Consider the following 57,671-nt stretch of genomic DNA (forward strand, 5'->3'; position numbering starts at 1 on the left):
TCTGGCTGGAACAGCGTGCGCGGATCGTTTCGCCATGGCAGCGCCTGAGCGCCAGCCTCAGCCCTTACCATCGCTATGTCCTGCAGGCGGAAGCGGAGATGTTTAATTCGCCGGCGCTGAAAGCGGTTATTTGTAACTCTGAGATGGTAAAACGCGACATCCTGCGCTGCTTCTCACTCGGTGCCGAAAAAATCCACGTCATCCATAACGCCATCGACGGCAGCCGTTTTCAGCCCGCCACCGACGCCACCCGCCACGCGACCCGTCAGCAGTTATCGCTGCCCGACAGCGCGACCGTGCTGATCTATGTTGGCTCCGGTTTTGAGCGCAAAGGGCTGAAAGCGGCGATTGAAGCGCTGGCCGGCAGCGATCGCTACCTGATTGTGGTCGGCCAGGATAAACAGCTGCAGCGCTATCAGCAGCTGGCCAATCAGCTCAACTGTCTGGATCGGCTGCGCTTTGTCGGCGTACAGCAGGACGTACAGCCGTTCTATCATGCGGCCGATGGTTTACTGCTGCCCACGCTCTACGATCCTTTCCCGAATGTGGTGCTGGAGGCGATGGCCTGTGGCCTGCCGGTAATTACCAGCACCGGCTGCGGCGGCGCGGAATTTATTACTGCCGGTCAGCAAGGTTTCGTCTGTGATGCGCTGGATATCAATGGACTGAATCAGGCGATTCAGGCGATACCGTCGCTTTCAGTCGACTCACGCATGGGCGAAGCGGCACGGCGCAGAATTGAACCTTATGGGCCGCAGCGACTGGCCAGCTCGCTGACTTCGCTGTATCAACAGGTGCTGCGAAGCAACTGACAATGTGGGATGAGTGGATGCAGGGTTTCTGATAACATGCCGCCATCTGATTTTAATCTGGTTTTAGACGCGAACGTGTCGTAACGGTAACTATGACGACCATTTACACCGCACTGCTCTATCTTATTCAGCCACTGATTTGGCTGCGCCTGTGGCTGCGCGGTCGTAAAGCGCCGGCCTATCGCAAACGCTGGGCAGAGCGCTATGGCTATTGTGTCGGCAAAGTTAAGCCAGACGGTATTGTGCTGCACTCGGTGTCGGTCGGCGAAACGCTGGCGGCGATCCCCCTGGTGCGTGCGTTGCGTCATCGTTATCCTACCCTGCCGATTACCGTCACCACCATGACACCAACCGGTTCAGAGCGGGCGCAATCGGCGTTTGGCAAAGATGTGCATCACGTTTATCTGCCTTATGACCTGCCAGGCTCGATTAATCGTTTCCTCGATACGGTCAACCCACGGCTGGTGATCATCATGGAAACCGAGCTGTGGCCCAATATCATCCGCATTCTGCATCAGCGCAATATTCCGCTGGTGATCGCCAACGCCCGTCTTTCGGCGCGTTCGGCAAAAGGCTACCGCAAGCTGGGCAAATTCATGCGCCAGCTGCTGCAGAGCATCACGCTGATTGCGGCGCAGAATAGTGAAGATGGCGACCGGTTCCTTGAGCTGGGCCTGAAGCGCTCGCAGCTGGCGATTACCGGCAGCCTGAAATTTGATATCTCAGTGACGCCAGAGCTGGCGGCCAGAGCCGTCACGCTGCGCCGTCAGTGGGCGCCGCGGCGTCCGGTGTGGATTGCCACCAGCACCCATGAAGGCGAAGAGGCGATCGTGCTCGATGCGCATCGCCGACTGCTGCAATCCTTCCCGGATTTACTGCTGATTCTGGTTCCCCGTCATCCCGAACGTTTCAACGATGCGCGCGAACTGACCCAGCAGCGTAACTTCAGCTTTATCCTGCGCAGCAGCGGTGAGATTCCTTCTGGCTCGACTCAGGTGGTAATTGGTGACTCGATGGGTGAACTGATGCTGCTGTACGGTATTGCCGATCTGGCTTTTGTCGGTGGCAGCCTGGTTGAACGGGGCGGCCATAACCCACTGGAGCCTGCTGCACATGCGATTCCGGTTCTGATGGGGCCGCACACCTGGAACTTCAAAGATATCTGCAGCAAACTGCAACAGGGCCAGGGCCTGATTACCGTCACCGACGTGATTTCGCTGGAAAAAGAGGTCACCAACCTGTTGCAGGATGATGACTATCGTCGTTATTACGGACGCCACGCGGTGGACGTGCTGCATCAGAACCAGGGCGCGCTGCAACGTCTGCTGCAGTTACTCGAACCCCATTTACCGCCACGGGCCCACTGATGCCAACACGCCAACGTCTTTCAGTGGTGATGATCGCCAAAAACGAAGCGGAACTGCTGCCTGACTGTCTGGCCTCCGTCAGCTGGGCCGATGAGATTATCCTGCTGGATTCCGGTAGCGAGGATAACAGCGTGGACATTGCCACCCAGGCGGGCGCGCAGGTGTTTCGCAGCGATGACTGGCAGGGTTATGGCATCCAACGCCAGCGCGCGCAGCGTTACGCCAGCGGCGACATGATTTTGATGATCGATGCGGATGAGCGCGTGACGCCTGAGCTGCGCGCCGCCATTGAGCAGGTATTGATCGCCCCCCCCAGCCGCACGGTTTACAGCCTTGGCCGCAGCAACCTGTTTCTGGGCCGCTTTATGCGCCACAGCGGCTGGTATCCTGACCGCGTCATGCGGCTCTATCCCCCGACGTTGCACTACAATGACAACCTGGTGCATGAATCGCTGAACGCCGAAGACGCGCCGGTGGTGGCACTGAAGGGAGATCTGCAACATCTGACCTGTCGTGATTTGATTGCTTTTCAGCGCAAGCAACTGGCGTATGCCGAAGCCTGGGCGACGGAACGTCATCAGCGCGGTAAACGCTGCGGCCTGTTTTCTATCTTCAGCCATACGCTGGGTGCATTTGTAAAAACCCTGCTGTTACGCGCGGGCTTTCTGGATGGCAAACAGGGCTGGATCCTGGCGGTGGTTAACGCACAATATACCTTTAACAAATATTCGGCGCTGTGGGCGCTGAATCACGCATCGGCAAAAGGGCGAGTATGAGTACTAAAGCCATTTATCCCGGCACCTTCGATCCCATTACGCTGGGACATCTCGATATTGTGACGCGGGCCGGGCAGATGTTTGATCGGGTAGTGCTGGCGATTGCCGCCAGTCCCAGCAAGAAGCCGATGTTCAGTCTGGACGAGCGCGTGGCGCTGGCGAGCCAGGTAGTGGCGCATCTGCCTAACGTTGAGGTGGTCGGATTCAGTGACTTAATGGCAAATTTCGCCCGTGCTCAGCAGGCTAACGTGCTGGTTCGTGGACTGCGTGCGGTATCGGACTTTGAATATGAGATGCAGCTGGCGCACATGAATCGTCATCTGCTGCCGACGCTGGAGAGCGTGTTCCTGATGCCGTCGGAAGGCTTCTCATTTGTTTCCTCTTCGCTGGTCAAAGAGGTGGCGCGTCACGGTGGCGATGTCACTGCCTTCCTGCCCGCGCCAGTCTATCAGGCGTTGCTGGCTAAATTAGCTTAGTGCTGACAATTCGGGCACCAGTATGTGCTGCGCTGCCCGTGTCTGCCGCTGACAATCGGCGTACCACATGCCCGGCACGGTTCCCCGGCCCGACCATAAACCTGCAGCTGCTGCGCAAAATACCCCGGCTTACCATCACTCTGTAAGAAGTCACGCAGCGTGGTCCCGCCCTGCTCGATGGAGCGCAGTAACACCGCTTTGATGGTATTGACCAGCAATCCGGCCTCTGACTGCGACAGGCTGCCGGCAGGTCGATCGGGCAGGATCCCGGCGGTAAACAGCGACTCACTGGCGTAAATATTGCCGACGCCGACCACCACTTTATTATCCATCAACCACTGCTTGATCAGCGTCCGTTTGCCGCGCGACTTTTCGAACAGGTAAGCACCATCAAAATGGTCGCTGAGCGGCTCCGGTCCCAGATGCGCCAGCACGCTGCTGCCAGCCAGATCGTTGCTCCAGAGCCAGGCACCAAAGCGACGCGGATCGGTGTAGCGCAGCACTTTGCCATTGCTCATCACCAGATCAACATGGTCATGGGTGGCGGCCGGCAACTCTTCTGGCAGCACGCGTAAACTGCCGGACATCCCGAGATGGATGATGATCCAGCCATGCGGCAGCTCCAGCAGCAGATATTTTGCCCGACGCTGCACGCTAAGCACCGGCTGATCGCTCAGCGACAGGATCTCCTGCGAAACCGGCCAGCGCAGACGCGAATTACGCACCACGGCGTGAAGGATGGTTTCACCGACCAAATGCGGTTCGATACCGCGGCGGCTGGTTTCAACCTCTGGCAACTCTGGCATAACCTCTCCTCAGCAGATTGCACAAACAAAAAACCCGGCCGGAGCCGGGTTTTTAGCAGAACACTAAAATTACTTAATTTTAGCTTCTTTGTAGATCACATGCTGACGTACAACCGGATCGAACTTTTTCAGTTCCAGCTTCTCTGGTTTAGTACGTTTGTTCTTCGTGGTGGTATAGAAGTGACCTGTACCAGCAGAGGAAACCAGCTTGATCTTCTCACGAATACCTTTAGCCATGATTCAGTTCCTTAGTACTCTTAGTACTTCTCACCACGGGCACGCATGTCGGCTAACACCGTATCAATGCCCTTTTTATCGATAATACGCATACCTTTTACAGATACACGCAGAGTAACGAAGCGCTTCTCGCTCTCAACCCAAAAACGGTGTGAGTGCAGGTTCGGAAGGAAACGGCGTTTCGTCGCGTTCATTGCGTGGGAACGGTTGTTACCGGTCACCGGACGCTTTCCAGTTACCTGGCAGACTCGTGACATGTCTATTCTCCAAAAATCAAATCAGCTCGAGCTTTAAAAATTAGGTTTTGGCCGCCTCGTCAGGCTTGCAGCCCGCCAGGCGAGTTCCATGGAACCCGCTAAGCTGGCCTAACCGCCAAACCCGAGATTCTCAAAGGTGGCGTAGTATACGCCGCTCAGCCCAAGTGCTCAAGTCCCGAACAGATAAAGATCCCGAATGATCGGGTAAAAAGCCGCCACCTGGCGCGAATTTTTGCTGTGTTAAAGCCAGCCTCGCTCAGCAAACGAGACATATTCGCCATGGCCTATCACCAGATGATCGAGCAAACGGATGTCGAGTAACTGGCAGGCTTCGCTGACTTTTCGCGTCACATCGCGGTCAGCCCGGCTCGGTTCCGCCATACCGGAAGGGTGGTTATGCGCCAGAATCAGTGCGGCTGCATTGACCTTCAGCGCCTCCCGTACGATCTCACGTGGGTGGACCTCTACGCTGTTGATGGACCCCGAAAACATCTTTTGCGCCGCCAGCACCCGATGCTGATTATCAAGAAACAGCACCATAAAGATCTCACGTTCCTGTTGGGCTAACAGACTTTGCAGGTAATGGCGCGTAACCTGGGGATTTTCCATCGCACTTTCGCGCGCCAGCTGGCTGGCAAAAAAGCGCTTCGCCAGTTCCGCAATCGCGTGCAGCTGTGCCAGTTTGGCATCACCAACACCCTTAATGCCGCTGAATGCGGCTTTGCTGGCGGTCATAATGTGATAGAGCGAGCCAAACTCCTGCACAATCTGCTGCGCCAGCGCCATCACGTTTTGCCCCGGCGTGCCGGTGCGCAGAAACAGGGCCAGCAGCTCGACGTCACTCAGCGCCTGTGCGCCCTGCTGCTGTAGTTTCTCCCGTGGTGCCATACTTTTCATCTGCATTCTCCCTGTGGCGAACGTCAGGGTGACCCATCTGGCGCAACGCCACCATCAGCAGCGTGACATTTTACGAGATGGCTCGCAAACGCAGGCAGTGAAAAGGCGCGTCACGGCTTTTGTGATAAAGTCCGTGCATTCGCCGCGGCAGGCGGCAGACAGTTTAGTGAGGCCAACATCATGATGGGATTAGCCGGTAAAAAAATTCTTCTTGGCGTGAGTGGCGGGATTGCCGCCTACAAAGCACCTGAGCTGGTGCGGCGCCTGCGCGATCGCGGCGCCGATGTCCGCGTGATGATGACGGACGGAGCTAAAGCGTTTATTACGCCGCTCAGCCTGCAGGCGGTTTCCGGTTACCCGGTATTTAACGATCTGCTCGACCCGGCGGCAGAAGCGGCAATGGGGCATATTGAACTGGCTAAATGGGCGGATTTAATTGTGCTGGCCCCGGCAACCGCCGACCTGATTGCCCGGATTACCGCTGGCATGGCCAACGATCTGGTGACCACTGCGGTACTGGCTACCGCATCGCCGGTTGCGGTGGTGCCGGCGATGAATCAGCAGATGTACCGTGCAGCAGTAACCCAGCAAAATCTGCAGGCGCTGCAGCAGCGCGGCATCCTGATTTGGGGGCCTGACAGCGGCAGCCAGGCCTGTGGCGACGTCGGGCCGGGCCGGATGCTCGATCCGCTGGCGATTGTCGACCATGCGGTACAGTGGGCTACTCCCGTCAACGATCTGCAACATCTCAACATTATGATTACCGCCGGCCCTACCCGTGAGGCATTGGATCCGGTGCGCTACATCTCTAATCACAGCTCCGGCAAGATGGGCTTTGCTATTGCGGCCGCAGCGGCCCGACGCGGTGCCAACGTTACGCTGATCAGCGGGCCGGTGACGCTACCTGCACCTGCGGGGGTAAAACGGGTCGATGTCATCAGTGCGCTGGAGATGCAGGCGGCGGTGATGGGCGAGATAGACAAACAACATATTTTCATTGCAAGCGCAGCCGTGGCAGACTACCGGGCAGCCGACATTGCGGCCGAAAAAATCAAGAAACAGGGCGGCGATGATAACGTCACGCTGCAACTGATAAAGAATCCCGATATTGTTGCCGGCGTCGCCGCGTTACAGGAGCATCGGCCTTTCGTGGTTGGATTTGCTGCTGAAACCCGGAATGTGGAAGAATACGCCCGGCAAAAACGGGTGCGCAAGAATCTGGACCTGATCTGCGCTAACGACGTTGCTAAAGCCGGACAAGGGTTCAATAGCGACACCAATGCTCTTCACCTTTTTTGGCAGGATGGAGAAAAACGCTTACCGCTTAGCGATAAGTCTCTCCTTGGCCAACAATTATTAGACGAGATTGTCAGCCGTTATGATGAAAAAAATAGACGTTAAAATCCTTGATGCGCGCGTCGGCAAAGAATTTCCGCTGCCGACCTACGCCACCTCGGGTTCCGCTGGGTTAGATTTACGTGCCTGCATCGACGATGTTCTCGACATCGCCCCAGGCACCACCACGCTGGTTCCTACCGGCCTGGCGATTCACATTGCCGATCCTGATCTGGCTGCGGTCATCCTGCCGCGCTCGGGCCTCGGCCATAAACACGGCATCGTGCTGGGTAATCTGGTGGGACTGATCGACTCGGATTATCAGGGACAGTTGATGGTTTCAGTATGGAACCGTGGTCAGGAAAGCTTCTCGCTGCAGCCGGGCGACCGCATGGCACAGCTGGTTTTTGTCCCGGTGGTGCAGGCCGAGTTTAATCTGGTGGAAGACTTCGACGCCAGCTTGCGCGGCGAAGGCGGCTTCGGTCACTCAGGCCGTCAATAACCAACGCTACCGACTTTCACTTACGCCAATTATTTTTTCTCATCGCCATGAGACGTGTGCTTGTGGCAGATGCGTAGGTGTTGCCTGTTCAAGGTGAATTTCAGGGGTCTTTAAGGTCATGGCAGAAAAAAAAGTCGCGAAGCGAAATCGTCGCGAAGAGATTTTGCAGGCGCTGGCGCAAATGCTGGAGTCGGGTGATGGCAGCCAACGAATTACCACTGCCAAACTGGCAGCCACAGTCGGCGTGTCAGAAGCGGCGCTCTATCGTCACTTCCCCAGTAAAACACGGATGTTCGACAGCCTGATTGAGTTTATCGAAGACAGTCTGATTACCCGCATCAATCTGATCCTGAAAGATGAGAAAGAGACCATGACGCGCCTGCGTCTGATCGTGCAATTGATTCTGGGATTTGGTGAGCGTAATCCGGGGCTGACGCGTATTCTGACCGGCCATGCGCTGATGTTTGAGCAGGACCGCCTGCAGGGCCGCATCAATCAACTGTTTGAGCGGATTGAAGTGCAGCTGCGCCAGGTGATGCGTGAGCGCAAAATGCGTGAAGGTGAAGGCTTTCAGTCTGACGAGACGCTGCTGGCGAGCCAGCTGCTGGCGTTTTGTGAAGGTTTACTGTCGCGCTATGTCCGCTCGGAGTTTCGCTTTAGTCCGACCGCAGACTTTGAGGCTCGCTGGCCGCTGATTGCTGCCCAGCTGGTATAACAAGAAGGCGGGCATCACGCCCGCCTTCTGTTTAAATGCCGTAGGCTTTTTGATACGCCCGCACCTGGGCTAAATGATCCGCCATCTCAGGCTTCTCTTCCAGCCAGGCAATCAGGTCTGCCAGCGTTATAATCGCGGTCACTTTGCAGCCGTAATCACGTTCCACTTCCTGAATCGCCGACATGTCACCGCGTCCGCGCTCCTGACGATCAAGCGAAACCAGCACGCCAGCCAGCGTCGCGTTGTGCGCACCGATGATATCCATTGACTCACGAATCGCGGTGCCCGCGGTGATCACATCATCCACCAGCATCACTTTGCCCTGCAGGGGACTGCCAACCAGTAATCCGCCCTCACCGTGGTCTTTGGCCTCTTTACGGTTAAAACAGTAAGGCACATCGCGGTCGTGGTGATCGGCCAGCGCGACCGCCGTGGTGGTCGCAATCGGAATACCTTTGTAGGCCGGGCCGAACAGCAGGTCGAAATCGACGCCGCCATCCACCAGTGCCTGCGCGTAGAAGCGTCCCAGCAGCGCTAAATCCCGTCCGCTGTTAAACAGACCGGCGTTAAAGAAATAGGGGCTTTTACGCCCGGACTTTAAAGTGAACTCACCGAACTTCAGCACCTGCTTGTTCAGGGCGAATTCAATAAACTGACGCTGCCAGGCTTTCATTTCTCACTCCTCAAATAAAGAAAAGGCGACTCTGTGGTCGCCTGTTACATCAATTTTCCAGGGCTGCTTTCTGCGCCTGAATTAACTCTTCAATTCCACCGCGTGCCAGCGCCAGTAGCGTCAGCAGCTCTTCATGGCTGAACGGCTCACCTTCGGCAGTGCCTTGTACCTCAATCATGCGGCCATCTTCCATCATCACCACGTTCATGTCGGTCTCTGCTGCGGAGTCTTCAACGTATTCCAGATCGCACAGCGCTTCGCCCTTAACGATACCGACCGAAATGGCCGCCACCATCCCTTTCATCGGGTTAGCTTTCAGCTTGCCGCTGGCGACCAGCTTGTTCAGCGCATCGGCCAGCGCCACGCAGGCACCGGTGATAGAGGCGGTGCGGGTGCCACCATCGGCCTGGATTACGTCGCAGTCGAGCGTAATGGTAAATTCACCCAGCGCTTTCAAATCCACCGCGGCGCGCAGCGAACGGGCGATCAGGCGCTGAATCTCCAGCGTACGTCCACCCTGCTTGCCCTTTGCGGCTTCACGCGCCATGCGGCTGTGGGTCGAACGCGGTAGCATGCCATACTCGGCGGTAACCCAGCCCTGGCCCTGGCCTTTAAGGAAACGCGGAACCCCTTCGTCTACCGAGGCAGTGCAGAGCACTTTGGTTTCACCGAATTCCACCAGAACGGAACCCTCTGCGTGTTTGGTGTAATTGCGGGTCAATGTGACTGGACGCACCTGTTGTGCGCTACGGCCTGCTGGACGCATGGGTAATCTCCGGCTTGCTAATGATTGGCTGCGCATTATACGGACTTCCTTGCCCGCTGTCTCTTGCGCTGGTCCGCCGCATCATCAGATGAAATTCCCGGCCGACTGTGGCTAAATGCGCGTTCCTTTCTCTCTGATTAAATAAATTATGGCCGCCATTCTTCATTTCCTGCTGGCGCTGGGGGTTATTTTCGCCCTGGCGCTACTGGTCAGTCATGACCGTAAACAGATTCGCCTGCGCTATATTGTTCAGCTGATTGTGGCAGAAGCCGCGCTCGGCTGGTTCTTTCTTCATTCAGCCAGTGGCCTGGCGCTGGTCGGATCGGTAGCGGGCTTTTTTGAAACCCTGCTCGGCTTTGCCGCACAGGGCACAGAATTCGTCTTTGGCGGGATGAGCAAACAGGGGCTGGCATTTATTTTCCTCGGCGTCCTCTGCCCGATTGTGTTTATTTCGGCCTTAATCGGCATATTGCAGCACTGGCGCATTCTGCCGCTGCTGATTCGGTTGGTCGGGACCCTGCTGTCGAAAATTAACGGCATGGGTAAGCTGGAATCCTTTAACGCCGTCAGCACGCTGATCCTTGGCCAGTCGGAAAACTTCATCGCGTATAAAGGTATTCTGGGCGATATTCCGCCGCGCCGGCTTTACACCATGGCGGCGACCGCAATGTCCACCGTCTCGCTGTCGATTGTTGGCGCGTACATGTCGATGATCGAAGCCAAATATGTGGTCGCGGCGCTGCTGCTTAATATGTTCAGCACCTTCATTATCCTGTCGATCATTAACCCGATGAAAAGCCAGGATCAGCAGCCCATTGCTCTCGATAAGCTGCATGAAGACCAAAGCTTCTTTGAGATGCTGGGCGAATACATTCTGGCTGGCTTTAAAGTGGCGATGATTATACTGGCAATGCTGATCGGCTTTATTGCGCTGATCGCGGCCGTGAATGCGCTGTTTGCCGCCGTGTTCGGCTACAGCTTCCAGCAGCTGCTCGGCTATCTGTTTTATCCGTTTGCCTGGTTGATTGGCATTCCGACTGCCGATGCGCTGCAGGCGGCCAGCATTATGGCAACCAAACTGGTGGCGAATGAGTTTGTGGCGATGATTGAGCTGCAGAAAGTCGCGTCAGGCATGAGCGCTCGCGGACTGGGTATTCTTTCGGTGTTTCTGGTCTCGTTCGCTAACGTCGCCTCTATCGGCATTGTAGCGGGTGCGATTAAGGGACTGAACGAGCAGCAGGGCAACGTGGTTTCACGTTTTGGCTGGAAGCTGGTGTACGGCTCGACGCTGGTAAGCCTGCTGTCAGCGGCCTTTGCCGGTCTGTTTATCTGATAATCAACGGCGGCCATCCTGCCGCCGTTTCTCGTCTCAGAACCCAACGCAGACGGGTGCATCAACCCGCATCACCGACTCCTGACCAAAGCGCTTTTTATATAGGCTGCGTAACGCCTCGATATTCGCGTTAGCCGCCGAATCAAAGCCGTGGATCAGCATCAGCGCTTTGCTGTTTTCACGCGCCAGCTGGCCATTGTCGCCCAGCCATTGCCCTTTAGCGTCATACAGCGACAACCCGGCCCTGAAGCGCGGTGTCACCTCGTTATCCACGAAATTCATCCATTCGAGTGAACTCACTGTTCCCCCCTGTGGCTTGCTCAGACCAAACCATAACGTGGTCTGCATCATGACGTCACCGCCAGCGCAAATCGGCTGGGGTCTGGTTGACGGTGAAGGTGGCGCCTGACAACCCGCCAGCAACAGAGCCAGCGCAACGGGAACAGCAATAACGCGAAACATAGATCGGCATCCTCACTTAGTCGGCCAGCCATCATCATAAGTGCCCGTGGTACAAAGCGGAAATGATTCGTTATTTCGCCCTGAGACGCTTATGCCTGTTATGCCGTGGCTGCCCTCGCTATACTTCCCCTCATCTTTCCGAAAATGAGTACCGCTTATGATCCGCAGTATGACCGCTTATGCCCGCCGCGAAGCTAAAGGCGAATGGGGCAGCGCCGCCTGGGAGCTGCGTTCCGTGAACCAACGCTATCTGGAAACCTATATCCGTCTGCCGGAGCAGTTCCGCGGACTGGAGCCGGTGATCCGCGAGCGCATTCGCCAGCGTCTGACGCGCGGCAAGATTGAGTGCAATCTGCGTTATGATGCTGACCCCAGCGCGCAGGGCGAACTGATGCTGAACGAAGCGCTGGCGAAACAGCTGGTGCAGGCCGCTAACTGGGTGAAGATGCAAAGCGATGAAGGCGCGATTAATCCGCTGGATATCCTGCGCTGGCCGGGCGTGATGTCTGCTCAGGAGCAGGACCTGGACGTGATTAATCAGCAGTTATTGCAGGCGCTTGACGGCGCGCTGGATGATTTCATTGCGGCACGCGAAAGCGAAGGGACGGCACTGAAGGCGATGATTGAGCAGCGTCTGGAAGGCGTCTCCCAGGAAGTCAGCAAAGTCCGCGCGCAGATGCCGGAAGTGATTAAATGGCAGCGTGAACGTCTGGTCGCCAAACTGGAAGATGCTGAAGTGCAGCTGGAAAATAATCGCCTGGAGCAGGAACTGGTGATGATGGCGCAGCGTGTTGATGTCTCCGAAGAGCTGGATCGACTGGATGCTCACGTTAAAGAAACCTATAACATTCTGAAAAAGAAAGAGGCGGTTGGCCGTCGTCTGGACTTCATGATGCAGGAGTTTAATCGTGAGTCGAATACGCTGGCATCGAAGTCGATCAATGCAGAAATCACCACCTCCGCGATTGAGCTGAAGGTGCTGATTGAGCAGATGCGTGAGCAGATTCAGAATATCGAGTAACCTCCCTTAACAAAGCGCCCACCCAGGCGCTTTGTTCCCTCAATGGATTTCCCTTCACCGCTGGTTAGCAACGGCATACTGCCCGGACACTTTTTCAGCACTTCCCGCGTAAGAATTGCGTAAAGTTAGATAAATAATAATTTCCAGACTCTTCTGCAAAGCCAAAAATTCATAATTAAAATTTTGCTTACGCTTCGCTTAACCGACTGAATTTTATTAGCATTAATCTGAAAACTTCTTTTTTTTGACTGTTTTAACGCGGCACCATGAAACAGGTCAATCCTGTAGATTCCTGAGATTACCTGTCTTTCAAGGCACTTTTTGATAAAGTGTTGGTCGAAATCAGTACAGCTGTACCGCCTGGAGACTTATGGAAGTGCTCTTTATGCGATACATCCATTTATCTCATGAAGGTTAGTAATGAAAAACACCGGAAAATTTAGCAGTTCGCTGCTGCATCCGCGTTATTGGTTTACCTGGTTCGGCCTGGGAATACTCTGGCTGTTGGTTCAGCTTCCTTACCCTGTTCTTATGCGTCTTGGTGCCGGTGCCGGCAAAATTTCCCGCCATTTCCTGCAGCGCCGTGAGCGCATTACCCGTCGCAACATTGAACTTTGTTTCCCCGGTATCAGTGAAGAAAAAACTGAGCAGATGATCGCCGGCAACTTTGCCTCACTGGGCATGGCGCTGGCAGAAACCGGCATCGCCTGGTTCTGGTCCGATCGCGCGGTGAAACGCCTGTTTACCGTCTCCGGTATGGCAAATTTACACGCTGCGCAAAATGAAAAGCGCGGCGTGATGCTGATTGGCGTGCATTTTATGTCGCTGGAGCTGGGCGGCCGCATCAGCGGACTGTGTCAGCCGATGATGGCGATGTACCGTCCACACAACAATCTGGCGATGGAGTATGTTCAGACCAAAGGCCGGATGCGCTCAAATAAAGCGATGATCGATCGTCGCGACCTGCGCGGAATGGTACATGCGCTGAAGCAGGGCGAGTCAGTGTGGTTTGCGCCCGATCAGGATTACGGCCCAAAAGGCAGTACCTTTGCCCCGCTGTTTGCCGTTGAGAAAGCAGCAACCACTAATGGCACTTTCGTGTTATCGCGTCTGGCTAAACCCGCAATGGTGCCGATTATGCTGATCCGTAATCCTGGCAACGATGGTTATCATTTGATTATCGAACCGATGCTGGAAAATTATCCTCACACCGACGAATCGGCGGCGGCGGCATATATGAATAAGGTGATCGAAAACCAGATTCTGCGCGCACCGGAACAGTATCTCTGGCTGCATCGTCGCTTTAAAACCCGTCCGCCGGGTGAAGCGTCACTCTACGTCTGAGACCGATCACCAAGCAGGCCACGCGCCTGCTTTGTTGTTTTATGCCACAGCCAACCTCCGCGCGCTTATCCCCTTCCCCCGCTTCTCACTGTATGACCTCCACGCCGTTAGCCTTGAATGACGCGCTGGCATCAGACCCCTGTTTGAGGAATGATGAATACTCACCCGCAAGCCAGAGTTGAAAGATCATATGGATATCAATACCGCTGAACAGTGGCAGCGCCCACTGATTGATGACCGCCTGACACCTTACATTGAAGTGGACGCAACGCGTCTGGAGCACAACCTGCAACAGATGCAGCGTAAAGCAGATGCAGCCGGCGTCGCATTTCGTCCGCATATCAAAACCCACAAAAGCGTCTGGATTGCCCAGCGTCAGCTGGCATTAGGTGCCCAGGGCGTAACGGTTTCTAAACCGAGTGAAGGTGTCAGTTTTATTCGGGGCGGCATCCGTGATCTGCTGTTGGCCTACCCGGTTGTGCAGGCGCAGAGCGTGGCAGAATTACTGCGTCTGGCGGTGCAGCATCAGGCGAAAATCACCCTGATTACCGATACGCTACAGGGCGTTGAGGCTATCGCGGATGCCAGGCAACTGCAACCCGACAGCGACCTGTCAGTGGCGATCAAAGTTGACGTTGGATTACATCGTATCGGCGTTAACCCACATACCGATCAGGCCGTGGTGATTGCGCAGGCTCTGCGGCAGAAAGGGTTACGCTTTGCCGGACTGGTCTCTCATGCTGGCCACGCATATGGTGCCGGCAACCCTGCAGCCATCGCGGATATTGCCCGGCAGGAGGCGGCATTGATGCAGCAGCTACAGGCGACGCTTCAGGCTGCGGGTTTCACCGCCTGTCCAATCTCTGTCGGCTCAACTCCTACTGCACTGGCGACCGATATCGCTTCCGGCATTGATGAAATCCGTCCCGGCAATTATGCACTGCTGGATCTTACCGCCTGCCGCCTCGGCCTGAGCCAGGTCGACCAGTTAGCGCTGAGTGTTATCAGCCGGGTGGTGGCAGTAAACGAGCATTTCGCAATTATTGACGCTGGCTCGAAAATGCTAAGTTCAGATAAAGGACCGCACGGCACCAACGCCAGCGGGTTCGGCATCGCAGTTGATGCCATGGGCCAGACTTATGAGATCGCTAAACTGTCCGAAGAGCATGGTTTCCTGCTCTGTCCGCAGCAGCGTCCTGATGTTGGCAGCTTAGTGCGCATCTTCCCAAACCACAGCTGTGCGGTGATGGCGCAATCAGATACGTTTATCCTGCGTCATGAACAGGGTGATGCAGAGCAGCACGCCGTTTCTGCACGCGGCAATTTCATCTGATTTCATCGCAGGCAACAATCCACGTTGCCTGCGGTTTGTACGAAACCCTATCTACCCCACACTTCTGTCGTCACAATATTTTACCTGGCGTAGCCCCATGCTTTAATGCCCTTTTCCGCTACCTTGCCGGAGGTAACATGCTCTCATCTCGTACTCTGAGCCTGACGATTCCACGACACTGGTTAGATCTGTATGAAACCATCTGGAAACCCGAGTTCTTTCCAAAATGGGCATCCGGGTTAACCAGTAGCACCTTCGAACCTGATGGAAATCGCTGGCGCGCCAAAGGACCACAAGGCACGGTGAAGATTCGCTTCACTCCCCATAATCCGTTTGGCGTAATGGATCACTGGGTGGATACCGGTTTTGGCAAAGAGATTTATATGCCAATGCGGGTGATCGCTAACGAACAGGGAGCCGAAGTGGTGGTGACCGTCTACCGCCAGCCATTTACCTCAGAAGAAAAATTTATGCAGGATATTGAATGGGTTAGTAAAGATCTCGAAAAACTCAATCAACTGCTGACTCAGTAAATCAAGGAGTTAGCTGTTTTTTTCTGCTGTACTTTAGGCTGGTCGTTAATGAAAAAAAATACAAAAATATTGCGCCAAAAAGCATAAAGCCCTTAGCTGATTACCTGTACTGTTTATCACTCTATCAACAGTTATGCTTAAGCATTGTCATCAGGAAAACTCCTGGCCATGCGGCCTTCTTCTCCCTTGCAATGCCTGATTTCATGCTGGTTTTGCCAACACTGGCGTCACCCTTTGTCGCTGCTATACATTAATCCTTAACAAATATTTATTACGCAGTTGTCAGAGATTTAATATTTATCATGCATAGAGTGAAACCATTAATTCCTGCGGTCGCGTTATCAGAGTTTTCTTATGGTGTTAATTTAAATAAAACAATGTATAAATCACTCCACACACAGCAATACCCATAATGATAAAGCAGGAAAAAAGACATGGACCGCTCGACCTATCCTTTGTTATCAGAAAAAGAATTTGTTGAGATTGCCGGCAGGATGCTGGCAGGAGAATATAAAACTACAACAGGATTTATTCGTGATCTGGCGGACTTCTTATTAACAGCGGGAGATTCCGCCATGACACGAAACCGTGAATATTCCAGGGATATCTATTTTTTATCCGAGCATCATTTGATTGAATCAATAATAACATGGCAAGCCTGGCAAGGTATTTCAGGACTTCGGCCGGAAAAGTTGCACTAACTAACGGTGTCACAGCAACCTCATTGCCGTTACACAAATATTTAATTCTCACAGAGTACCTGTACTCTAACGAGCATATTATGGCAATACGTGAAAGCAATCTGAATAGCGCAAAATGGTCTCTCCTCTCTTCGATTAAGATTATTGGCATTGGCGTGTTGCAGCTTTCTTTACTGGCGCAAATTCTGCAGGCAAATGAACTGAACCTGCTGGCCATTGCAGTGCTGGCGTTACTGGCTATCGATACCCTGGCCGATCGGGGCTTCTCGAATACGATAATCCGCCGTTGTATGCTCTCTATCAACGATCTCTCGATCCTGTATTGGGGCAATATGTTGATGGGTGCGGCGGTGTTTGGTCTGTTATTTGTCAGCAGCCACTTGCTTAATCGGATGTTTGACCAGCCTGAACTGGCCTTAATGCTGGAGATGGCGTCTGTGGTGTTTATTATCATTCCGCAGGGTCAGCAGTACCGTGCAATTTTGCAACGTGAAAAGCAATATACCCGTATCGCATTTGCTGAGACCTCCTCGGTATTAGCCGGGCTGAGCGTCACCTTATTTACCGTCTGGCTGACGCCCTCAGTACTCTGCGCAATCTGGGGTTATCTGGCGATGGCATCGATTCGCATGCTGATTTATTGCTACTATGGTCGTTCATGGTTTCAGCCAGAATACCGTTTTAGCCTGAAAAAATTTTCTCAGATTCGTGCAAGAAACAAATAATAAAGCAAGTCTGTATGGTGGGCTCTGAGCATCCTCAGGGATGCGTTGGCGTGCTGTGAACCAGCACGCTTTTTCTTTTTAATTTTTCGCATTATTCTGATGCTGAAATAAACCGTTCTCTCTGACCTGCAGCACCACCAATCACATTATAAAATGCCTGCTCCCGCTTTCAGGCTTAAATAAATCTCGCTCATTCCGTTTTGTCGGATTCCCGCATTAAAAATGCAGGTCCGGTTACCGCTATTCTCAATCGCCGTAACCGGACGGATAACTGCCAGGTTGAATAAGGCAGATCTTCACTATTATTTCTCATCTGCAGGGTGCCAGAAACGATCTGGCGTCATCTGCCCGCCATCCAGAATTTAGCGGATCGCCAAGCGTAAAGCGTCAATTAGCGGATGTTTCTACTGAATTTTTCTTATCCATCATCAGTAATCACTCCTTCTAGTGAACTGATATTACTGCTTTTTAACGCTACATTCATAACCTCAGCTAATCCCAACTGCCTGACGCAATAAAATCTCAGTCGCCGTTTATTACGCTATACCTTAGCCTAGCCGCCGTCTAACTGGAGTCTGCTATGTTACTGACTGTTCTCTACATCATCGGCATCACTGCCGAAGCCATGACCGGTGCGCTGGCTGCGGGCCGCCGTAAAATGGATCTGTTCGGCGTCATCATCATTGCCTCAGTCACCGCGATTGGCGGCGGTTCAGTACGCGATATCCTGCTCGGTCACTATCCGCTGGGCTGGGTCAAACACCCTGAATACATCATGATTGTCGCCGCAGCCGCGGTGGTCACTACGTTTACTGCGCCTTTAATGACGCATCTGCGCAAAGTGTTCCTGGTGCTGGATGCGCTTGGGCTGGTGGTTTTCTCTATTATTGGCGCTCAGGTGGCGCTGGATTCCGGTCATGCAATGATTATCGCCGCCATCAGCGCCGTGATTACCGGCGTATTCGGTGGCGTACTGCGCGATATGTTCTGCAACCGCATTCCCCTGGTGTTTCAGAAAGAGCTGTACGCGGGTATCGCCTTCGCCTCAGGCTGGATGTACATCCTGCTGCTGAAAACCACACTGGCGCATGAAGCGGTGATCATCATTACGCTGCTGTTCGGGTTTTTTGCCCGTTTACTGGCGCTGCGTTTTCGCCTCGGCCTGCCAATTTTCAACTATCCCCACCCGGAACACTAAGGCGGCAGGGATGCCCTGCTGCTGCAGAAAGGCGATCAGTGATTGCAGCTCCGCATGGTGAAACTGGTCAACAAGGCGCTGAGCCAGCGTAGCACCGACGCCCGGTAAAGTTTGCCATGCCGCCGCATCCCGATGTATCAGGTCATCCCAGTGTTGATCGGGCAGTGCATCCACGGCTTTGCGGGGCAGCGAAACACCCAGTGCGCGGATCCAGCGGCGCAGCGGTTGCTGCCGGGTCAGATTGAAGCGGTGCCAGAGTTGGCCGGCACGTACAGAAGAGAGGCCTGCTGCTGTCGCGATCTGCTCCGGCGTTAAGATGAGCCAGGAGAACAGATGCGGCATGCTGCCGCTTTCCAGCAGCTTCAGCCAGGTATTGCGCTGCACGTCCGCAATATTCAGTACCGACTTTCGACTCAGCCAGTGCAGTTTCGCCAGCATCTGCTTCTGACAGCCGGCGCTGAAGCGATAACAGCTCAGCGAGGTAAAGCGCGTTTCGTCGGGTGGCTGCGGGTACTGACGTTCAGCCAGCCGCCAGATAACGCGATCCAGCCGGGGTATACCCTGGCCGGCCAGGCTCACAATCACCTGATCCCCCGCAATAACGTCGCTTTCCCGCCAGCGACGCAGTGAGCCAACATTTACCCGTCTGACCGTTTTATCATCCAACTGCACCGGCCGGAGATTCAGCACCACGGCAATTTTTCCGGTACGCCCAATCGGAAAATCGACCGACAGCACTTCGGTCGCAATCTCAGGCGGCTGGTATTTCCAGGCCACCGCCCATTCTCCCTCTCCGGGTCGCCAGTTTTTGCCAGCAGGTCGCGACGTCTGATGAATCACCACGCCGTCGGTCACAAACGGCAGCCCGCCATGAAACCAGCGCTCACGCCAGCTCGCGACCTGTTCTTCATCCCTGACCGGCTGACTCCACTGCGCGGCGATGCCCAGTCCCCACTGACTCAGCTGTGCCAGCCGATCGCGCATCTGCGCCGGACCGTCCGGCCATGCCCAGATAAAAATGTTGAGGCGCGATAACAGCGGAACAGGCTGGTTGCTCATCATCGCGCCAGCGACCTTTGAACGGGCATTTTTACCGCCGTCCTGCGCCTGGTGGTGATCGGTCATCGTCAGGAACAGTTCTCCCTGCAAAACAATCTCCGCGCGGTCGCTGTTTATTTGTTGGGGAATGGCAGGAATCAGGGCGGCTTTATTCAGCCACTCCTCACCGCGCAACCCATCGCCACGACTCAGCAGTGAAACCAGACGGCCATGACGATAGACCAGTGTCACCGCCAGTCCATCCACTTTGGGCTGGACCCACAAATCGTGGCGATCCTGCATCCAGTAGGCCACCGCCAGCTTGTCAGGCAGTTTTTTCACCCCGGTATGAGCGACAGGATGCAGATGCTCACCGCTATCAGGCAGCTGCGCCGTGTAACCGGCTTGTGGAGAACGGAAGCAATGCAGCCACTGGTTCAGGCGCGACTGCAGATTGTCGTAATCCGTATCGCTGACCGGACTGAGGCCCTGCCCATAATAAGCCTGATCCCAATGCTGAAGTTGCTGCTGCAGCTGGCCAATTTCGGTCGCCGCCCGCGCCGGCGTCCAGGCGGGGCACATCGCGCTGTAAGCGGGCATCACCGCAATCAAAAGAGCAACCAGCAACCCGCCAAATCCTTTCATGATGTGCCTCCTGACGTTTTGCGTCATTCAACACAGAGATGTGAGGCTCAGCCAGAGCCAGAGATTCAATCCGGAACAGATCGCCGCAAAATCCGTCACCCTTTACGCGCAGTCAACACTCATTTGCGCAGCAACACGCAAAAGTTTAGCCGCTGCCGCTGCGCAAACGCTGCGTGCTGACGGGAAGCTGTGTATACTGTGCAGGAAATCGACTCCGCTTTTAATCAATTCAAGAAAACCATGGCTCAAGGCACGCTCTATATTGTTTCTGCTCCCAGCGGCGCAGGTAAATCCAGCCTGATTCAGGCACTGTTAAAGACCCAGCCGTTATATGATACGCAGGTGTCTGTTTCGCACACCACCCGCGGCATGCGACCGGGTGAAACCCATGGTGAACACTACTTTTTTGTTGAAAAACATGAGTTTGAGAAGATGATTGCGGAAGACGCTTTCCTCGAACATGCCAAAGTTTTCGACAATTATTACGGCACCTCACGCCAGGCCATTGAGCAGGTTCTCTCGACCGGTGTTGACGTTTTTCTCGACATCGACTGGCAGGGCGCGCAGCAGATTCGCACCAAAATGCCCGGTGCGCGGAGTATTTTTGTTCTGCCGCCTTCGAAAGAAGAGCTCGATCGCCGTCTGCGCGGCCGTGGCCAGGATAGCGAAGAGGTGATCACCCGCCGTATGGCACAAGCCGTGGCGGAAATGAGTCACTACGCCGAATATGATTATTTAATTGTGAATGATGATTTTGATCTGGCGCTGTCCGATCTGAAAACCATTATTCGCGCAGAACGTCTGCGTATGGCGCGTCAGAAGGCGCGCCATGATGCTTTAATCAGCAAACTGTTGGCAGTCTGAATTCAGTTTCAGTATGATGCCCAGTCATTTCTTCATCTGTGGAGTAGCACACCTATGGCACGCGTAACCGTTCAGGACGCAGTAGAAAAAGTTGGTAATCGTTTTGACCTGGTGTTGGTCGCTGCACGTCGTGCACGTCAGATGCAGGTAGGCGGCAAAGATCCGCTGGTTCCGGAAGAGAACGATAAACCTACCGTTATCGCCCTGCGCGAAATCGAAGAAGGTTTGGTCACCAATCAGATTTTAGATGTGCGTGATCGTCAGGAACAGCAAGAGCAGGAAGCCGCTGAGTTACAGGCCGTTACCGCTATCGCTGAAGGTCGTCGTTAACAGCCACCTGCAGGTCACCCTTGTATCTGTTTGAAAGCCTCAATCAACTGATTGAAAAATACTTGCCAGAGGAGCATATCAAGCGCCTCCAGCAAGCTTACCTTGTCGCACGTGATGCCCACGAGGGACAGACACGCTCCAGCGGTGAGCCTTATATCACCCATCCGGTTGCCGTGGCCTGTATTCTGGCGGAAATGAAGCTCGACCATGAAACATTGATGGCTGCGCTGCTGCATGACGTGATCGAAGATACGCCCGCCACTTACCAGGATATGGAACAGCTGTTCGGTAAGAGCGTCGCGGAGCTGGTCGAAGGTGTTTCTAAGCTGGATAAGCTGAAATTCCGCGACAAGAAAGAGGCTCAGGCAGAGAACTTCCGCAAGATGATTATGGCGATGGTGCAGGATATCCGCGTCATTCTCATCAAGCTGGCTGACCGTACGCATAACATGCGCACCCTCGGCGCATTACGCCCGGATAAACGCCGCCGCATCGCGCTGGAAACGCTGGAAATTTACAGCCCTCTGGCGCATCGTCTGGGTATTCATCACCTTAAAACTGAACTCGAAGAGCTCGGTTTCGAAGCTCTCTATCCGAACCGTTATCGGGTGATTAAAGAGGTGGTGAAGGCGGCACGCGGTAACCGTAAAGAGATGATCCAGAAGATTCTTTCTGAGATTGATGGCCGTCTGCAGGAAGCGGGCATTCCCTGTCGCGTCAGCGGTCGTGAAAAGCATCTTTACTCGATCTACCGCAAAATGACGCTGAAAGAGCAGCGTTTTCACTCGATCATGGATATCTATGCCTTTCGCGTCATCGTGAAAGATCTGGATACCTGCTATCGCGTTCTGGGCCAGATGCACAGCTTATATAAGCCGCGTCCGGGCCGGGTCAAAGATTACATCGCCATCCCCAAAGCCAACGGCTATCAATCGCTCCATACCTCAATGATCGGCCCGCACGGCGTGCCGGTTGAAGTGCAGATTCGCACCGAGGATATGGATCAGATGGCGGAAATGGGGGTCGCTGCGCACTGGGCTTACAAACAGGCGGGCGAAAGTGGCACTACGGCACAGATTCGTGCCCAGCGCTGGCTGCAAAGCCTGCTGGAGCTGCAACAGAGCGCCGGCAGTTCGTTTGAATTTATTGAAAGTGTGAAGTCCGATCTCTTCCCTGATGAGATCTATGTCTTTACACCTGAAGGCCGCATCGTTGAGCTGCCGACAGGCGCCACGCCGGTGGATTTCGCTTATGCGGTTCACACTGATATTGGCCATGCCTGCGTCGGTGCTCGTGTCGATCGCCAGCCTTATCCGCTGTCGCAGTCACTGACCAGCGGGCAGACGATTGAGATCATCACCGCACCGGGCGCCCGGCCTAATGCCGCCTGGCTTAACTTTGTCGTCAGCTCTAAAGCCCGCGCCAAAATCCGTCAGTTGCTGAAAAACCTCAAACGCGAAGACTCGGTCAATCTGGGCCGTCGCCTGCTGAGCCATGCGCTGGGCGGTAGCCGTAAACTGGCTGAGATCCCGCCTGAGAATATCAGGCAGGAACTGGACCGCATGAAGCTGACCTCGCTGGACGATCTGCTGGCGGAGATTGGTCTCGGTAACGCGATGAGCGTGGTGGTGGCGAAAAATCTGCTGCAGGCTGACAGCAAAGCGGTCAGCAACAGCAAACGCGGCAAGCTGCCGATCAAGGGCGCTGATGGTGTGCTGATTACCTTCGCCAAATGCTGCCGACCGATTCCCGGCGATCCGATTGTTGCGCACGTCAGTCCCGGCAAAGGCCTGGTTGTGCACCACGAATCCTGCCGTAACATTCGCGGTTACCAGAAAGAGCCGGAGAAATTCATGCCGGTCGAATGGGACAAAGTGACTGAGCAGGAGTTTGTGGCGGAAATTAAGGTCGATATGTTTAACCATCAGGGTGCACTGGCCAACCTGACGGCGGCGATTAATACGGCCGGTTCTAACATTCAGAGCCTGAACACCGAAGAGCGCGATGGCCGGGTTTACAGCGCCTTTATCCGCCTCACCGCCCGCGATCGCGTCCATCTGGCCAACATCATGCGTAAAATTCGCGTGATGCCGGATGTGATCAAAGTTCACCGTAACCGTAATTAGTGCATGAACGATCAACGTTTTGCCCGAATTCAGGCGATGCTGGCGCTGCGCCAGCACGATCTCACGGTCTGCATGGAACAGGTGCACAAGCCGCACAACGTCTCTGCGGTGATCCGTACCGCCGATGCGGTGGGTATTCATGAAGTGCATGCGGTCTGGCCGAGCCAGCGGATGCGCACTCAGGCGTCTGCCTCTGCCGGCAGCAACAGCTGGGTAAAGGTAGTGACGCACCGCACCATCGGCGACGCAGTCGCAGAGCTTAAACAGCAGAAGATGCAGGTTTTAGCCACGCATCTGTCAGCTGACGCCGTCGATTTCCGCGAGATTGATTATACCCGTCCGACCTGCATCCTGATGGGCCAGGAAAAAACCGGTATTACCGATGAAGCCCTGGCGCTGGCCGATCAGCAGATTATCATTCCGATGGTCGGTATGGTGCAGTCGCTGAACGTCTCGGTGGCCTCCGCCCTGATCCTGTATGAAGCCCAGCGACAACGGCAGAATGCCGGCCTTTACCAGCGTAATTACAGCCTGCTGGATCAGGATGAGCAGCAGCGTCTGCTGTTCGAAGGCGGTTTCCCGGTGCTGGCGCGCGTCGCCCGGCAGAAAGGCTTGCCTTATCCGCACATTAACGCCGAAGGTGAAGTCGAGGCTGATGCCAGCTGGTGGGCCACCATGCAATCGACCGGTAAAAGTAAAAGATGAAAGGCCGTCTGCTGGATGCCATCCCGCTCAGTACCCTGACCGGCGTCGGTGCCAGCCAGGCAGCAAAGCTGGCCAAAATTGGCCTGCACACCATTCAGGATCTGCTGCTCCATCTCCCGCTGCGTTACGAAGATCGTACCCAACTCTACGCCATTGATGACCTGCTGCCCGGCATCTGGGCCACGGTAGAAGGTGAAGTGCTGCATTCCGACATCACCTTTGGTCGCCGCCGGATGATGGTGTGTCAGATCAGCGATGGCAGCGGCGTGCTGACTCTGCGCTTTTTCAACTTCAATGCCGGTATGAAAAACAGCCTGGCACCGGGACGTCGCGTTACCGCCTACGGTGAGATCAAACGCGGCCAGCGCGGTGCCGAGATTATCCATCCTGAGTACCGTATCCAGGGTGAACACAGCAATGTGGCGCTGGAGGAGACGCTGACGCCGGTCTACCCCACCACCGAAGGCATCCGGCAGGCTACGCTGCGTAATCTTACCGATCAGGCGCTGACGCTGCTGGAGAGCTGCCCGATTGCCGAACTGCTGCCCCAGGAGCTGAGCGGCGGCTTAATCAGCCTGCCCGACGCGCTACGCACGCTGCACCGTCCGCCACCCGATCTCAAGCTGAGCGAACTGGAGAGCGGTCGCCATCCGGCACAGCGGCGTCTGATTCTGGAAGAGCTGCTGGCGCATAATCTCAGCATGCTGGCGGTACGCGCCGGTGCGCAGCGCTATTACGCCTTGCCGATGCCGGCGCGCCATGACCTGAGCGATCGCTTGCTGGCGGCGCTGCCGTTCTCGCCCACCGGAGCGCAAAAGCGGGTGGTGGCAGAGATCGAGCATGACCTGGCCAATGACTTCCCGATGATGCGGCTGGTGCAGGGCGATGTCGGCTCCGGTAAAACGCTGGTGGCAGCATTATCTGCGCTGAACGTGATTGCGCACGGTAAACAGGTCGCCCTGATGGCCCCGACTGAATTGCTGGCTGAACAGCATGCCAGCAACTTCCGCCAGTGGTTTGCGCCGCTGGGCATCGAAGTCGGCTGGCTGGCTGGAAAACAGAAAGGAAAAGCGCGTCAGGCTCAGCAGGACGCCATTGCCAGCGGACAGGTTGCCATGGTGGTCGGCACCCATGCGCTGTTCCAGGAGCAGGTGCAGTTTAACGGTCTGGCGCTGGTGATTATCGATGAGCAACACCGTTTTGGCGTCCATCAGCGCCTGGCGCTGTGGGAAAAGGGCGAGGAGCAGGGTTTCCATCCGCATCAGTTGATCATGACCGCAACGCCAATCCCCCGCACCCTGGCGATGACCGCGTATGCCGATCTCGATACCTCGACGATTGACGAGCTGCCACCGGGCCGCACACCGGTTACCACCGTCGCCATTCCCGATACCCGACGTGATGAGATTATTGCGCGGGTCGAGCATGCCTGTCGCGAAGGCCGTCAGGCGTACTGGGTCTGTACGCTAATTGAAGAGTCGGACCTGCTGGAAGCGCAGGCGGCGGAAGCCAGCTGGGAAGCGCTCAAAACTGCACTGCCAGACCTCAATATCGGTCTGGTACACGGCCGGATGAAACCGGCTGAAAAGCAGGCGGTGATGCAGGCGTTTAAAGCCAATCAGCTGCAACTGCTGGTGGCGACCACGGTGATCGAAGTGGGCGTAGACGTACCTAATGCCAGCCTGATGATTATCGAGAACCCGGAGCGGTTAGGCCTGGCGCAGCTGCATCAGCTGCGCGGACGGGTTGGCCGTGGTGCGGTGGCCTCACATTGCGTGTTGCTTTATAAAGCGCCGCTGAGCAAAACCGCCCAGAAGCGGTTGCAGGTGTTACGTGACAGCAATGACGGCTTCGTGATTGCGCAGTTTGACCTGGAGATCCGCGGACCTGGCGAGCTGCTGGGTACCCGCCAGACCGGCAACGCCGAGTTCAAAGTGGCGGATTTACTGCGCGACCAGGCGATGGTGCCTGAAGTCCAGCGCGTGGCACGACATATCCACCAGCACTATCCCGAGCAGGCCAGCGCCCTGATTGAACGCTGGCTGCCGGAGAACACCCGTTACACCAATGTCTGACCGGCGTTTTTTATCCTTGCCGGGCAAACGATTGCTTTTAACCGGCGGATGATTACAATCGCCACACTTATTTTCGGGAACAGTAGAAGATGTCCACCAATCCGCAGCCAGATCAACCCTCTACCCGCCACAGTGAACTGATCTATCGTCTTGAAGATCGTCCACCGCTGCCGCAAACGCTGTTCGCCGCCGGCCAGCATCTGTTAGCCATGTTTGTAGCGGTGATCACTCCTGCTCTGCTGATTTGTCAGGCGCTGGGTTTGCCCGCTCAGGATACCCGGCACATCATCAGCATGTCGCTGTTCGCGTCGGGTGTGGCATCGATTCTGCAAATCAAAACCTGGGGTCCGGTGGGTTCAGGCCTGTTATCGATTCAGGGCACCAGCTTTAACTTCGTCACGCCGCTGATTATGGGCGGGATGGCGCTGAAAAATGGCGGTGCCGATGTGCCCACCATGATGGCGGCGCTGTTTGGCACCCTGATGGTTGCTTCCTGTACTGAGATGGTGCTGTCACGCGTTCTGCATCTGGCACGCCGGATTATTACGCCGCTGGTCTCCGGGATCGTGGTGATGATTATTGGACTGTCGCTGATTCAGGTCGGACTGACGTCGATTGGCGGCGGCTTTAGCGCCATCGCCGACCACAGTTTTGGCGCACCGAAAAATCTGCTGCTGGCAGGCGCGGTGCTGCTGGTGATCGTGCTGCTGAATCGCCAGAAAAATCCCTATCTGCGCGTCGCCTCACTGGTGATCGCGATGGCGGTCGGCTATCTGCTGGCCTGGGCGCTGGATATGTTGCCCGCCACCAGCACGACAGCCGATCAACCGCTGATTGCGGTGCCGACGCCGCTTTACTACGGGTTGGGCTTCGACTGGAACCTGCTGATTCCATTGATGCTGGTGTTTATGGTGACCTCGCTGGAGACCATCGGCGACATTACCGCGACGTCGGATGTCTCCGAGCAGCCGGTGAGCGGTCCGCTCTACATGAAGCGTCTGAAGGGCGGCGTGCTGGCTAATGGCCTTAATTCCTGCGTGTCAGCGCTGTTCAATACGTTCCCTAACTCCTGCTTCGGCCAGAATAATGGCGTCATCCAGTTAACCGGCGTTGCCAGCCGCTACGTCGGCTTTGTGGTGGCGCTGATGCTGATTGTGCTGGGTCTGTTCCCGGCGGTCAGTGGACTGGTACAGCACATTCCTGAGCCGGTGCTGGGCGGTGCGACCATTGTGATGTTTGGCACCATCGCCGCCTCCGGCGTGCGCATCGTGTCGCGCGAGCCGCTCAACCGTCGCGCAATCATGATTATCGCGCTGTCGCTGGCGGCAGGACTGGGCGTATCGCAGCAGCCGCTGATCCTGCAATTTGCGCCTGAGTGGCTGAAAACCCTGCTCTCTTCCGGCATTGCGGCGGGCGGAATTACCGCTATTGTGCTGAACCTGATTTTTCCGCAGGAGAAATAAGGCTCATGACGGGCTTCGGCCCGTCTGCTATTTAGTCGGATTTACATCCAGGCTGTTGAGCTGTAACGGTAATTCAGGCATAACAACCTCTCACCGGATTTAACTCGGGAAGGATGCTATGAAATTTCTTGGAAAGTTTTTCCTCACCTTACTTTTGCTGCTGCTGTTCATCCTGGTGGTGATCTATGTGCTGCTGCAAACACAGTGGGGTGCAGGCTGGTTTAGCCGATGGGTGAGCGACAAAACGGAGTGGCATCTCTCCCTGAGTAAAATTGAACACAACTTCTCCTCACCCTCTCACGTCATTCTGGATGACTTCAGCTTTGGTCACGACGGGCAACCTGCGGTTCTGGTGGCGAAACGCGTCGATCTGGGTCTGGCGCTGGTGCAGTTCAGCGATCCGCTGCACTTCAGCAGCATCGAACTGCGTGACGGCGAAGTTAATCTGGCCAACCTGGCACCTTCAAGCGCGCTGCCGATTCAGGCTCAGCGCCTGCAACTCAACAACATGCGTATCGACAGTCCCAACAGTGCGCTGCCGCTGGTCGCACAGCAGGTGAACGGCGGTATTCTGCCGTGGAAACCCATCGCCAGCGATATGCTGGGCCGTGATGCCCGCTTCCAGATGAGCGCTGGCAGCATGACGCTGAATAAGGTGCCCGGCGAAAACGTGCTGATTCAGGGCAGCGTCTCGCAGGGGCGGATGGTTTTCAACAATGTCGGTGCCGACCTGGCGAGAGGCTCGATGACCGGTAACGGTGAGCGCGACGCGCAGGGTAACTGGAAAATTAACCAGCTGCGTCTGAATGATATTCGCCTGCAGACCGCCAGCAGCCTGAAAGCGTTTCTGCGAAATGCAGAGGCGGTGCCTTCGATTGCGATTACCCGGCTGGATGTTACCGATGCACGCCTGCAGGGGCCTGACTGGGCGGTGACCGACCTTGATCTGACCCTGCGCAATCTTAACTGGCAGGGCAATGACTGGCAGAGCAATGACGGTTCGCTGGCGCTGAACGCGAGTAACTTCATTAACGGCGGGCTGGAGCTTAATGATCCGATCGTCAACCTGGACTTTTCTCCGCAGGGTATCGCGCTGACGCAGTTCAGTTCACGCTGGGTTAATGGTGTAATTCGGGCAGACGGCGACTGGTCGCGCGCCGATAAACGCCTGACGCTGAAGTCCCTCGCCGTTGCCGGACTGGAATATACCCTGCCGCAGGACTGGCGCGATCGCTGGCAGGCACCCCTGCCTGACTGGCTCGACAGCGTGCTGGTGACGCGTTTCACCTCAAACCGTAATCTGATTATCGATATTAACCCGGCGTTTCCTTTCCAGCTGACGTCGCTGGATGGCAGCGGCGAGAACCTGTTGCTGGCTCGTCAGCATCAGTGGGGCATCTGGTCCGGTAAACTGAGCCTGAATGCGGCGGAATCGACCTTTAATCGCACCGATCTGCGTCATCCTTCGATTACGCTGAGTGCTGACCCGCAGCAGATTCAGGTAACTGAGCTAAGTGCTTTCAGCGATAAAGGATTGCTGGAAGGGCATGCGACGGTTGGCCAGCAACCCGATCGTCCGCTGGCGTTACAGCTGACGGGCCGTGCCGTGCCGGTGAATGTGTTGCAGAACTGGGGATGGCCGGCGCTGCCGTTAACCGGTGACAGCAACCTGCAGTTGCAGCTGAATGCCGCGTTAAAAGCCGGTCAGCCGCTGCGGCCGACCACCAATGGCAGTTTGTCGGTGACCACCGACAGCCAGCAGTTACAGCAGACCCTGCAGGCTGGTCAGGTGCGATAACAAAACAGGGCCGGTTTTACCGGCCCTGTTCATCAGTTAATCCGCGCGCCGGAACCGCCCTCTTCCAGCGGCCCGTCTGGATCGGCGGGCAGCACGATGTAAACCCCTTCAAACACCGCCCCGCGCTCTTCATCCCCGAACAGTTCAACTTCAAGCTGCACACGCGCTTTACGGCCGCGCGCCAGACGATCGAGATCGCCGCTCAACGAGCCAAGATCGGCGATGGCGCCCGGACGACCGCTGATCGGCTGGCTGTAACGAATATGCGCATCCGCCAGAATGATGGTGCCGCCGAGATGACGTTCACGCAGTAACAGCCAGATTAATCCCCAGCCAGTGAGCGTCGCCAGCGAGAACAGGCTGCCGGCGAACAGCGTCTGATGCGGATTCTGGTTGCCCGCTTCCGGCATGGTGGTGATAAATTTCTGGCCGGTATATTGCAGAATGCGCACCCCCATTTTTTCGCTTAGCGGGATATGCGCGTACCAGGCCTGCTGCAACTGACCGCACCAGTCGGCGCGATGCAGAATATCGTCGAGCGTCACCACCGGCTTGATCATCAGAAAATGGCGAACCGGCGTGGTCTGCGGAGCGGTAATCTCACCCTGGTTGACGTAGCCCAGCTTGGCGAAGAAGGCGACGGCATCTTCACGCGCACTACAGGTGACACGCTTGGCCCCTTCCTGACGTGCCACCGACTCCAGCGTCATCGCCACCAGCGTGCCCAGGCCTTTGCCCTGCACCGAGGGATGGACCGCCATAAAGCGAATCGCCGCTTCATTGTCGGCATTGATATACAGACGTCCTACCGCGACCGGCTGCCCTTGTTCATCCACCACCATCTGATGATGCGCTAAGGCATCCCAGGCATCCCGCTCGGAACCCTGCGGCTGGCGCAGCGGTTTTCGTAACATTTCCCAGCGGAACTGGTAATAGATATCCAGCTCTTCCGCCGTCTGGGGCACGCGAAGATGATACATAAAATGTTTCTCTCGTTCGGAGCTTGTGTGGCTTATCCCTTGCCGCTCGGCTGACGATCTCACACCTGCAACCAAAACGTTACAGGACCATCATTCACCAGCGCGACCTGCATATCCGCAGCAAATCGGCCATTCTCAGTCGTGATGCCCTGCCGACGACAGCAGTCGCTGAAATACTCATACAGGCGTTCAGCTTCCGCCGGTTCCGCGCCGCCGGAAAACGAGGGACGCATCCCCTTTTGCGTATCCGCCGCCAGGGTAAACTGCGAAACCACCAGCACGCTGCCGCCTGCCTGTTTGACGCTCAGGTTCATTTTGCCCTGCTCATCACTGAAGATGCGATAACCCAGTACGCGTTCTGCGAGACGTTCCGCACGCTGTGCGTCATCGCCTTTTTCCACGCCCAGTAACACCAGTAATCCGGCACCGATTTCACCGGTCACCACGTGATCGACGCTGACGCTGGCGCGCTGCACGCGTTGAATCAATGCAATCATGTTTCCTCGCGTTCTTTTTCTCTGTGCTGTTGTTTTAACTGGCGATAGTCGGCTAATGCGACAGTAATTTCCGCGCCTAACAACACAATACACCAGGTCCAGTAGACCCAGAGGAACAAAATCGGGATCACGGCCAGTACGCCGTAGATCAGCTGATAAGAGGGGAACATAGTAACATAGAGCGCGAAAGCCTTTTTACCCAGCTCAAACAGCGCGCCCGCCACCAGCGCGCCAATCAACGCATCGCGCGGCGGCACCCGCTGAGTAGGAACGATACTGTAGAGCAGCCAGAAGGCGAACCAGGAGAGCAGTAACGGGAAGATGCGCAGTACCTGATCGACCAGGCTGGTCACGCCGGTGGCGTTTATCCAGCGCAGCGACAGCAGATAGGAACTGATGGCCAGACTGGCACCCGCCAGCAACGGGCCGAGCGTCAGGATCATCCAGTAAACCGCAAAAGAGTAGACCATCGGCCGCTTCTTATTGCTGCGCCAGATGGTATTGAGTGCGGTATCGACCGAATGCATCAGCAGCAGAGCCGTGACGATCAGGCCGACCGCACCGACCGCCGTCATCCGATTGACGTTGGCTACAAACTGCTCAAGGTAGCGCTGCAGCGTGTTACCCGCAGCCGGCATCAGGTTAGTAAAGATGAAGTGCTTTAACTGCACGCTGATATCGGAGAACACCGGAAACGCCGCAAACAGGGCGAAAACTACCGCAATCAGCGGCACCAGCGCCAGCAATGAGACGAAGGCCAGATTCCCGGCCTGGGTCGTCATGCCATCCTCATCAACCCGTTTCCACAGTAGTTTGAGCCACAGCCAGAACGCATGTAGCCCGGGACGAAATTTACGCGACGTCATGGGTTAAGGCTGACCTGCGAACCAGTCAGGCACCGTCTTATTGTCAGTGACCAGTACGCTTTCAATCCCCAGCGCCCGGGCCGCGTCAATATTCTGCGGGTTATCGTCAAAGAACACCGCCTGGTCGGCGCTGACGCCTTCCGAGTCCAGCACGTGCTGATAGATGCGCGCTTCGGGCTTACGCATTCCCAGCTCCTGCGACAGATAGAGCGCATCGGCCGCTTGCTGCACGTCCGGGTACTGAGTCGGCCAGAAGGCGCAATGCAGCTTGTTGGTATTGGAGAGGATCACCACCCGATGCCCTTCCAGCCGTAGCCGGTTCATCAGCGCCAGCGTCTCTGGCCGTACGCCGACAAATACCGCCTGCCAGCCGGCGGTGAATTGCTCGTAGCTCAGGGCGATTTCCAGCTTTTCACACAGCGCTACCGCGAAATCTTCATCGCTGATTTCACCGCGCTCGTGCTGTTCAAATGCCTCACCCATCTCGAAATGACTTTGCAGTGACGCCAGCGGCACGCGGCTAAGGTCACTCCAGACACCTAACACGCGGTTAAAATCGATATCAATGATCACATTGCCCAAATCAAAAATGTACAACATGGTGCGCCTCCTTCGGTTCCCTGGAGTATTCACTCTAGCGGCAAAAGTGCAGGCTGAACAGCTAACCGCAGAGAGAAAAACGGAAACGCTGACCGGCGCGTAACGCCCTGACAGGCGACACCATTTATCGCTGGCCTGGTGGCCAGCGACAGGAATAGCAGGCAAAAAAAAGCCCCGATAACGGGGCTTTTCATCAATTAAAGGCGCAGATTATGCGTCTTTAGGACCACGTGAAGCACGTTTACGGTCGTTTTCAGTCAGGTGACGTTTACGAATACGTACGGACTGTGGCGTAACTTCTACCAGTTCGTCATCATCGATGAACTCGATCGCCTGCTCCAGCGTCATCTTGATTGGCGGCACCAGAGTGGTCGCTTCATCCGTACCAGAAGCACGCATGTTGGTCAGCTTCTTACCGGTCAGACAGTTGACTGTCAGGTCGTTAGAACGGCTGTGAATACCGATGATCTGGCCTTCATATACTTCCGCACCGTGACCCAGGAACAGCTTACCGCGGTCCTGCAGACCGAACAGCGCAAACGCAACTGCTTTACCCTGACCATTAGAGATCAGTACGCCGTTCTGACGCTGGCCCACTTCGCCCGGACGAATATCGTCGTAGTGGCTGAAGGTGGAGTACAGCAGACCGGTACCTGAAGTCATAGTCATGAATTCGTTACGGAAGCCGATCAGGCCACGGCTTGGGATCACGTAGTCGAGACGTACGCGGCCTTTACCATCCGGATCCATGTTTTTCAGATCGCCCTTACGCTCACCCATGGCTTGCATGACTGAACCCTGGTTGTTCTCTTCGATATCCAGCGTTACGTTCTCGAATGGCTCTTGTTTACGGCCATCGATTTCGCGGAAGATAACTTTCGGACGGGATACCGCCAGTTCGAAACCTTCACGACGCATGTTTTCGATCAGAACAGACAGGTGCAGCTCACCACGACCTGATACGCGGAACGCGTCAGCATCTTCGGTTTCTTCAACACGCAGCGCCACGTTGTGAACCAGTTCTTTGTTCAGACGCTCAAGGATCTGACGTGAAGTCACGTACTTACCTTCTTTACCGCAGAACGGTGAGGTGTTGACGTTAAAGAACATGGTTACCGTTGGCTCATCCACGCTCAGCGCTGGCAGCGCCTGAACATTTTGTGGATCGCAAATGGTGTCAGAGATATTCAGCTCGCCCAGACCGGTGATGGCGATGATGTCGCCCGCTTCAGCCAGGTCGCTGTCGATACGCTCCAGACCCAGGTGAGTCAGCACTTTACCGACTTTACCGTTACGGGTTTTGCCTTCGCTATCGATAATGGTGACCTGCTGGTTAGGCTTCACTTTACCGCGCTTGATACGGCCGATACCGATAACACCCAGGTAGTTGTTGTAGTCCAGCTGCGAGATTTGCATCTGCAGTGGCGCTTCAGCTTCAACCTGTGGTGGAGAAACGTGGTCAACAATCGCCTGATACAGCGGGGTCATATCGTCCGCCATATCGGTGTGCTCCAGACCTGCAATACCATTCAGCGCCGAGGCGAAAATGATAGGGAAGTCGAGCTGCTCGTCGGTCGCGTCGAGGTTAACGAACAGGTCAAATACCTGATCCACAACCCAGTCCGGACGCGCGCCAGGACGGTCAACTTTATTGATAACCACGATCGGCTTCAGACCATGCGCGAACGCTTTTTTGGTCACGAAGCGAGTTTGCGGCATAGGGCCATCCATCGCATCTACAACCAGCAGCACCGAGTCCACCATGGACATGACGCGCTCAACTTCACCACCGAAGTCGGCGTGTCCTGGGGTATCAACGATGTTGATACGGTAGTCATTCCACTTAATGGCGGTGTTTTTTGCGAGGATGGTAATCCCACGCTCTTTCTCCAAATCATTGGAGTCCATCACGCGCTCGGTTGCTTCGGTACGGGCATCAAAAGTACCGGATTGTTGCAGCAGTTTGTCAACCAGGGTGGTCTTTCCATGGTCAACGTGCGCGATGATGGCGATGTTACGCAAATTTTCGATCACAGCTTTGCCTCAGGCATTAGAAATAGCGCGCTATTGTACACGGATTAAGCGGAAGACTGAACACGATCACACTTTTCACTGAAAGTTTATTGCATTGCCGCAAATTTGCCCTGTTCCCGGTGCAGAAAATGCACTAAGTTGGGCTATTGCACCACTTTGGTGCCTGACGAACGCACAAAAGCACCACGATGGTGCACGAAGACTATCGTGGTGCAGCGCCCGCAGGACAAAAAGGTGCATCACAGGGCGATTTAACCGCCACGGATAAAGTTGGCACAGAATTCGCTTTATCTCTTTTAAGCGCAAACGCCAGTCAGACGACGGTTGAAGAGCGTGCCGGAATAGCCAGGTCAGGGATGGCAGTAGTCAGAAACGCATTCCCGGCAACGACGTTCCCTCACCATGTAGACAATGACCATTTCCAGGAGAGTTGAGTATGTCCGCTGAACACGTTCTCTCGATGATGAACGAGCATGAAGTTAAGTTTGTTGACCTGCGTTTTACCGACACCAAAGGTAAAGAACAGCACGTTACTATCCCTGCTCACCAGGTTAACGCTGACTTCTTCGAAGAAGGCAAAATGTTCGATGGCTCCTCCATCGGTGGCTGGAAAGGCATTAACGAATCAGACATGGTGCTGATGCCTGACGCTACCACGGCGGTCATGGATCCTTTCTTTGAAGATTCTACGCTGATCATCCGTTGTGACATTCTCGAGCCAGGCACCATGCAGGGCTACGATCGTGACCCACGCTCAATTGCCAAGCGCGCTGAAGATTTCCTGCGTTCTTCCGGCATCGCTGACACCGTGCTGTTTGGGCCAGAGCCTGAATTCTTCCTGTTCGATGACATCCGTTTCGGTTCATCGACTTCCGGTTCACACGTTGCTATCGACGATATCGAAGCAGCCTGGAACACCGGCAAAGAGTACGAAGGCGGTAACAAAGGTCACCGTCCAGGTCTGAAAGGCGGCTACTTCCCGGTGCCACCGGTCGACTCATCACAGGACATCCGTTCTGCCATGTGTCTGACTATGGAGCAGATGGGTCTGGTGGTTGAAGCGCATCACCACGAAGTGGCGACTGCGGGTCAGAACGAAGTGGCAACCCGCTTCAACACCATGACCAAGAAAGCCGATGAAATTCAGATCTACAAATATGTCGTGCACAACGTGGCTCACGCCTATGGCAAAACGGCAACCTTTATGCCGAAGCCAATGTTTGGCGACAACGGTTCAGGTATGCACTGCCATATGTCACTGTCTAAAGGTGGCCAGAACCTGTTCTCCGGTGACAAATACGGCGGCCTGTCTGAAATGGCGCTGTTCTACATCGGCGGTATCATCAAGCACGCTAAAGCGATCAACGCCCTGGCGAACCCGACGACCAACTCCTACAAGCGTCTGGTCCCGGGTTACGAAGCCCCGGTTATGCTGGCGTACTCTGCCCGTAACCGTTCAGCCTCAATCCGTATCCCGGTAGTTGCCAGCCCGAAAGCACGTCGTATTGAAGCGCGCTTCCCGGACCCAGCGGCTAACCCATACCTGGCATTCACCGCGCTGCTGATGGCTGGCCTCGACGGCATCATCAACAAGATCCATCCTGGCGATGCGATGGATAAAAACCTGTATGACCTGCCACCGGAAGAAGAAGCTGAGATTCCAAAAGTTGCTGGCTCGCTGGAAGAAGCGCTGAACGCCCTGAACGAAGATCGCGAGTTCCTGACTCGTGGCGGCGTGTTCACCGACGAAACCATCGATGCTTACATCGAACTGCGTAAAGCAGAACTGGACCGCGTCCGCATGACGCCACATCCGGTAGAGTTCGAGCTTTACTACAGCGTTTAATTGGTCAGACGTTTTTGTTGCCGTGGAAACTTTCAGCCCATCTTCGGATGGGCTTTTTTCTCCGCGAATTCACCGTTCATTCGCCTTTATTTCGGCTTAAAGACTAAAATGCACTAATTTTGTGCAGAGGAACGCTGTATGGCAACTGGCTCTCTGCCCGATGCGGGGCAGATTCTCAACGCGTTAATCAACAGTATTTTGTTGGTGGATAACGACCTGGTTATTCACTATGCCAATCCGGCGGCGCAGCAATTACTGGCGCAAAGCTCACGTAAATTGTTTGGCACGCCGTTACCGGAGCTGACCGGCTACTTTTCGCTGAATATTGAGGTGATGCGCGAGAGTCTTGAGGCTGGCCAGGGATTTACCGACAGTGAAGTCACGCTGGTGGTCGATGGACGCGCGCACATCATGTCGCTGACCGCGCAGCGTTTGCCCGATGGCTTACTTTTGCTGGAAATGGCGCCGATGGATAATCAGCGTCGTCTCAGTCAGGAACAGTTGCAGCACGCCCAGCAGGTGGCCGCACGCGATTTGGTTCGCGGACTGGCGCACGAAATCAAAAATCCGCTGGGTGGATTACGCGGGGCCGCGCAATTGTTGTCACGCGCCCTGCCCGATCCGTCGCTAAATGAATATACCAAAGTGATTATTGAACAGGCGGACCGGTTAAGAAATCTGGTTGATCGCCTGTTAGGGCCGCAGCAGCCCGGCATGCATATCACCCAAAGCATCCATCAGGTGGCCGAGCGCGTGGTGAATCTGGTGTCGATGGAGTTGCCGGATAACGTCTCTCTGGTGCGTGATTACGATCCCAGCCTGCCGGAACTGCCGCACGATCCCGATCAGATTGAACAGGTGCTACTCAACGTCGTCCGTAATGCGCTGCAGGCGTTAGGCGACGACGGCGGCACCATTATTATTCGCACCCGTACTGCGTTCCAGCTCACGCTGCACGGCACGCGTTACCGTCTGGTGGCGCGGATTGATATTGAAGATGATGGCCCCGGCATTCCCGCCCAGCTGCAGGATACGCTGTTTTATCCGATGGTCAGCGGCCGTGAAGGCGGAACCGGTTTAGGCCTTTCCATCGCCCGTAGCCTGATTGATCAACATTCAGGAAAAATAGAATTTAACAGTTGGCCGGGACATACCGAATTTTCGGTTTACCTGCCCATTCGCCAGTGAGGTTTCTATGCAACGAGGGATAGTCTGGATCGTCGATGACGATAGCTCCATCCGCTGGGTGCTTGAACGCGCGCTCACTGGAGCCGGTTTAAGCTGTGCCACGTTTGACAGCGCAAAAGAGGTGCTGGATGCCCTCTCGACCAAAACCCCGGACGTTTTATTATCAGATATCCGCATGCCCGGTATGGACGGTCTGGCGCTGCTGAAGCAGATTAAACAGCGCCACCCGATGCTCCCGGTCATCATAATGACGGCCCACTCCGATCTGGATGCTGCGGTCAGCGCCTACCAGCAAGGGGCGTTCGATTACCTGCCTAAACCGTTTGATATTGATGAGGCGGTTGCGCTGGTAGAGCGTGCCATCAGTCACTATCAGGAGCAGCAGCAGCCACGTAATCAGCCGGTGAGCGGGCCGACCACCGATATCATCGGTGAAGCCCCGGCCATGCAGGACGTATTCCGCATTATTGGCCGCCTGTCGCGATCGTCGATTAGCGTGCTGATCAACGGCGAATCCGGTACCGGTAAAGAGCTGGTGGCACACGCGCTGCATCGCCACAGCCCACGGACCAAAGCGCCGTTTATCGCGCTGAATATGGCCGCCATCCCGAAAGATCTGATTGAGTCAGAACTGTTCGGTCATGAAAAAGGGGCATTTACCGGCGCTAACCAGATTCGTCAGGGCCGCTTTGAGCAGGCAGATGGCGGCACACTGTTTTTAGATGAGATCGGCGACATGCCGCTTGATGTGCAGACTCGTCTGCTGCGCGTGCTGGCCGACGGACAGTTTTATCGCGTTGGCGGCTATGCGCCGGTCAAAGTCGACGTGCGTATCATCGCTGCAACCCACCAGAATCTGGAGCTGCGGGTACAGGAAGGCAAGTTCCGTGAGGATCTGTTTCATCGCCTGAATGTGATCCGGGTACACCTGCCGCCGCTGCGTGAGCGCCGGGAAGATATTCCGCGGCTGGCACGTTACTTCCTGCAGGTTGCCGCACGTGAACTGGGGGTAGAGGCGAAGATCCTGCATCCGGAAACCGAAGCCGCGCTGACCCGCCTGCACTGGTCAGGTAACGTGCGTCAGCTGGAGAATACCTGTCGCTGGCTGACCGTGATGGCGGCGGGCCAGGAAGTGTTGATTCAGGATCTGCCTGCCGAACTGTTTGAATCCAGCACGCCGGAAAATCCGGTACAGTCGCTGCCGGACAGCTGGGCAACGCTGCTGGCTCAGTGGGCCGACCGCGCGCTGCGCTCCGGTCATCAGAATCTGCTGTCAGAAGCGCAACCAGAGATGGAGCGCACGCTGCTCACAACCGCCCTGCGCCATACTCAGGGTCATAAGCAGGAAGCAGCCCGGTTGCTGGGTTGGGGACGCAATACCCTGACGCGCAAACTGAAAGAACTGGGGATGGAATAAACATCCTGATGCGGGCTGGGGAGTCTCAGCCCGTGTTCAGATCACCCGCGAAAACTGCTGCTGACGCGCTTTCTGACGCAGGTAGCGATCAAAACACATGCAGATATTGCGGATCAGCAAGCGTCCCACTCCCGTCACCTGCAAGCCCGTCGCCGTTTGCACCACCAGCCCATCCGCCACTAACGGTTTCAGCAGCGCCAGGTCTTCGGCGAAGTAGTCGGCAAATCGGATGCCCCACTGGGTTTCAACCGCCGCAAAGTCGAGCGAGAAGTTGCAGATCAGGGTCTTAATCACCTCACGACGCAGACAGTCATCATCGGTTAACGCCACACCGCGCCACAGGCCGTTGCCCTGCTGCTCCACGCTGCTGTACCAGCTATTGAGCACTTTCTGATTCTGGGCATAGCTGTCACCAATCATGCTGATGGCAGAGACGCCAAGCCCGAGTAAATCGCTGTCGCCCTGCGTGGTGTAGCCCTGAAAGTTACGATGCAGCTCTCCTTCGCGCTGGGCAATGGCCAGTTCATCCTGCGGCTTCGCAAAATGATCCATGCCAATGAACTGGTAACCCTGCTGCGTCAGAGTGGCGATGGTCTGCTGCAGAATATCCAGTTTTTGCTGTGCCGACGGCAGTTCGTCATCTTTGATTTTACGCTGGGCAGCGAACAGCGCGGGCAGATGCGCATAGTTGAATACGCTCAGCCGGTCGGGATTCAGCGCCAGCACCCGCTCCAGCGTGAAGGCGAAGCTGGCCGGCGTCTGGAGCGGCAAACCGTAGATCAGATCGATGCTGGTTGAGCTGAAACCCTGCTCGCGCGCCCGTGCCATCAGTCCGAAGATGACCGCTTCATCCTGTACCCGATTGACCCGCTGCTGCACCGCTTTGTTAAAGTCCTGCACACCCATGCTAAGACGATTGAATCCCAGCGCGCGCAGGTGATCGATGACATCCAGCTCAATTTCGCGTGGATCAACCTCGATCGACATTTCGGCATCGTCCGCCACCGTAAAATGTTGCTTCAGTAATGCTACCAGCCGGCTAATCTGCGCCTTATCGAGAAAGGTTGGTGTGCCGCCGCCCCAGTGCAGTTGCCGCACCTGCCGCTGACGGAACAGTGGCGCGCGCTGAATAATCTCCTGCTCAAGCACATCCAGGTAGCGGTCGGCTTTATGCCGCTGACGTGTGACTATTTTATTGCAGCCACAGAAGTAGCAAAGACGATGACAGAAAGGAATATGGACGTAGAGCGACAGGGGACGTTCAGGATAGCGCGCTACCGCACGCAGGAAGTCAGGCTCTCCATACTGCTCGCTGAACTCCAGCGCAGTAGGATAAGAGGTATAACGCGGCCCGGCGTAATTGTATTTCTCAATCAGCGCCTGGTCCCAATCAATCTGCAGCGATGGCATGCTCACTCCTTCCGGTGACGTCGTCTAAGAGAAGGTCGCGATGAAGAAGGGATGAAAGGTGAGCGGGAAGAAACCCGACGTAAACGTTGCTTCAGGCGCGACAGGCGACGTAGTTTAAACAATAACCACAGCAGATAACATGTCGTCAGCAGTGCGAAGATTGATCCAGGCCAAAACATTGTCGTTTACCTGAGAGGGGCGGCATGCGGAAACCGCATGCCGATCAAATTGGCTTAGTTGCCTTTCAGCAGACGGTACATATCTTCTTCCGCCTGCTCGTCATCGCCGTCATCCATGGCGATGCCCAACTGCTCCATCAGTTCATCGATGCGATCGAGTGCCGCGTCCAGCCAGCCCTGGTCTTCTGCCGACAGCGTTTCACCATTTTCCAGCCGATCCAGCAGTGCATCCAGACGTTCGTCATTTTCCAGCTTCGCCAGCTCTTCTTCCGGCGTCAGGCGTGCTTTTTTCTCAGCCGCAGGTTTTGCCACGCTTTTCTTCGCCTTAGCCGGCGCAGTCTGGCTATCGGCGATCAGCGCGACCGGTTTTTTGCTACCGATACGCGGATCTTTAGCCTTACTGCTCTGGCCGCCGCCGTTGTTGTCCGACGCAGTCGGATTTGCACGGCTGCCTGACGCATGGCCGCGATGCTTTTTATCACGTTTACGATCGCGTGCTTCGTTATTAATATCTTCACGCGATTTGCGTTTGGCTTTGACGGCAGGTTTGCCGTGCGCAGCTCGTGCAGGTTGCTTCATAGTGTTCGGTCCCGGCTTTTTTATTCAGTATAGAATTGCGGCGAAATCTAGCAGAAAGTAGCCAAAGAAAAAAGGCGACAGCTCAAGCTGTCGCCTTATTTCATACCTTCATACGAAGGAATCATGTTTTAAATCCTTTTCGGCTCGTAACATCCCGGTCAATCCCGCGCCTGCTCAACACCTGAGCTTTTCCTTATCCCTGTCTGGTCCGCAATCCCTGACCATTTCCACTCCACCGCTCTTTGCCTTCCTGACATCCCTGAACGCATCTTCCTGATGTATGCTGCCGTGCACTGCACACTAATGTAGACCAACTGGTAAAACCCTCAAGTAAGCGGCAAGGTTAGTTGCTGAAAAAAAAGACTAAATATGCTTAATCAAATGAATAATAATGATTTTTATTTTTAGTAATTAAAGTAAATAACGACATAACGGGCAACGTCTATGGCAAATCTCTTACAAAAAAGTTGACTGCCAAGCGGTTGAGCACTTTCGCGCCATAACGCGTATAATCGGCGCCATTGCCTTAATGCGTTTTCTGGAGTGTCACTTTGTCTGAACTGAATTATCACGTAACCCATTTTGTCCTGAGCGCGCCGGATATTCGCCATCTTCCCGCCGATACCGGAATTGAAGTTGCCTTTGCTGGCCGCTCCAACGCCGGGAAATCCAGCGCATTGAACACCTTAACCAACCAGAAAAGTCTGGCGCGTACCAGTAAAACGCCGGGCCGCACCCAGTTGATTAACTTGTTTGAAGTCACAGAAGGGAAACGGCTGGTCGACCTGCCGGGTTACGGCTATGCCGAAGTGCCGGAAGAGATGAAGCTGAAATGGCAACGTGCATTAGGTGAATATCTGCAAAAACGACAGGCGCTGAAGGGTCTGGTAGTGCTGATGGATATTCGTCATCCGCTTAAGGACCTGGATCAGCAGATGATTCAGTGGGCAGTGGAAAGCAGTATTCCGGTGCTGTTGCTCCTGACCAAGGCCGATAAGCTCGCGTCGGGCGCGCGTAAAGCGCAGCTGACTATGGTGCGAGAAGCGTCACTGGCGTTTATGGGTGATGTACAGGTCGAACTGTTTTCGTCGCTGAAGAAGATTGGCGTGGACAAAGTACGGCAGAAACTCGATGGCTGGTTCACCAACCTTGAGCCCGCCCGCGACGATCAGGACGCGGAAGAGTAAGCCGCGCCAGCGCGTTCTGTCCGCTGAGGGTGTAAAAAGCCCAATAAAAAACGCCCCAGTCACAGAATGACTGGGGCGGCTAAATTCAGCCAAATCCGATTACGTGAAGTAAAAGGTCTGAAAGATAGAACATCTTACCTCTGTACCCTACGCCTCGAACTTTACCTGATTTTTTCTGAGCTACAAAGGCTTTTTTGTCGCTTACTTACATCAAATAAGTCTTTTTTTACCATGTACGTCACAAAAATGGCGTTGCGATGTAGTTTAATGACAAAAAAAGTGCTTAGCCGATAAGCAGTTAGTGATTTTCTTGAGACCGCGGCGTCACTGCCAGTGGCTGAAGCGATTAAGTAAACGATTTACTTATGCCTCATACCAGACCCGCAATGACGCCGCAGCGCCAGCGCATTAGGGCAAATTAGTGGGCTTCATCCCAGTTATCACCCACTCCCACTTCCACCAGCAGCGGAACATCAAGCTGCACGCTGCCTTCCATCAAGGCCTGGATTTTCTTACTGGCTGCCTCAACGGCCTCTGCCCTGATCTCAAACACCAGTTCATCATGCACCTGCATAATCATTCTGACACCGCTCTCTTTTTCCTGCTCTAACCAGCCATCAACTGCAATCATTGCACGCTTGATAATGTCAGCTGCCGTCCCCTGCATTGGTGCATTGATCGCTGCACGCTCCGCGGCTTTACGCCGCATTGCGTTGCTGGATTTAATATCCGGCAGCCACAGGCGGCGGCCTTCCAGAGTTTCGACATAGCCTTTGCTGGCGGCCAGCTGGCGCGTGTTTTCCATGTAGCGCAGCACGCCTGGATAGCGCTCAAAGTAGAGATCCATATACTTTTTCGCTTCACCGGCACCAATGTTTAACTGGCGAGACAGGCCAAATGCGCTCATGCCGTAGATCAGACCGAAGTTGATCGCTTTGGCGCTGCGGCGCTGTTCTCCACTGACCTTGTCCAGCGCGACACCAAACACTTCAGCCGCAGTTGCCCGGTGGATGTCTTCGCCCTGGGCGAAGGCATCCAGCAATCCTTTATCCTGCGAGAGATGCGCCATGATACGCAGTTCAATTTGCGAGTAGTCAGCCGCAACGATGCGATTCCCTTTGCCAGCAATGAAAGCCTGACGGATACGGCGCCCTTCGTCATTACGTACCGGAATATTCTGCAGGTTAGGATCGGTCGAGGATAAGCGCCCGGTCGCGGTAACCGCCTGATGATAAGAGGTATGAACCCGCCCGGTTAGCGGGTTGATCATCAGCGGTAATTTATCGGTGTAGGTAGACTTCAGTTTAGATAAACCGCGATGTTCCAGGATCACCTTGGGCAACGGATAATCGAGCGCCAGCTCGGCTAACACTTCTTCGCTGGTTGAAGGTGCGCCGCCCGGGGTCTTTTTAGTCGGTTTAATGCCCTGCTTTTCAAACAGAATAACCTGCAGCTGTTTGGTCGAAGAGAGATTAAACGGCTCACCCGCCAGTTCATGCGCCTTGAGTTCCAGTTCAGCCAGCCGGGAGGTAAGCTCTTTCGAATGCTGCGCCAGGATAGCCTGATCAATCAACACGCCATTACGCTCAATGCGCGAGATAACGGTGAGCAGCGGCATCTCAATTTGCTCAAACACGTTTTTCGGGCCCGCTTCTTTCTCCAGCTCTGGCCACATTTTCAGGTGCAGCTGTAAGGTGACGTCGGCATCTTCCGCAGCATAATGCCCCGCCTGTTCCAGAGCGATTTGATTAAACGTCAGCTGATTTTTGCCCTTGCCGGCAATCTCTTCAAAGGTGACGGTTTTATGGTTCAGCCAGCGTGCGGCCAGGCTATCCATATCGTGTTTGCCGACCACGCTGTTGAGAATGTAAGACTCCAGCATGGTATCGAATTTAATTCCGGCCAGTTCAATATCGTAGTTCTTCAATACGCCGCGATCGTATTTGAGATTCTGACCAACCTTCCAGGCGCTGGCATCTTCCAGCAGCGGCTTAAGCTGTGCCAGCACGGTGGCACGATCGAGTTGTTCAGGCGCATCCAGATAGTCATGTGCCACCGGCAGATAGGCAGCCTCACCCGGCGCGACCGCAAAACCAATACCGACGATATTGGCGCTCAGGGTATCCAGCGAATCGGTTTCCAGATCAAACGCGAACACCTCGCTGCGCTTTAACTTCTCCAGCCAGCTATCAAAGGTCGCCTGATCCAGGATAGTGACGTAACCATCCGCCGATAATATGCTGCTGGTCTCAACTACTGCTACCGGCTCATCAGGCAGCCCTTTTTGCGCCTGAGGATTACTCTTTTTACCCTGCAGCCATTTCCCATCCTGCAGATCATTCAGCCAGCGTTTGAACTCATAACGGCTGAACAGCGTCTGCAACGCCGCCACGTCCGGTTCGGTCACCGTCAGTTCTTCGCACGGCAATTCCAGTTCAACGTCGGTTTTGATGGTTGCCAGTTGGTAAGAGAGGAATGCCACTTCACGGTTCTGTTCAAGTTTCGCCGCCATGGTTTTGGCACCACGGAACGACAGTTCGGCCACTTTATCCAGGTTGTCATAGATTGAACGCATGCCGCCCAGTCCCTGCAGCAGCGCCTGCGCGGTCTTCTCACCCACGCCAGGAACGCCAGGGATGTTATCTGAGCTATCGCCCATCATGGCGAGGAAGTCGATAATCAAAGCAGGTGGCACACCATACTTCTGCTCGACCTCTTCCGGCCCCAGGATGGTATTGGTCATGGTGTTAATCAGGGTGATACCCGGCGTCACCAGCTGCGCCATATCTTTATCACCGGTGCTGATCAGCACTGATCGGCCTTTTTTCTCGGCCTCAAGCGCCAGGGTACCGATAACATCATCAGCCTCAACGCCACTAACTGCCAGCAGCGGTAATCCCATCGCGCGCACCATCTCGTGCAGCGGTTCGATTTGCGCGCGCAGATCGTCCGGCATCGGTGGCCGATGCGATTTGTAATGCTCAAACAGCTCGTCGCGGAACGTTTTGCCTTTAGCATCAAACACCACAGCAACATGACTTGGGCTATATTGCGTCAGCAGGCTTTTCAGCATATTTAGCACGCCATACATGGCGCCTGTGGGTTCACCTGCACTATTGGTCAGCGGCGGGAACGCGTGGTAAGCGCGATAAAGATAGGATGAGCCATCAACCAGAATCAGGGGATTTTCTGCGATTTGCGCCATAAGTCTGTCTATTCTTCGTTGCCATGGATTGGTCTATAAGGATGCCACAGCTTGGCAAGAATGGTGAAATAAGGCGAGCAGCGTCTGGCGTTTTTAACGCTTTTGAGTGAAGGATCGCAACGATCGTTCTGTGGATAACTTTGTGCGTAAAAATTATAACGCGCTGTTTTTTAGGCGTTTAGATAAAACTACTCTGATTTAAGTTATTAATATTCATAGAGTTACATTCTTTCCGTGATCCGATCGCCATTTTTAATTACGTGATCCCTTGTGTGGATATTAAATTTATGCCCAGGAGATGGATAAAAATGCTGTCACCGATTGCAGGACAAAAAAAACGCCAGCAGCGCTGGCGTTTAGCGATCAGACAACAGGTTACTTCTGGCTGACCAGGAATTTCACAACGTTCGCGTAATCGGCAACGAAATTATCCATAGAGCTGGTGTCGAGACCGCCGTTATTGACCATGTATTTGCCGTTAACGAAAATCGCCGGTACACCGCGCAGATCAACATCAGCCGCGGCTTTCTGCTGCTGAGCAACCAGCGCTTTTACCGCAAAGCTGTTCCAGGCCGCATCATAATCCGCCGCTGAAATGCCGGCCGCAGTGATAAAGGTCTGTTTCAGGCTGGCAGGATCGGTGATGGTCTGCGTTTTCTGGATACCATCAAAGATTGGTGCGGTGACTTTGTCTTCCACGCCTAACGCCATTGCCACAGCCCAGGCCTGAGTCACCACCGGTCCCAGGTCGCCGCCGAGGAAATCAACGTGGTATTTCACCATCTTAGTCTCAGCAGGCAGATTCTTTTTCACCGCATCATTGACGTGATAAATACGTTCGAACTGATAGCAGTGCGGGCAGAAGAAGGAGAAAAACTCCATCACCTGAGGTTCGCCTGCAACCGGCTTCTGCAGACTGACGTACTGTTTCCCCTCGGTGAATGGTGCAGCAGACGCGCTGAACGCCAGCACTAAACCAATCAGTGCAAACCAAATCTTTTTCATCGTGAAAAACTCTCCTGACTACTTCATTAAAATTGCGGGGTCAGCTGCAAAGGAGGTTCCTGCAACAGCTTCTCCTGCTCGGTAAAAAGCGAAATCTGCCGGCGCCAAAAATCTTCATCTGTCATCCAGGGGAAGGCGCGCGGAAAAGCGGGATCCTGCCAGCGTCGGACGACCCAGGCCAGATAATAAACCATGCGCATCGCGCGTAAAGGCTCAATCAGTGACAATTCATTAATATCAAAGTCACTGAATTCACCGTACGCCTCCAGCAGGATATCCCACTGAATACGCTGTTCCTGCCGATCCCCGCTGATCAGCATCCACAGATCCTGAACTGCCGGACCATTGCGGGCATCGTCCAGATCGACAAACAGCGGTCCGTCACGCCACAGGATATTACCCGGATGACAGTCACCGTGTAATCGTAGCGGCTGCCACGTACTATGCCAGCGTTGCTGTAACGTGTGCCCCAGCTTGTCGACCGACTTAAGCAGCGCATCTTTCAGTGAAGCAGGCACTAACAGGCACTGTTCCAGCACCTCACGGGGCTGATGGAGATATTCATCCAGGCCGATAGTCGGCCGCTGGCTGAACAGCGTTTTACGGCCGGTCTGATGAATCCGTCCCAGAAAGCGGCCAACCCACTCCATCTGATCTTCATTATCCGTTTCATACTGACGTCCGCCAAGGCTGGGGAACACCGCAAAATAGAAGCCGGCGTGGCTCTGCAGGGTGTCACCCTGTAAAATCAGCGGTGCCGCAATCGGCACTTCGTCAGCCAGCAGATCAAGCGCGTACTGATGCTCTTCGACAATCTGTTCGGCACGCCAGCGCTGCGGGCGATAGAATTTGGCCACGTAACGGCGTTTCTCATCATCACTGAACTGATAAACACGGTTCTCATAGCTATTCAGCGCTGTCAGTCCTGATTCGACGCGTATACCTGTTTCCCAAAGCGCATCCAGCAGCACGTCGGGATTCAAGGTCTGAAAATTAAACGCAGCGTCGCTCATCATTTTACCTGTCGTGGCCGGTGTATTTAGCCACCAAGGATAACACTACTCGTCACCTTTAATGACACCCCGTGCGCGTAGCAACGCTGTTTTGAAATCGACTTCATGATCTTTTTTCAGGCCGGGTATTTCATCATGGCTGCCTGCGTCACGCATTTTGAGATGGTAAATCAATACGTCATCGGTTAATTCACTTAATGGGCCACGGAATCCAGCTTCCTGAGCCAGTTTCTGTAAGAATGCGATGAGGTTAAGATCGGGTTCTTTTTGCCAGGCGGGTTGTAACAGTTCCATCAATTCGTTCAGACGATGGCATTTCATATCGCTTACTCCCGTTTTTCAGTATGTCATTAGCGAGGATAATGCCATGACAATGTTAACCGGCGTGATTCTGGCCGGGGGTCAGGGCCGCCGTATGGGTGGACAGGACAAAGGTTTGCTGCCACTGAATGGCAAGCCGCTGTATCAGCATGTCCTTGAACGGTTAAGGCCACAAGTCGACATTGTGGTGATTAATGCGAATCGCAATATTGATCGTTATCAGTTAAGCGGATGTCGGGTAGTGCAGGACGTATTTGCTGATTATCCGGGACCGCTGGCGGGGATCTACAGCGCATTATGCGCTATCGAGGGAGACTGGGCGGTGTTCAGTTCCTGCGATACACCTGCTATCCCGCTTAACTTTGTTGAACAGCTGGTGCAGCAACGCGGCGACGCCCCAGCGGTATGGGTACGCTCACAGACGCGCGATCACCCCACTCTGGCGCTGATTCACCGCGACGTTGCTATGCCACTGCAGGCCTATCTGCAGGCCGGTGAACGCCGCCTGATGCATTTTTTACGCGATCAGGGCGGACATGCGGTGCTGCTACCGGATGACGAATCTGCCTTTCACAACATCAATACCCCGGATGATCTGGACGAGAGAGTTTAATATGTCGCTACCTTTACTGGCTATCACCGGCTGGAGTGGAACCGGAAAAACAACGCTTTTACAGCAAGTTATACCAATTCTTAGCCATCAGGGTATTCGCAGTGGTTTGATCAAGCATACCCATCATCAGATGGAGGTGGATACACCCGGCAAAGACAGCTATCTCCTTCGAAAAGCCGGAGCGAATCAGGTTATCGTAGCCAGTTCCCAGCGCTGGGCATTAATGTGTGAAACACCCGATGAAGAGCGCATTGATCTGCATTATCTGGTGAGCCGGATGGAACAGTCTCTCCTGGATCTGGTGCTGGTGGAAGGATTCAAAAATGAGGCTGTGCCAAAAATTGTGTTGTGGCGCGCCGGTATCAAAGGGGGTATAGACGAATTGCTGGATGAACAGGTGATAGCCGTCGCCAGCGATCAGACTCTTGCATTGTCTGCATTGTCTGCATTGTCGGTGCCGGTACTGGATTTAAACCAGCCGGTAGTGATTGCGGCGTTCATTGCAGACTGGCTAAAAGCTCGTTGATCCGCGTTTTTTGTAGCGTTTCAGCAAAAATTTCAGCGATCTGCAGACGTAAAAAAACCCCGCACTTCCGTGCGGGGCTTCTTCACTTGTTTGATGCCTGGCAGTTCCCTACTCTCGCATGGGGAGACCCCACACTACCATCGGCGCTACGGCGTTTCACTTCTGAGTTCGGCATGGGGTCAGGTGGGACCACCGCGCTACAGCCGCCAGGCAAATCTTGGTGCACGGAACGAATCTTTTACGTCATGGCCGTGCTGCCATGCCGCAGAATCCTTCGTTCCCGCTAATTTTTATCCGGTAACAAGCTGAAAATCTGTCCCTCAAAAACGCCTCTGGCGTTGTAAGGTTAAGCCTCACGGGTCATTAGTACCGGTTAGCTCAACGCATCGCTGCGCTTACACACCCGGCCTATCAACGTCGTCGTCTTCAACGTCCCTTCAGGACCCTTAAAGGGTCAGGGAGAACTCATCTCGGGGCAAGTTTCGTGCTTAGATGCTTTCAGCACTTATCTTTTCCGCACTTAGCTACCGGGCAATGCCATTGGCATGACAACCCGAACACCAGTGGTGCGTTCACTCCGGTCCTCTCGTACTAGGAGCAACCCCCCTCAATTCTCCAGCGCCCACGGCAGATAGGGACCGAACTGTCTCACGACGTTCTAAACCCAGCTCGCGTACCACTTTAAACGGCGAACAGCCGTACCCTTGGGACCTACTTCAGCCCCAGGATGTGATGAGCCGACATCGAGGTGCCAAACACCGCCGTCGATATGAACTCTTGGGCGGTATCAGCCTGTTATCCCCGGAGTACCTTTTATCCGTTGAGCGATGGCCCTTCCATTCAGAACCACCGGATCACTATGACCTGCTTTCGCACCTGCTCGAGCCGTCACTCTCGCAGTCAAGCCAGCTTATGCCATTGCACTAACCTCACGATGTCCGACCGTGATTAGCTGACCTTCGTGCTCCTCCGTTACGCTTTAGGAGGAGACCGCCCCAGTCAAACTACCCACCAGACACTGTCCGCACCCCGGATCACGGGGCCACGTTAGAACATCAAACATTAAAGGGTGGTATTTCAAGGTTGGCTCCACGCGGACTGGCGTCCGCGCTTCAAAGCCTCCCACCTATCCTACACATCAAGGCTCAATGTTCAGTGTCAAGCTGTAGTAAAGGTTCACGGGGTCTTTCCGTCTTGCCGCGGGTACACTGCATCTTCACAGCGAGTTCAATTTCACTGAGTCTCGGGTGGAGACAGCCTGGCCATCATTACGCCATTCGTGCAGGTCGGAACTTACCCGACAAGGAATTTCGCTACCTTAGGACCGTTATAGTTACGGCCGCCGTTTACCGGGGCTTCGATCAAGAGCTTCTCCTTACGGATAACCCCATCAATTAACCTTCCGGCACCGGGCAGGCGTCACACCGTATACGTCCACTTTCGTGTTTGCACAGTGCTGTGTTTTTAATAAACAGTTGCAGCCAGCTGGTATCTTCGACTGGCTTCGGCTCGGGGAGCAGGTCCCTCCACCTACGCGCCAGCGTGCCTTCTCCCGAAGTTACGGCACCATTTTGCCTAGTTCCTTCACCCGAGTTCTCTCAAGCGCCTTGGTATTCTCTACCTGACCACCTGTGTCGGTTTGGGGTACGATTTTGTGTTACCTGATGCTTAGAGGCTTTTCCTGGAAGCAGGGCATTTATCACTTCAGCACCGTAGTGCCTCGTCGTCACGCCTCAGTGTAAAGTGAACCGGATTTGCCTGGAACACACACCTACACGCTTAAACCGGGACAACCGTCGCCCGGCTGATATAGCCTTCTCCGTCCCCCCTTCGCAGTAACACCAAGTACAGGAATATTAACCTGTTTCCCATCGACTACGCCTTTCGGCCTCGCCTTAGGGGTCGACTCACCCTGCTCCGATTAACGTTGAACAGGAACCCTTGGTCTTCCGGCGAGCGGGCTTTTCACCCGCTTTATCGTTACTTATGTCAGCATTCGCACTTCTGATACCTCCAGCATGCCTCACAGCACACCTTCGACGGCTTACAGAACGCTCCCCTACCCAACAACACATAAGTGTCGCTGCCGCAGCTTCGGTGCATGGTTTAGCCCCGTTACATCTTCCGCGCAGGCCGACTCGACCAGTGAGCTATTACGCTTTCTTTAAATGATGGCTGCTTCTAAGCCAACATCCTGGCTGTCTGTGCCTTCCCACATCGTTTCCCACTTAACCATGACTTTGGGACCTTAGCTGGCGGTCTGGGTTGTTTCCCTCTTCACGACGGACGTTAGCACCCGCCGTGTGTCTCCCGTGATAACATTCTTCGGTATTCGCAGTTTGCATCGGGTTGGTAAGCCGGGATGGCCCCCTAGCCGAAACAGTGCTCTACCCCCGAAGATGAGTTCACGAGGCGCTACCTAAATAGCTTTCGGGGAGAACCAGCTATCTCCCGGTTTGATTGGCCTTTCACCCCCAGCCACAGGTCATCCGCTAATTTTTCAACATTAGTCGGTTCGGTCCTCCAGTTAGTGTTACCCAACCTTCAACCTGCCCATGGCTAGATCACCGGGTTTCGGGTCTATACCCTGCAACTTAACGCCCAGTTAAGACTCGGTTTCCCTGCGGCTCCCCTATACGGTTAACCTTGCTACAGAATATAAGTCGCTGACCCATTATACAAAAGGTACGCAGTCACCCCATAAAGAGGCTCCCACTGCTTGTACGTACACGGTTTCAGGTTCTGTTTCACTCCCCTCGCCGGGGTTCTTTTCGCCTTTCCCTCACGGTACTGGTTCACTATCGGTCAGTCAGGAGTATTTAGCCTTGGAGGATGGTCCCCCCATATTCAGACAGGATACCACGTGTCCCGCCTTACTCATCGAGCTCACAGCCTGTGTGTTTTTGTGTACGGGAGTATCACCCTGTACCCTGCGACTTTCCAGACGCTTCCACTAACACACAAGCTGATTCAGGCTCTGGGCTGCTCCCCGTTCGCTCGCCGCTACTGGGGGAATCTCGGTTGATTTCTTTTCCTCGGGGTACTTAGATGTTTCAGTTCCCCCGGTTCGCCTTGCAGCACTATGTATTCATGCTGCAATGATGCACTGAGTGCACCGGGTTTCCCCATTCGGACATCGACGGCTGTAGCGGTTCATATCACCTTACCGTCGCTTTACGCAGATTAGCACGTCCTTCATCGCCTCTGACTGCCAGGGCATCCACCGTGTACGCTTAGTCGCTTAACCTCACAACCCACAGGCGTTTTTCAACGCTGCGTGTTGCAAGCATTTGAGAGACTCGAACGCATCGCCTTGTTATTCCCTATTACGGAGGAATAACGCGCTGCGTCGTTTCAATTTTCAGCTTGTTCCGGATTGTTAAAGAGCATAATACTTCGCAGCACACCGTTGCCGGTACGCTCTGAAGTATTTTTTCAGAAAAAACAGTAAAGCGGTATGGTGGAGCTAAGCGGGATCGAACCGCTGACCTCCTGCGTGCAAGGCAGGCGCTCTCCCAGCTGAGCTATAGCCCCATACAGTTACTGCAGAGACCACTACTACCACTCAACCGAGTACATTCCGTAAGAAATGTAATTCGTGCTCAGGCAAGGCATGTTTTCGCGCAGCATAGTGAACTATGCGAGCCGGAAACATAACGCAGCATGAGTGCGAATTTGGTAGGCCTGAGTGGACTTGAACCACCGACCTCACCCTTATCAGGGGTGCGCTCTAACCACCTGAGCTACAAGCCTGTAGAGGTTTTTTCTGCTCGTTACTTTTTATCAGACAATCTGTGTGAGCACTTCGCGGGAAGGTATCTTCAGGTAAGGAGGTGATCCAACCGCAGGTTCCCCTACGGTTACCTTGTTACGACTTCACCCCAGTCATGAATCACAAAGTGGTAAGCGCCCTCCCGAAGGTTAAGCTACCTACTTCTTTTGCAACCCACTCCCATGGTGTGACGGGCGGTGTGTACAAGGCCCGGGAACGTATTCACCGTGGCATTCTGATCCACGATTACTAGCGATTCCGACTTCACGGAGTCGAGTTGCAGACTCCGATCCGGACTACGACGCACTTTGTGAGGTCCGCTTGCTCTCGCGAGGTCGCTTCTCTTTGTATGCGCCATTGTAGCACGTGTGTAGCCCTACTCGTAAGGGCCATGATGACTTGACGTCATCCCCACCTTCCTCCGGTTTATCACCGGCAGTCTCCTTTGAGTTCCCGACCGAATCGCTGGCAACAAAGGATAAGGGTTGCGCTCGTTGCGGGACTTAACCCAACATTTCACAACACGAGCTGACGACAGCCATGCAGCACCTGTCTCAGCGTTCCCGAAGGCACCAAGGCATCTCTGCCAAGTTCGCTGGATGTCAAGAGTAGGTAAGGTTCTTCGCGTTGCATCGAATTAAACCACATGCTCCACCGCTTGTGCGGGCCCCCGTCAATTCATTTGAGTTTTAACCTTGCGGCCGTACTCCCCAGGCGGTCGACTTAACGCGTTAGCTCCGGAAGCCACTCCTCAAGGGAACAACCTCCAAGTCGACATCGTTTACGGCGTGGACTACCAGGGTATCTAATCCTGTTTGCTCCCCACGCTTTCGCACCTGAGCGTCAGTCTTCGTCCAGGGGGCCGCCTTCGCCACCGGTATTCCTCCAGATCTCTACGCATTTCACCGCTACACCTGGAATTCTACCCCCCTCTACGAGACTCAAGCCTGCCAGTTTCAAATGCAGTTCCCAGGTTAAGCCCGGGGATTTCACATCTGACTTAACAGACCGCCTGCGTGCGCTTTACGCCCAGTAATTCCGATTAACGCTTGCACCCTCCGTATTACCGCGGCTGCTGGCACGGAGTTAGCCGGTGCTTCTTCTGCGGGTAACGTCAATCGACGCGGTTATTAACCGCATCGCCTTCCTCCCCGCTGAAAGTACTTTACAACCCGAAGGCCTTCTTCATACACGCGGCATGGCTGCATCAGGCTTGCGCCCATTGTGCAATATTCCCCACTGCTGCCTCCCGTAGGAGTCTGGACCGTGTCTCAGTTCCAGTGTGGCTGGTCATCCTCTCAGACCAGCTAGGGATCGTCGCCTAGGTGGGCCATTACCCCGCCTACTAGCTAATCCCATCTGGGTTCATCCGATAGTGAGAGGCCCGAAGGTCCCCCTCTTTGGTCTTGCGACGTTATGCGGTATTAGCCACCGTTTCCAGTGGTTATCCCCCTCTATCGGGCAGATCCCCAGACATTACTCACCCGTCCGCCACTCGTCACCCAAGGAGCAAGCTCCTCTGTGCTACCGTCCGACTTGCATGTGTTAGGCCTGCCGCCAGCGTTCAATCTGAGCCATGATCAAACTCTTCAATTTAAGTTTGATTTGCTTAAACAAGTTAAGCGGTGCTCATCTGTAAAACGTCATAATGAATTTCATTATGTGTTCACTCGTGAGACTTGATATTTTTTACGTCCGGAGACGCTGATATCAATCCTGCGAGTGCCCACACAGATTGTCTGATAAATTGTTAAAGAGCAGCGCGAACAGCGGGTTAACCGTCTGTCGCGAGGAGGCGTATATTACGCTTTCCTCCCTCAGAGTCAACTTCTTTTTCAGAAGCTTTTCTCCGGCGGCGCAGTCTCCTGTGCCTGCTGACCCGTCTCTCCGTAAGCCGGTGTTCCGTGTCAGTGGAGGCGCATTATAGGGAGTTTCCGGAGGCTGACAAGCGTTTCTTTAAATAAATTTTCTAAGCGCGTTTTTTTTAAACGAACGTATTAAAAAGCACCATTTGATGATCGAATAACGCGCAGAAATCCCGGTAAAGCGATAAAAACAGGCCTGCCGCGTTGCGCTGGCGGTGCTATTCTTTTTCATTCTTCTCGCTGGATAACTCTAAGAAGGACGCTCAATGATAAAATCCGCGCGCAGCATGGCCGGTTTGCCATGGATTGCTGCCATGGCATTTTTCATGCAGGCACTGGATGCCACCATTCTCAACACCGCTCTGCCCGCTATCGCCACCAGCCTCGAACGTTCTCCTCTGGCCATGCAATCCGCTGTAATCAGTTATACCCTGACTGTGGCAATGCTGATCCCGGTCAGCGGCTGGCTTGCCGATCGCTATGGCACCCGCAGGGTGTTTATCGCTGCGGTCTCGCTGTTCACGCTTGGTTCGCTGGCCTGCGCCCTGTCACCCACCCTCTCTGTGCTGGTGACCTCACGCATCGTACAGGGGGTGGGCGGCGCCATGATGATGCCGGTTGCGCGCCTGGCGCTGTTGCGTGCTTATCCGCGCAGCGAACTGCTGCCGGTGCTCAACTTTGTCACCATGCCGGGACTGGTCGGGCCGATACTCGGTCCGCTGCTTGGCGGTGTGCTGGTGACCTATGCCACCTGGCACTGGATCTTCCTGATTAATATTCCTATCGGCATACTCGGCATCGTCTATGCCCGCAAATATATGCCGGACTTCACCACGCCGAAACGCCGCTTCGATTTCTTCGGCTTTATACTGTTTGGTCTGGGTCTGGTGATGATCTCAACAGGGATTGAACTGTTTGGTGAGCGTATTGTGTCAGCCTGGCTGGCTGGCGGGGTATTACTCGGCGGGATCGTTCTGCTGCTTCTTTATATAGTGCACGCGCGCCGCCATCCCTCTCCGCTGATTAATCTGCCGATGTTTAAAACCCGCACTTTCTCGGTAGGCATCATCGGCAATATCGCTTCTCGTCTGGGCACCGGCTGCGTGCCGTTCCTGATGCCGCTGATGTTGCAGGTGGGCTTTGGCTACTCGGCAATTATCGCCGGTTGTATGATGGCCCCTACCGCGGTGGGGTCGATACTGGCCAAGTCGACGGTGACACAGCTGCTGCGCTGGTTAGGCTATCGCCGTCTGCTGGTCGCTATTACCGTGATTATTGGCATTCTGATTGCCACCTTCTCTCTGCAGTCGCCAGAGGAAGGCATGATCCTGTTATTACTGCCGCTGTTTATTCTCGGCATGGCGATGTCGACCCAGTTCACCGCGATGAATACCATTACCCTCGCCGACCTGAATGACGATAACGCCAGCGGGGGTAACAGCGTGCTGGCCGTGACACAGCAGTTAGCGATCAGTTTTGGGGTCGCGGTAAGCGCCGCCGTCCTGCGCTTCTATCAGGAATTTGAAACCAGCACCGTTGCACAGTTCCACGCAACGTTTCTGACCATGGGCGTGGTAACGGTGCTGTCAGCGCTGACCTTTATGCTGCTGAAAAACGGCGACGGGCGGAATCTGATCACCAACCGCGATAAGAAAAAGAAGAAAACGGCTTAAGCTGAGCCCCGCGCCACCAGCTCCGGCGTCAGTACCAGCGTCTGCTGGCTGGCGTCGGGATCGCGCAGGCGATGGATTAAGGTATCAATCGCCAGTTCGCCCAGTTCATCTTTAGGTTGATGAATGGTACTCAGCGGCGGCGAAAGGTAACGCGCCAGCTCAATATCGTCATAACCCATCACAGCGACATCCTGCGGAATCTGTAATCCCGCCTGATATAACGCATGATAAACCCCAACCGCCATCGCATCGTTACTGGTGAAGACCGCCTGCGGCACCGTTTCCAGCGCCAGCAGCTCAATCATCCCGTTGTAACCGCCCTGAAATTCAAAGTCACCGTTGACCACATAACCCGGCAACACCTCCAGACCGCTTTTCGCCATCGCATTGTGAAACCCTTCCAGCCGCATCCGCGCGGTGGTTTTATCCTGCGGACCGGCGATACAAGCGATGCGGGTATAGCCGCTATCGATCAGGTGCTGGGTCGCCAGCTCACCGCCCAGCAGCGCATTGTCCTGAATGATGTCGCCGCGACCTTCAAACGGCGCCCAGTCCATCATCACCGTCGGGATAGAGGGATAACGGTTCAGAATGTCCGCTGACGGCAGATGACTTTCGGTACACATCATCAGCAGTCCATCGACGCGCTTTTGCATCAGCGTTTCGAGGCTACGATTCATCCGTTCCTCATCACCGGCGGTATTACACAGGATCAGGCTATAGCCACGCTGATAGCAGCTGTCCTCGACGCCGCGCACCACTTCTGCATAAAACGGGTTGCTACTGGTGGTCAGCAGCATGCCGATGGTGTGGGTCTGGTTAATCTTCAGGCTGCGCGCCAGCGCCGAGGGAGCGTAGTTTAGACTGCGGATCGCCTGTTCAACTTTCTCCCGAACGCCCTCGCTGACAAAGCGATTATTGTTGATGACGTGCGAGACGGTGGAGGTAGAGACACCCGCCAGGCGAGCGACATCTTTCATGGTGGCCAAGCGCTTAATCCTGCTGCTGCAAAAAGTCATCGATCTCCGCGCGCCACGGCACGGAGGGCTGCGCGCCGGATCGGGTTACGGCGATAGCCGCAGCGGCATGCGCAAAGCGCACCGCATCCTGCATCGGTTTCTGCTCCAGTCGCGCGGTAATAAAGGCACCATTAAAGGTATCGCCCGCGGCAATGGTATCAATCGCCTTAACGCTAAAGCCCGGAATGCGCTGCCCCTGGCCCTGTTCACTCAGCCAGACACCGCGCCGGCCCAGCGTAATCAGTACGGTATCGATGCCTTTGGCATGCAGTGCCGCCGCAGCCCGGGCCGCATCCTGATCGTTGTGAACGGCAATCCCGGTCAGGATTTCCGCCTCGGTTTCATTCGGCGTAATAATGTCGATCAACGCCAGCAGTTCATCGGAGAGCGGCGTAGCCGGTGCCGGGTTGAGGATCACCTGAGTCTGTTGCTCTCTGGCGAAACGCGCCGCCGCCAGCACACTTTCCAGTGGAGACTCCAGCTGCATCAGTAGCGCATCAGCTTCGGCGATCACCTGTTGATGACGTGCCACACAGTCCGGCGTTAACGCGGCGTTAGCGCCT

51 protein-coding genes, 2 tRNA genes and 3 rRNA genes (2 of these 56 running past the window's edge) are annotated in these 57,671 nt (G+C 54.8%); 29 read left to right on the forward strand and 27 right to left on the reverse strand.

Features of this window, described 5'->3' with window-relative positions:
* The 4 genes from AC6I8D_RS19555 to coaD all read left to right on the forward strand — a co-directional run.
* Positions 1–812: the 3' portion of a glycosyltransferase family 4 protein gene (locus tag AC6I8D_RS19555; RefSeq protein WP_312760479.1), read on the forward strand. The gene continues 322 nt to the left of window position 1, outside the view; 812 of the gene's 1,134 nt are visible here — the last part of the coding sequence; the start codon falls outside the window, past its left edge; it ends in the stop codon at positions 810–812.
* Between the two features lie 92 nt (positions 813–904).
* Positions 905–2,179, forward strand: a complete 1,275-nt coding sequence (gene waaA, locus AC6I8D_RS19560; protein WP_031375144.1) for a lipid IV(A) 3-deoxy-D-manno-octulosonic acid transferase — start codon at positions 905–907, stop codon at positions 2,177–2,179.
* Positions 2,179–2,955, forward strand: a complete 777-nt coding sequence (locus tag AC6I8D_RS19565) for a glycosyltransferase family 2 protein (protein ID WP_497820621.1) — start codon at positions 2,179–2,181, stop codon at positions 2,953–2,955. Before waaA ends, AC6I8D_RS19565 begins: the two co-directional genes overlap by 1 nt.
* The gene (coaD, locus tag AC6I8D_RS19570; RefSeq protein ID WP_312055948.1) at positions 2,952–3,431 is read left to right on the forward strand and encodes a pantetheine-phosphate adenylyltransferase; all 480 of its coding nucleotides are present in this window, start codon (positions 2,952–2,954) and stop codon (positions 3,429–3,431) included. The genes AC6I8D_RS19565 and coaD overlap by 4 nt, the downstream gene beginning before the upstream one ends.
* Here the strand turns inward: coaD and mutM are convergent.
* The 4 genes from mutM to radC form a co-directional block, all read right to left on the reverse strand.
* A complete protein-coding gene (gene mutM, locus AC6I8D_RS19575) occupies positions 3,428–4,237 on the reverse strand; it encodes a bifunctional DNA-formamidopyrimidine glycosylase/DNA-(apurinic or apyrimidinic site) lyase (protein ID WP_312055947.1) in 810 nt (269 codons plus the stop codon). The genes coaD and mutM overlap by 4 nt on opposite strands.
* A 69-nt stretch (positions 4,238–4,306) precedes the next feature.
* Positions 4,307–4,474 carry a 50S ribosomal protein L33 gene (rpmG, locus tag AC6I8D_RS19580; RefSeq protein ID WP_001051798.1) on the reverse strand — a complete coding sequence of 56 codons (168 nt, stop codon included), beginning with the start codon at positions 4,472–4,474 and terminating at the stop codon, positions 4,307–4,309.
* A 20-nt stretch (positions 4,475–4,494) separates the two neighbouring features.
* Entirely contained in the window at positions 4,495–4,731 is a 237-nt protein-coding gene (gene rpmB, locus AC6I8D_RS19585; RefSeq protein WP_006121249.1) for a 50S ribosomal protein L28, read from the reverse strand.
* 240 nt (positions 4,732–4,971) lie between these two features.
* The gene (gene radC / locus AC6I8D_RS19590; RefSeq protein WP_312055946.1) at positions 4,972–5,628 is read right to left on the reverse strand and encodes a RadC family protein; all 657 of its coding nucleotides are present in this window, start codon (positions 5,626–5,628) and stop codon (positions 4,972–4,974) included.
* A gap of 183 nt (positions 5,629–5,811) precedes the next feature.
* Between radC and coaBC the strand changes: the two genes are divergently transcribed.
* The 3 genes from coaBC (at position 5,812) to slmA (ending at position 8,180) form a co-directional block, all read left to right on the forward strand.
* A complete protein-coding gene (coaBC, locus tag AC6I8D_RS19595; protein ID WP_497820698.1) occupies positions 5,812–7,029 on the forward strand; it encodes a bifunctional phosphopantothenoylcysteine decarboxylase/phosphopantothenate--cysteine ligase CoaBC in 1,218 nt (405 codons plus the stop codon).
* A complete protein-coding gene (dut, locus tag AC6I8D_RS19600; protein ID WP_031375149.1) occupies positions 7,007–7,465 on the forward strand; it encodes a dUTP diphosphatase in 459 nt (152 codons plus the stop codon). The genes coaBC and dut overlap by 23 nt, the downstream gene beginning before the upstream one ends.
* A gap of 118 nt (positions 7,466–7,583) precedes the next feature.
* Entirely contained in the window at positions 7,584–8,180 is a 597-nt protein-coding gene (slmA, locus tag AC6I8D_RS19605) for a nucleoid occlusion factor SlmA (protein ID WP_312055944.1), read from the forward strand.
* Between the two features lie 31 nt (positions 8,181–8,211).
* On the opposite strand, the gene pyrE is transcribed toward slmA, so the two are convergent.
* Positions 8,212–8,853, reverse strand: coding sequence for an orotate phosphoribosyltransferase (gene pyrE / locus AC6I8D_RS19610; protein ID WP_312055943.1), 642 nt, complete (start codon positions 8,851–8,853; stop codon positions 8,212–8,214).
* 49 nt (positions 8,854–8,902) lie between these two features.
* Positions 8,903–9,619, reverse strand: coding sequence for a ribonuclease PH (gene rph, locus AC6I8D_RS19615; RefSeq protein ID WP_003851334.1), 717 nt, complete (start codon positions 9,617–9,619; stop codon positions 8,903–8,905).
* 148 nt (positions 9,620–9,767) lie between these two features.
* Here rph and AC6I8D_RS19620 point away from each other — a divergent pair, with 148 nt between their 5' ends.
* Positions 9,768–10,952 carry a NupC/NupG family nucleoside CNT transporter gene (locus AC6I8D_RS19620; RefSeq protein ID WP_497820622.1) on the forward strand — a complete coding sequence of 395 codons (1,185 nt, stop codon included), beginning with the start codon at positions 9,768–9,770 and terminating at the stop codon, positions 10,950–10,952.
* Positions 10,953–10,988: 36 nt separating this feature from the next.
* Here AC6I8D_RS19620 and AC6I8D_RS19625 read toward each other — a convergent pair whose 3' ends face one another.
* Entirely contained in the window at positions 10,989–11,414 is a 426-nt protein-coding gene (locus AC6I8D_RS19625; RefSeq protein WP_497820623.1) for a DUF3574 domain-containing protein, read from the reverse strand.
* A 157-nt stretch (positions 11,415–11,571) separates the two neighbouring features.
* Here AC6I8D_RS19625 and AC6I8D_RS19630 point away from each other — a divergent pair, with 157 nt between their 5' ends.
* The 7 genes from AC6I8D_RS19630 (at position 11,572) to AC6I8D_RS19660 (ending at position 18,269) form a co-directional block, all read left to right on the forward strand.
* Positions 11,572–12,435, forward strand: coding sequence for a YicC/YloC family endoribonuclease (locus AC6I8D_RS19630; protein WP_031375155.1), 864 nt, complete (start codon positions 11,572–11,574; stop codon positions 12,433–12,435).
* Positions 12,436–12,855: 420 nt separating this feature from the next.
* Positions 12,856–13,779 carry a kdo(2)-lipid IV(A) palmitoleoyltransferase gene (gene lpxP, locus AC6I8D_RS19635; RefSeq protein WP_312055940.1) on the forward strand — a complete coding sequence of 308 codons (924 nt, stop codon included), beginning with the start codon at positions 12,856–12,858 and terminating at the stop codon, positions 13,777–13,779.
* 190 nt (positions 13,780–13,969) lie between these two features.
* Positions 13,970–15,112, forward strand: coding sequence for an alanine racemase (locus AC6I8D_RS19640; RefSeq protein WP_497820624.1), 1,143 nt, complete (start codon positions 13,970–13,972; stop codon positions 15,110–15,112).
* A gap of 137 nt (positions 15,113–15,249) precedes the next feature.
* Entirely contained in the window at positions 15,250–15,645 is a 396-nt protein-coding gene (locus tag AC6I8D_RS19645; protein WP_312760469.1) for a polyketide cyclase, read from the forward strand.
* Positions 15,646–16,079: 434 nt separating this feature from the next.
* The gene (locus AC6I8D_RS19650; RefSeq protein ID WP_031375158.1) at positions 16,080–16,346 is read left to right on the forward strand and encodes a hypothetical protein; all 267 of its coding nucleotides are present in this window, start codon (positions 16,080–16,082) and stop codon (positions 16,344–16,346) included.
* A gap of 80 nt (positions 16,347–16,426) precedes the next feature.
* On the forward strand, positions 16,427–17,071 hold the full coding sequence (locus AC6I8D_RS19655) for an oligosaccharide flippase family protein (protein WP_312055937.1): 645 nt from the start codon (positions 16,427–16,429) through the stop codon (positions 17,069–17,071).
* 580 nt (positions 17,072–17,651) lie between these two features.
* Complete coding sequence (locus tag AC6I8D_RS19660; RefSeq protein ID WP_312055936.1) at positions 17,652–18,269, forward strand: trimeric intracellular cation channel family protein; 618 nt, start codon at positions 17,652–17,654, stop codon at positions 18,267–18,269.
* Here the strand turns inward: AC6I8D_RS19660 and ligB are convergent.
* Positions 18,207–19,952 (reverse strand): NAD-dependent DNA ligase LigB, encoded by a 1,746-nt coding sequence (gene ligB / locus AC6I8D_RS19665; RefSeq protein ID WP_497820625.1) that lies wholly within the window; start codon positions 19,950–19,952, stop codon positions 18,207–18,209. The genes AC6I8D_RS19660 and ligB overlap by 63 nt on opposite strands.
* Before the next feature lie 240 nt (positions 19,953–20,192).
* Here ligB and gmk point away from each other — a divergent pair, with 240 nt between their 5' ends.
* The 7 genes from gmk (at position 20,193) to AC6I8D_RS19700 (ending at position 29,313) form a co-directional block, all read left to right on the forward strand.
* On the forward strand, positions 20,193–20,816 hold the full coding sequence (gene gmk, locus AC6I8D_RS19670; RefSeq protein ID WP_312055934.1) for a guanylate kinase: 624 nt from the start codon (positions 20,193–20,195) through the stop codon (positions 20,814–20,816).
* A 54-nt stretch (positions 20,817–20,870) separates the two neighbouring features.
* Entirely contained in the window at positions 20,871–21,146 is a 276-nt protein-coding gene (rpoZ, locus tag AC6I8D_RS19675; protein ID WP_003851346.1) for a DNA-directed RNA polymerase subunit omega, read from the forward strand.
* 20 nt (positions 21,147–21,166) lie between these two features.
* Positions 21,167–23,272 (forward strand): bifunctional GTP diphosphokinase/guanosine-3',5'-bis pyrophosphate 3'-pyrophosphohydrolase, encoded by a 2,106-nt coding sequence (gene spoT, locus AC6I8D_RS19680; protein ID WP_312055933.1) that lies wholly within the window; start codon positions 21,167–21,169, stop codon positions 23,270–23,272.
* A gap of 3 nt (positions 23,273–23,275) precedes the next feature.
* Positions 23,276–23,977 (forward strand): tRNA (guanosine(18)-2'-O)-methyltransferase TrmH, encoded by a 702-nt coding sequence (trmH, locus tag AC6I8D_RS19685; RefSeq protein WP_312760464.1) that lies wholly within the window; start codon positions 23,276–23,278, stop codon positions 23,975–23,977.
* Positions 23,974–26,052 (forward strand): ATP-dependent DNA helicase RecG, encoded by a 2,079-nt coding sequence (gene recG / locus AC6I8D_RS19690; protein WP_031375165.1) that lies wholly within the window; start codon positions 23,974–23,976, stop codon positions 26,050–26,052. The genes trmH and recG overlap by 4 nt, the downstream gene beginning before the upstream one ends.
* 89 nt (positions 26,053–26,141) lie before the next feature.
* On the forward strand, positions 26,142–27,515 hold the full coding sequence (locus tag AC6I8D_RS19695) for a nucleobase:cation symporter-2 family protein (RefSeq protein ID WP_312055931.1): 1,374 nt from the start codon (positions 26,142–26,144) through the stop codon (positions 27,513–27,515).
* A gap of 118 nt (positions 27,516–27,633) precedes the next feature.
* Complete coding sequence (locus AC6I8D_RS19700) at positions 27,634–29,313, forward strand: AsmA family protein (RefSeq protein WP_497820626.1); 1,680 nt, start codon at positions 27,634–27,636, stop codon at positions 29,311–29,313.
* Positions 29,314–29,345: 32 nt separating this feature from the next.
* On the opposite strand, the gene fabY is transcribed toward AC6I8D_RS19700, so the two are convergent.
* The 5 genes from fabY to typA form a co-directional block, all read right to left on the reverse strand.
* Complete coding sequence (fabY, locus tag AC6I8D_RS19705; protein WP_046289509.1) at positions 29,346–30,293, reverse strand: fatty acid biosynthesis protein FabY; 948 nt, start codon at positions 30,291–30,293, stop codon at positions 29,346–29,348.
* 59 nt (positions 30,294–30,352) lie between these two features.
* Complete coding sequence (gene dtd / locus AC6I8D_RS19710; RefSeq protein ID WP_031375168.1) at positions 30,353–30,790, reverse strand: D-aminoacyl-tRNA deacylase; 438 nt, start codon at positions 30,788–30,790, stop codon at positions 30,353–30,355.
* Positions 30,787–31,656: a virulence factor BrkB family protein gene (locus AC6I8D_RS19715; RefSeq protein ID WP_312055929.1), complete on the reverse strand. Its 870-nt coding sequence runs from the start codon at positions 31,654–31,656 to the stop codon at positions 30,787–30,789. The genes dtd and AC6I8D_RS19715 overlap by 4 nt, the downstream gene beginning before the upstream one ends.
* Positions 31,657–31,659: 3 nt before the next feature.
* The gene (gene yihX / locus AC6I8D_RS19720; protein ID WP_497820627.1) at positions 31,660–32,256 is read right to left on the reverse strand and encodes a glucose-1-phosphatase; all 597 of its coding nucleotides are present in this window, start codon (positions 32,254–32,256) and stop codon (positions 31,660–31,662) included.
* A gap of 210 nt (positions 32,257–32,466) precedes the next feature.
* Positions 32,467–34,290 (reverse strand): ribosome-dependent GTPase TypA, encoded by a 1,824-nt coding sequence (typA, locus tag AC6I8D_RS19725; protein ID WP_046289508.1) that lies wholly within the window; start codon positions 34,288–34,290, stop codon positions 32,467–32,469.
* A 436-nt stretch (positions 34,291–34,726) separates the two neighbouring features.
* Here typA and glnA point away from each other — a divergent pair, with 436 nt between their 5' ends.
* The 3 genes from glnA to glnG all read left to right on the forward strand — a co-directional run bounded on the left by glnA (position 34,727) and on the right by glnG (position 38,741).
* Positions 34,727–36,136 (forward strand): glutamate--ammonia ligase, encoded by a 1,410-nt coding sequence (gene glnA / locus AC6I8D_RS19730; RefSeq protein ID WP_031377263.1) that lies wholly within the window; start codon positions 34,727–34,729, stop codon positions 36,134–36,136.
* Between the two features lie 138 nt (positions 36,137–36,274).
* Positions 36,275–37,324, forward strand: a complete 1,050-nt coding sequence (gene glnL, locus AC6I8D_RS19735; protein ID WP_312055927.1) for a nitrogen regulation protein NR(II) — start codon at positions 36,275–36,277, stop codon at positions 37,322–37,324.
* A gap of 7 nt (positions 37,325–37,331) precedes the next feature.
* A complete protein-coding gene (glnG, locus tag AC6I8D_RS19740) occupies positions 37,332–38,741 on the forward strand; it encodes a nitrogen regulation protein NR(I) (RefSeq protein WP_031377264.1) in 1,410 nt (469 codons plus the stop codon).
* 36 nt (positions 38,742–38,777) lie between these two features.
* Here the strand turns inward: glnG and hemN are convergent, their stop codons facing one another.
* Positions 38,778–40,151 carry an oxygen-independent coproporphyrinogen III oxidase gene (hemN, locus tag AC6I8D_RS19745; RefSeq protein ID WP_312055926.1) on the reverse strand — a complete coding sequence of 458 codons (1,374 nt, stop codon included), beginning with the start codon at positions 40,149–40,151 and terminating at the stop codon, positions 38,778–38,780.
* Positions 40,152–40,384: 233 nt separating this feature from the next.
* A complete protein-coding gene (yihI, locus tag AC6I8D_RS19750; RefSeq protein WP_312055925.1) occupies positions 40,385–40,909 on the reverse strand; it encodes a Der GTPase-activating protein YihI in 525 nt (174 codons plus the stop codon).
* Between the two features lie 551 nt (positions 40,910–41,460).
* On the opposite strand from yihI, the gene yihA reads away from it, so the two are divergent.
* Positions 41,461–42,096: a ribosome biogenesis GTP-binding protein YihA/YsxC gene (yihA, locus tag AC6I8D_RS19755; RefSeq protein WP_312055924.1), complete on the forward strand. Its 636-nt coding sequence runs from the start codon at positions 41,461–41,463 to the stop codon at positions 42,094–42,096.
* 85 nt (positions 42,097–42,181) lie between these two features.
* On the opposite strand, the gene spfP is transcribed toward yihA, so the two are convergent.
* The 5 genes from spfP to AC6I8D_RS19780 all read right to left on the reverse strand — a co-directional run bounded on the left by spfP (position 42,182) and on the right by AC6I8D_RS19780 (position 47,640).
* A complete protein-coding gene (spfP, locus tag AC6I8D_RS19760) occupies positions 42,182–42,229 on the reverse strand; it encodes a small protein SpfP (RefSeq protein ID WP_071892919.1) in 48 nt (15 codons plus the stop codon).
* A gap of 285 nt (positions 42,230–42,514) precedes the next feature.
* Complete coding sequence (polA, locus tag AC6I8D_RS19765; RefSeq protein WP_497820628.1) at positions 42,515–45,301, reverse strand: DNA polymerase I; 2,787 nt, start codon at positions 45,299–45,301, stop codon at positions 42,515–42,517.
* A 375-nt stretch (positions 45,302–45,676) separates the two neighbouring features.
* The gene (dsbA, locus tag AC6I8D_RS19770; RefSeq protein ID WP_312760450.1) at positions 45,677–46,306 is read right to left on the reverse strand and encodes a thiol:disulfide interchange protein DsbA; all 630 of its coding nucleotides are present in this window, start codon (positions 46,304–46,306) and stop codon (positions 45,677–45,679) included.
* A gap of 26 nt (positions 46,307–46,332) precedes the next feature.
* Complete coding sequence (locus AC6I8D_RS19775) at positions 46,333–47,319, reverse strand: serine/threonine protein kinase (protein WP_312760533.1); 987 nt, start codon at positions 47,317–47,319, stop codon at positions 46,333–46,335.
* 45 nt (positions 47,320–47,364) lie between these two features.
* Positions 47,365–47,640 carry a YihD family protein gene (locus tag AC6I8D_RS19780; RefSeq protein WP_497820629.1) on the reverse strand — a complete coding sequence of 92 codons (276 nt, stop codon included), beginning with the start codon at positions 47,638–47,640 and terminating at the stop codon, positions 47,365–47,367.
* Between the two features lie 46 nt (positions 47,641–47,686).
* Here AC6I8D_RS19780 and mobA point away from each other — a divergent pair, with 46 nt between their 5' ends.
* Complete coding sequence (gene mobA / locus AC6I8D_RS19785) at positions 47,687–48,253, forward strand: molybdenum cofactor guanylyltransferase MobA (RefSeq protein WP_312055921.1); 567 nt, start codon at positions 47,687–47,689, stop codon at positions 48,251–48,253.
* Between the two features lies 1 nt (position 48,254).
* Complete coding sequence (mobB, locus tag AC6I8D_RS19790; protein ID WP_497820630.1) at positions 48,255–48,779, forward strand: molybdopterin-guanine dinucleotide biosynthesis protein MobB; 525 nt, start codon at positions 48,255–48,257, stop codon at positions 48,777–48,779.
* 95 nt (positions 48,780–48,874) lie between these two features.
* On the opposite strand, the gene rrf is transcribed toward mobB, so the two are convergent.
* The 5 genes from rrf to AC6I8D_RS19815 all read right to left on the reverse strand — a co-directional run bounded on the left by rrf (position 48,875) and on the right by AC6I8D_RS19815 (position 54,147).
* Positions 48,875–48,990 (reverse strand): 5S ribosomal RNA (gene rrf, locus AC6I8D_RS19795).
* A gap of 131 nt (positions 48,991–49,121) precedes the next feature.
* A 23S ribosomal RNA gene (locus AC6I8D_RS19800) occupies positions 49,122–52,026 on the reverse strand.
* A gap of 211 nt (positions 52,027–52,237) precedes the next feature.
* Positions 52,238–52,313 (reverse strand) — tRNA-Ala (locus AC6I8D_RS19805).
* A 142-nt stretch (positions 52,314–52,455) separates the two neighbouring features.
* Positions 52,456–52,532 (reverse strand) — tRNA-Ile (locus AC6I8D_RS19810).
* Positions 52,533–52,605: 73 nt separating this feature from the next.
* Positions 52,606–54,147 (reverse strand): 16S ribosomal RNA (locus AC6I8D_RS19815).
* The 16S, 23S and 5S rRNA genes sit together here with 2 tRNA genes alongside, the layout of an rRNA operon.
* A gap of 535 nt (positions 54,148–54,682) precedes the next feature.
* On the opposite strand from AC6I8D_RS19815, the gene mdtD reads away from it, so the two are divergent.
* Positions 54,683–56,089, forward strand: coding sequence for a multidrug transporter subunit MdtD (mdtD, locus tag AC6I8D_RS19820; protein WP_312054979.1), 1,407 nt, complete (start codon positions 54,683–54,685; stop codon positions 56,087–56,089).
* Here the strand turns inward: mdtD and rbsR are convergent.
* Both rbsR and rbsK read right to left on the reverse strand, forming a co-directional pair.
* Positions 56,086–57,069, reverse strand: coding sequence for a ribose operon transcriptional repressor RbsR (gene rbsR / locus AC6I8D_RS19825; RefSeq protein WP_312054985.1), 984 nt, complete (start codon positions 57,067–57,069; stop codon positions 56,086–56,088). The two genes, mdtD and rbsR, sit on opposite strands and share 4 nt — an antisense overlap.
* Before the next feature lie 13 nt (positions 57,070–57,082).
* Positions 57,083–57,671, reverse strand: the 3' portion of a protein-coding gene (gene rbsK / locus AC6I8D_RS19830) for a ribokinase (RefSeq protein WP_312054977.1). 341 nt of this gene lie beyond the right edge of the window; 589 of the gene's 930 nt are visible here — the last part of the coding sequence; the start codon falls outside the window, past its right edge; the stop codon is at positions 57,083–57,085.

The sequence above is a fragment of the Pantoea sp. X-Soil-MYKO-1785 genome, assembly GCF_059730675.1.

What these genes read in the sequence shown, in the direction of transcription:
- polA (WP_497820628.1), bottom strand. Translation starts at nt 45,301, where the DNA reads ATGGCGCAAATCGCAGAAAATCCCCTGATTCTGGTTGATGGCTCATCC.
- ligB (WP_497820625.1), bottom strand. Translation starts at nt 19,952, where the DNA reads ATGAAAGGATTTGGCGGGTTGCTGGTTGCTCTTTTGATTGCGGTGATG.
- AC6I8D_RS19620 (WP_497820622.1), top strand. Translation starts at nt 9,768, where the DNA reads ATGGCCGCCATTCTTCATTTCCTGCTGGCGCTGGGGGTTATTTTCGCC.
- gmk (WP_312055934.1), top strand. Translation starts at nt 20,193, where the DNA reads ATGGCTCAAGGCACGCTCTATATTGTTTCTGCTCCCAGCGGCGCAGGT.
- mobB (WP_497820630.1), top strand. Translation starts at nt 48,255, where the DNA reads ATGTCGCTACCTTTACTGGCTATCACCGGCTGGAGTGGAACCGGAAAA.
- mutM (WP_312055947.1), bottom strand. Translation starts at nt 4,237, where the DNA reads ATGCCAGAGTTGCCAGAGGTTGAAACCAGCCGCCGCGGTATCGAACCG.
- AC6I8D_RS19655 (WP_312055937.1), top strand. Translation starts at nt 16,427, where the DNA reads ATGGCAATACGTGAAAGCAATCTGAATAGCGCAAAATGGTCTCTCCTC.
- waaA (WP_031375144.1), top strand. Translation starts at nt 905, where the DNA reads ATGACGACCATTTACACCGCACTGCTCTATCTTATTCAGCCACTGATT.
- rpmG (WP_001051798.1), bottom strand. Translation starts at nt 4,474, where the DNA reads ATGGCTAAAGGTATTCGTGAGAAGATCAAGCTGGTTTCCTCTGCTGGT.
- mobA (WP_312055921.1), top strand. Translation starts at nt 47,687, where the DNA reads ATGACAATGTTAACCGGCGTGATTCTGGCCGGGGGTCAGGGCCGCCGT.
- hemN (WP_312055926.1), bottom strand. Translation starts at nt 40,151, where the DNA reads ATGCCATCGCTGCAGATTGATTGGGACCAGGCGCTGATTGAGAAATAC.
- AC6I8D_RS19715 (WP_312055929.1), bottom strand. Translation starts at nt 31,656, where the DNA reads ATGACGTCGCGTAAATTTCGTCCCGGGCTACATGCGTTCTGGCTGTGG.
- slmA (WP_312055944.1), top strand. Translation starts at nt 7,584, where the DNA reads ATGGCAGAAAAAAAAGTCGCGAAGCGAAATCGTCGCGAAGAGATTTTG.
- fabY (WP_046289509.1), bottom strand. Translation starts at nt 30,293, where the DNA reads ATGTATCATCTTCGCGTGCCCCAGACGGCGGAAGAGCTGGATATCTAT.
- dut (WP_031375149.1), top strand. Translation starts at nt 7,007, where the DNA reads ATGATGAAAAAAATAGACGTTAAAATCCTTGATGCGCGCGTCGGCAAA.
- rpoZ (WP_003851346.1), top strand. Translation starts at nt 20,871, where the DNA reads ATGGCACGCGTAACCGTTCAGGACGCAGTAGAAAAAGTTGGTAATCGT.
- AC6I8D_RS19630 (WP_031375155.1), top strand. Translation starts at nt 11,572, where the DNA reads ATGATCCGCAGTATGACCGCTTATGCCCGCCGCGAAGCTAAAGGCGAA.
- dsbA (WP_312760450.1), bottom strand. Translation starts at nt 46,306, where the DNA reads ATGAAAAAGATTTGGTTTGCACTGATTGGTTTAGTGCTGGCGTTCAGC.
- lpxP (WP_312055940.1), top strand. Translation starts at nt 12,856, where the DNA reads ATGAAAAACACCGGAAAATTTAGCAGTTCGCTGCTGCATCCGCGTTAT.
- AC6I8D_RS19775 (WP_312760533.1), bottom strand. Translation starts at nt 47,319, where the DNA reads ATGAGCGACGCTGCGTTTAATTTTCAGACCTTGAATCCCGACGTGCTG.
- rpmB (WP_006121249.1), bottom strand. Translation starts at nt 4,731, where the DNA reads ATGTCACGAGTCTGCCAGGTAACTGGAAAGCGTCCGGTGACCGGTAAC.
- AC6I8D_RS19780 (WP_497820629.1), bottom strand. Translation starts at nt 47,640, where the DNA reads ATGAAATGCCATCGTCTGAACGAATTGATGGAACTGTTACAACCCGCC.
- dtd (WP_031375168.1), bottom strand. Translation starts at nt 30,790, where the DNA reads ATGATTGCATTGATTCAACGCGTGCAGCGCGCCAGCGTCAGCGTCGAT.
- mdtD (WP_312054979.1), top strand. Translation starts at nt 54,683, where the DNA reads ATGATAAAATCCGCGCGCAGCATGGCCGGTTTGCCATGGATTGCTGCC.
- AC6I8D_RS19700 (WP_497820626.1), top strand. Translation starts at nt 27,634, where the DNA reads ATGAAATTTCTTGGAAAGTTTTTCCTCACCTTACTTTTGCTGCTGCTG.
- rph (WP_003851334.1), bottom strand. Translation starts at nt 9,619, where the DNA reads ATGCGTCCAGCAGGCCGTAGCGCACAACAGGTGCGTCCAGTCACATTG.
- pyrE (WP_312055943.1), bottom strand. Translation starts at nt 8,853, where the DNA reads ATGAAAGCCTGGCAGCGTCAGTTTATTGAATTCGCCCTGAACAAGCAG.
- trmH (WP_312760464.1), top strand. Translation starts at nt 23,276, where the DNA reads ATGAACGATCAACGTTTTGCCCGAATTCAGGCGATGCTGGCGCTGCGC.
- coaD (WP_312055948.1), top strand. Translation starts at nt 2,952, where the DNA reads ATGAGTACTAAAGCCATTTATCCCGGCACCTTCGATCCCATTACGCTG.
- glnG (WP_031377264.1), top strand. Translation starts at nt 37,332, where the DNA reads ATGCAACGAGGGATAGTCTGGATCGTCGATGACGATAGCTCCATCCGC.
- AC6I8D_RS19695 (WP_312055931.1), top strand. Translation starts at nt 26,142, where the DNA reads ATGTCCACCAATCCGCAGCCAGATCAACCCTCTACCCGCCACAGTGAA.
- glnL (WP_312055927.1), top strand. Translation starts at nt 36,275, where the DNA reads ATGGCAACTGGCTCTCTGCCCGATGCGGGGCAGATTCTCAACGCGTTA.
- radC (WP_312055946.1), bottom strand. Translation starts at nt 5,628, where the DNA reads ATGAAAAGTATGGCACCACGGGAGAAACTACAGCAGCAGGGCGCACAG.
- AC6I8D_RS19645 (WP_312760469.1), top strand. Translation starts at nt 15,250, where the DNA reads ATGCTCTCATCTCGTACTCTGAGCCTGACGATTCCACGACACTGGTTA.
- recG (WP_031375165.1), top strand. Translation starts at nt 23,974, where the DNA reads ATGAAAGGCCGTCTGCTGGATGCCATCCCGCTCAGTACCCTGACCGGC.
- AC6I8D_RS19650 (WP_031375158.1), top strand. Translation starts at nt 16,080, where the DNA reads ATGGACCGCTCGACCTATCCTTTGTTATCAGAAAAAGAATTTGTTGAG.
- coaBC (WP_497820698.1), top strand. Translation starts at nt 5,812, where the DNA reads ATGGGATTAGCCGGTAAAAAAATTCTTCTTGGCGTGAGTGGCGGGATT.
- rbsR (WP_312054985.1), bottom strand. Translation starts at nt 57,069, where the DNA reads ATGAAAGATGTCGCTCGCCTGGCGGGTGTCTCTACCTCCACCGTCTCG.
- glnA (WP_031377263.1), top strand. Translation starts at nt 34,727, where the DNA reads ATGTCCGCTGAACACGTTCTCTCGATGATGAACGAGCATGAAGTTAAG.
- yihX (WP_497820627.1), bottom strand. Translation starts at nt 32,256, where the DNA reads ATGTTGTACATTTTTGATTTGGGCAATGTGATCATTGATATCGATTTT.
- yihI (WP_312055925.1), bottom strand. Translation starts at nt 40,909, where the DNA reads ATGAAGCAACCTGCACGAGCTGCGCACGGCAAACCTGCCGTCAAAGCC.
- AC6I8D_RS19625 (WP_497820623.1), bottom strand. Translation starts at nt 11,414, where the DNA reads ATGTTTCGCGTTATTGCTGTTCCCGTTGCGCTGGCTCTGTTGCTGGCG.
- AC6I8D_RS19640 (WP_497820624.1), top strand. Translation starts at nt 13,970, where the DNA reads ATGGATATCAATACCGCTGAACAGTGGCAGCGCCCACTGATTGATGAC.
- AC6I8D_RS19565 (WP_497820621.1), top strand. Translation starts at nt 2,179, where the DNA reads ATGCCAACACGCCAACGTCTTTCAGTGGTGATGATCGCCAAAAACGAA.
- AC6I8D_RS19660 (WP_312055936.1), top strand. Translation starts at nt 17,652, where the DNA reads ATGTTACTGACTGTTCTCTACATCATCGGCATCACTGCCGAAGCCATG.